General features: G+C 51.7%; 38 protein-coding genes. 20 read left to right on the top strand and 18 right to left on the bottom strand.

Annotated elements, in window-relative coordinates:
• The 3 genes from H6F80_RS20730 to H6F80_RS20720 form a co-directional block, all read left to right on the top strand.
• The coding region (locus H6F80_RS20730) for a sulfate/molybdate ABC transporter ATP-binding protein (protein WP_190793417.1) at positions 1-890 on the top strand (890 nt) is incomplete at its 5' end.
• A gap of 293 nt (positions 891-1,183) precedes the next feature.
• Positions 1,184-2,851 carry an ABC transporter substrate-binding protein gene (locus tag H6F80_RS20725; protein WP_190793423.1) on the top strand — a complete coding sequence of 556 codons (1,668 nt, stop codon included), beginning with the start codon at positions 1,184-1,186 and terminating at the stop codon, positions 2,849-2,851.
• 110 nt (positions 2,852-2,961) lie between these two features.
• Entirely contained in the window at positions 2,962-3,987 is a 1,026-nt protein-coding gene (locus H6F80_RS20720; protein WP_190793416.1) for an ABC transporter permease, read from the top strand.
• Positions 3,988-4,155: 168 nt separating this feature from the next.
• Here H6F80_RS20720 and H6F80_RS20715 read toward each other — a convergent pair whose 3' ends face one another.
• Both H6F80_RS20715 and psaM read right to left on the bottom strand, forming a co-directional pair.
• Positions 4,156-4,677, bottom strand: coding sequence for a slr1601 family putative cell division protein (locus tag H6F80_RS20715; RefSeq protein WP_190793415.1), 522 nt, complete (start codon positions 4,675-4,677; stop codon positions 4,156-4,158).
• Positions 4,678-5,605: 928 nt separating this feature from the next.
• Entirely contained in the window at positions 5,606-5,701 is a 96-nt protein-coding gene (gene psaM / locus H6F80_RS20710) for a photosystem I reaction center subunit XII (RefSeq protein WP_190793414.1), read from the bottom strand.
• A 264-nt stretch (positions 5,702-5,965) separates the two neighbouring features.
• Here psaM and phoU point away from each other — a divergent pair, with 264 nt between their 5' ends.
• From phoU to H6F80_RS20675, 7 genes are all read left to right on the top strand, one after another.
• Positions 5,966-6,664: a phosphate signaling complex protein PhoU gene (phoU, locus tag H6F80_RS20705; RefSeq protein WP_190793413.1), complete on the top strand. Its 699-nt coding sequence runs from the start codon at positions 5,966-5,968 to the stop codon at positions 6,662-6,664.
• 563 nt (positions 6,665-7,227) lie between these two features.
• Entirely contained in the window at positions 7,228-9,663 is a 2,436-nt protein-coding gene (locus tag H6F80_RS20700; RefSeq protein ID WP_190793412.1) for a ribonuclease R family protein, read from the top strand.
• A 146-nt stretch (positions 9,664-9,809) separates the two neighbouring features.
• Positions 9,810-10,469, top strand: coding sequence for a UbiX family flavin prenyltransferase (locus H6F80_RS20695; protein ID WP_190793411.1), 660 nt, complete (start codon positions 9,810-9,812; stop codon positions 10,467-10,469).
• Between the two features lie 61 nt (positions 10,470-10,530).
• Positions 10,531-11,355, top strand: a complete 825-nt coding sequence (locus tag H6F80_RS20690; protein ID WP_190793410.1) for a LapA family protein — start codon at positions 10,531-10,533, stop codon at positions 11,353-11,355.
• Positions 11,356-11,527: 172 nt separating this feature from the next.
• Positions 11,528-11,974, top strand: coding sequence for a tetratricopeptide repeat protein (locus H6F80_RS20685; protein ID WP_190793409.1), 447 nt, complete (start codon positions 11,528-11,530; stop codon positions 11,972-11,974).
• A 70-nt stretch (positions 11,975-12,044) separates the two neighbouring features.
• On the top strand, positions 12,045-13,319 hold the full coding sequence (gene ahcY, locus H6F80_RS20680) for an adenosylhomocysteinase (protein ID WP_190793408.1): 1,275 nt from the start codon (positions 12,045-12,047) through the stop codon (positions 13,317-13,319).
• A gap of 91 nt (positions 13,320-13,410) precedes the next feature.
• Positions 13,411-14,019: a DedA family protein gene (locus H6F80_RS20675; RefSeq protein ID WP_190793407.1), complete on the top strand. Its 609-nt coding sequence runs from the start codon at positions 13,411-13,413 to the stop codon at positions 14,017-14,019.
• A 3-nt stretch (positions 14,020-14,022) separates the two neighbouring features.
• Here H6F80_RS20675 and H6F80_RS20670 read toward each other — a convergent pair whose 3' ends face one another.
• From H6F80_RS20670 to glgX, 4 genes are all read right to left on the bottom strand, one after another.
• Positions 14,023-14,520, bottom strand: coding sequence for a low molecular weight protein-tyrosine-phosphatase (locus H6F80_RS20670; RefSeq protein ID WP_190793406.1), 498 nt, complete (start codon positions 14,518-14,520; stop codon positions 14,023-14,025).
• Between the two features lie 203 nt (positions 14,521-14,723).
• Positions 14,724-15,173 carry a nucleoside-diphosphate kinase gene (gene ndk / locus H6F80_RS20665; protein WP_190793405.1) on the bottom strand — a complete coding sequence of 150 codons (450 nt, stop codon included), beginning with the start codon at positions 15,171-15,173 and terminating at the stop codon, positions 14,724-14,726.
• A gap of 68 nt (positions 15,174-15,241) precedes the next feature.
• Positions 15,242-15,697, bottom strand: coding sequence for a BAR domain-containing protein (locus tag H6F80_RS20660; protein WP_199296717.1), 456 nt, complete (start codon positions 15,695-15,697; stop codon positions 15,242-15,244).
• Positions 15,698-15,802: 105 nt separating this feature from the next.
• Positions 15,803-17,911, bottom strand: coding sequence for a glycogen debranching protein GlgX (glgX, locus tag H6F80_RS20655; RefSeq protein WP_190793404.1), 2,109 nt, complete (start codon positions 17,909-17,911; stop codon positions 15,803-15,805).
• A gap of 236 nt (positions 17,912-18,147) precedes the next feature.
• Here glgX and gcvH point away from each other — a divergent pair, with 236 nt between their 5' ends.
• Both gcvH and gcvP read left to right on the top strand, forming a co-directional pair.
• Positions 18,148-18,537 carry a glycine cleavage system protein GcvH gene (gcvH, locus tag H6F80_RS20650; RefSeq protein WP_190793403.1) on the top strand — a complete coding sequence of 130 codons (390 nt, stop codon included), beginning with the start codon at positions 18,148-18,150 and terminating at the stop codon, positions 18,535-18,537.
• A gap of 161 nt (positions 18,538-18,698) precedes the next feature.
• The gene (gcvP, locus tag H6F80_RS20645; RefSeq protein ID WP_190793402.1) at positions 18,699-21,677 is read left to right on the top strand and encodes an aminomethyl-transferring glycine dehydrogenase; all 2,979 of its coding nucleotides are present in this window, start codon (positions 18,699-18,701) and stop codon (positions 21,675-21,677) included.
• A gap of 53 nt (positions 21,678-21,730) precedes the next feature.
• Here gcvP and H6F80_RS20640 read toward each other — a convergent pair whose 3' ends face one another.
• The 6 genes from H6F80_RS20640 to H6F80_RS20615 all read right to left on the bottom strand — a co-directional run bounded on the left by H6F80_RS20640 (position 21,731) and on the right by H6F80_RS20615 (position 30,830).
• Positions 21,731-22,135, bottom strand: coding sequence for a hypothetical protein (locus tag H6F80_RS20640; protein WP_190793401.1), 405 nt, complete (start codon positions 22,133-22,135; stop codon positions 21,731-21,733).
• Positions 22,136-22,528: 393 nt separating this feature from the next.
• Entirely contained in the window at positions 22,529-22,897 is a 369-nt protein-coding gene (locus H6F80_RS20635; protein ID WP_190793421.1) for a hypothetical protein, read from the bottom strand.
• A gap of 86 nt (positions 22,898-22,983) precedes the next feature.
• A complete protein-coding gene (locus H6F80_RS20630; RefSeq protein ID WP_518523623.1) occupies positions 22,984-24,753 on the bottom strand; it encodes an ABC1 kinase family protein in 1,770 nt (589 codons plus the stop codon).
• Between the two features lie 776 nt (positions 24,754-25,529).
• Complete coding sequence (locus H6F80_RS20625) at positions 25,530-27,761, bottom strand: PhoX family protein (protein WP_190793399.1); 2,232 nt, start codon at positions 27,759-27,761, stop codon at positions 25,530-25,532.
• Positions 27,762-27,881: 120 nt separating this feature from the next.
• On the bottom strand, positions 27,882-29,801 hold the full coding sequence (locus H6F80_RS20620; protein ID WP_190793398.1) for an ABC transporter ATP-binding protein: 1,920 nt from the start codon (positions 29,799-29,801) through the stop codon (positions 27,882-27,884).
• A 114-nt stretch (positions 29,802-29,915) separates the two neighbouring features.
• Positions 29,916-30,830 (bottom strand): histone deacetylase family protein, encoded by a 915-nt coding sequence (locus H6F80_RS20615; protein ID WP_190793397.1) that lies wholly within the window; start codon positions 30,828-30,830, stop codon positions 29,916-29,918.
• 444 nt (positions 30,831-31,274) lie between these two features.
• On the opposite strand from H6F80_RS20615, the gene H6F80_RS20610 reads away from it, so the two are divergent.
• From H6F80_RS20610 to H6F80_RS20590, 5 genes are all read left to right on the top strand, one after another.
• Positions 31,275-31,982 carry a response regulator transcription factor gene (locus tag H6F80_RS20610; RefSeq protein WP_190793396.1) on the top strand — a complete coding sequence of 236 codons (708 nt, stop codon included), beginning with the start codon at positions 31,275-31,277 and terminating at the stop codon, positions 31,980-31,982.
• A 14-nt stretch (positions 31,983-31,996) separates the two neighbouring features.
• Positions 31,997-32,638, top strand: a complete 642-nt coding sequence (locus tag H6F80_RS20605; RefSeq protein ID WP_190793395.1) for an ABC transporter permease — start codon at positions 31,997-31,999, stop codon at positions 32,636-32,638.
• Positions 32,639-32,749: 111 nt separating this feature from the next.
• Complete coding sequence (locus H6F80_RS20600) at positions 32,750-35,179, top strand: GAF domain-containing protein (protein WP_190793394.1); 2,430 nt, start codon at positions 32,750-32,752, stop codon at positions 35,177-35,179.
• Between the two features lie 138 nt (positions 35,180-35,317).
• Entirely contained in the window at positions 35,318-36,076 is a 759-nt protein-coding gene (hetL, locus tag H6F80_RS20595; RefSeq protein ID WP_190793393.1) for a heterocyst differentiation pentapeptide repeat protein HetL, read from the top strand.
• Positions 36,077-36,800: 724 nt separating this feature from the next.
• On the top strand, positions 36,801-37,616 hold the full coding sequence (locus tag H6F80_RS20590; RefSeq protein ID WP_242067488.1) for a circadian clock KaiB family protein: 816 nt from the start codon (positions 36,801-36,803) through the stop codon (positions 37,614-37,616).
• Positions 37,617-37,660: 44 nt separating this feature from the next.
• Here the strand turns inward: H6F80_RS20590 and H6F80_RS20585 are convergent, their stop codons facing one another.
• Positions 37,661-38,110 (bottom strand): Fur family transcriptional regulator, encoded by a 450-nt coding sequence (locus H6F80_RS20585; RefSeq protein ID WP_190793392.1) that lies wholly within the window; start codon positions 38,108-38,110, stop codon positions 37,661-37,663.
• Positions 38,111-38,462: 352 nt separating this feature from the next.
• On the opposite strand from H6F80_RS20585, the gene H6F80_RS20580 reads away from it, so the two are divergent.
• Positions 38,463-39,218, top strand: a complete 756-nt coding sequence (locus H6F80_RS20580) for a riboflavin synthase (protein WP_199296715.1) — start codon at positions 38,463-38,465, stop codon at positions 39,216-39,218.
• A gap of 253 nt (positions 39,219-39,471) precedes the next feature.
• Here the strand turns inward: H6F80_RS20580 and H6F80_RS20575 are convergent, their stop codons facing one another.
• Positions 39,472-40,635: a nucleotidyltransferase family protein gene (locus tag H6F80_RS20575; protein WP_190793391.1), complete on the bottom strand. Its 1,164-nt coding sequence runs from the start codon at positions 40,633-40,635 to the stop codon at positions 39,472-39,474.
• A gap of 221 nt (positions 40,636-40,856) precedes the next feature.
• On the opposite strand from H6F80_RS20575, the gene H6F80_RS20570 reads away from it, so the two are divergent.
• Complete coding sequence (locus tag H6F80_RS20570; RefSeq protein WP_190793390.1) at positions 40,857-41,003, top strand: hypothetical protein; 147 nt, start codon at positions 40,857-40,859, stop codon at positions 41,001-41,003.
• 15 nt (positions 41,004-41,018) lie between these two features.
• Here H6F80_RS20570 and H6F80_RS20565 read toward each other — a convergent pair whose 3' ends face one another.
• The 4 genes from H6F80_RS20565 to H6F80_RS20550 form a co-directional block, all read right to left on the bottom strand.
• Complete coding sequence (locus H6F80_RS20565; RefSeq protein WP_190793389.1) at positions 41,019-41,900, bottom strand: segregation/condensation protein A; 882 nt, start codon at positions 41,898-41,900, stop codon at positions 41,019-41,021.
• 23 nt (positions 41,901-41,923) lie between these two features.
• The gene (locus H6F80_RS20560; protein WP_190793388.1) at positions 41,924-42,076 is read right to left on the bottom strand and encodes a hypothetical protein; all 153 of its coding nucleotides are present in this window, start codon (positions 42,074-42,076) and stop codon (positions 41,924-41,926) included.
• A 69-nt stretch (positions 42,077-42,145) separates the two neighbouring features.
• Complete coding sequence (locus tag H6F80_RS20555) at positions 42,146-42,334, bottom strand: hypothetical protein (protein ID WP_190793387.1); 189 nt, start codon at positions 42,332-42,334, stop codon at positions 42,146-42,148.
• Between the two features lie 342 nt (positions 42,335-42,676).
• Positions 42,677-43,549 carry a carbohydrate ABC transporter permease gene (locus H6F80_RS20550; RefSeq protein WP_190793386.1) on the bottom strand — a complete coding sequence of 291 codons (873 nt, stop codon included), beginning with the start codon at positions 43,547-43,549 and terminating at the stop codon, positions 42,677-42,679.
• A gap of 168 nt (positions 43,550-43,717) precedes the next feature.
• Between H6F80_RS20550 and H6F80_RS20545 the strand changes: the two genes are divergently transcribed.
• Positions 43,718-43,833 (top strand): long-chain fatty aldehyde decarbonylase (locus tag H6F80_RS20545; RefSeq protein ID WP_190793418.1); only part of this gene is annotated, 116 nt, incomplete at its 3' end.

Below are 43,833 nucleotides of genomic sequence, written 5' to 3'. Positions count from 1 at the left end.
CGCTGCTCCGGTTGATCGCAGGTTTGGAAATGCCCGACTCCGGGCGAGTTTTTCTCACAGGTCGGGATGCCACTTACCAAACGGTGCAGGAGCGCAATATTGGCTTTGTGTTCCAGCACTATGCCCTGTTTAAGCATATGACCGTCCGCAAGAATATCGCCTTCGGATTGGAGATTCAAAAGTATCCTAAGGCGAAGATTAAGCATCGCGTTGAAGAATTGCTTGATCTAGTGCAGTTGAGCGGATTGGGCGATCGGTATCCCAGTCAGCTTTCCGGGGGGCAGCGGCAGCGGGTCGCTCTGGCACGGGCACTAGCGGTTGAACCAAAAGTTCTGCTGCTAGATGAGCCGTTTGGCGCACTGGATGCACGGGTGCGAAAGGATCTGCGGGTATGGCTGCGCCGTCTGCACGATGAAGTTCACGTCACAACAGTTTTTGTAACCCACGATCAGGAAGAAGCGATGGAAGTTTCTGATGAAATTGTGGTGATGAACGAGGGCAAAGTTGAGCAGGTTGGTACGCCTGCCCAAATCTACGACCATCCGGCTTCTGCATTTGTCATGAGCTTTATTGGTCCGGTCAACGTGCTGCCCAGCACCTCCCGCATTTTTGCAGCGAACGGCTTTGACTCTCCTCATCCCGAAGTCTTTTTACGTCCTCAAGATGTTTTGATCGACGTGAATCCAAACGGCACTTCTACGCCTGCACGAGTCAGCCGCATTATTCATCTGGGTTGGGAGATTCAGGCAGAGCTAACCCTTGATGATGGACAAGTTGTCACGGCTCACTTGACGCGAGAACGATTTGATGAATTAAACCTTGCTCCCAGTCAGCGCGTGTATGTGAAGCCCAAGGAAGCAAAGGCGTTTCCGCTCTACTACTCAATTTAGTCTGTTTCAGACGTCTGTTTCGGCAAGGTTAGGTGTCAGGGGTTCGGTCCCTTTCTTTGAGGGATGGGGATCGGGCGAGGACTTGCACATCCATCGTTTCTTCTCAAGCCGCCTCTAAGTGCTGCTGCAATTTTTCTCTTGAAGTTAGTTCCTCTTTCTTTAGCGATCGATAAACTTGCGATTGAGTAATTGGACTTCGCATTGTATAAAGTGTGAGTCAGAGGCTGCGATCGATCTCCCTCAGAGGAACTATTGCATCGCGCCCGACTGAACTCAAGGGAAGGGGAAGGATGATGAAACTTGGATTGTGGCGTTCCATTGGGAAAAACATTTTGCAACTGCGGAGCAATCGCCGCCGCTGGCTTCAATTCGCCGGGCTCTTCACCGTTTGCCTGGTGCTGTCGGTGAGCTGTGGACGGACTCAGCCCGTTGCTTCAACTTCGGCAGGCGACACTGGAAATGGGCGGGTGACAATGGGCACAACCTTGGAGGTGCGGACGATCGATCCTGCTGATGCCTATGAAACGTTTCCCGGCATTTTGCTTTATAACCTGGGCGATCGGCTTTATACCTACAAATCGGGAACGACTGAGCTAGTGCCTCAGCTTGCGTCTGCCCTGCCCGAAGTCAGCAGCGATGGCTTGACCTACACAATTCCCTTGCGCGAAGGGGTCACGTTCCACGACGGCGAACCGTTTAATGCCGAGGCGATGGCATTTTCAATCCAGCGATTCATCGAGAATGGCGGACGACCTGCCTTCCTGATGTCCGACAGAATTGACACCGTTACCGCAACGGGCACGAGTGAACTCACGATCAAACTCAAGCAGCCTTTTGCCGCCTTTCCCGCCATGCTGACTTTTTCGGGGATGACTCCGGTTTCTCCTAAAGCCTATGAGCTTGGCGCCGGCAAATTTAAGCCCGATACGTTTGTGGGCACGGGTCCGTATAAGCTGGCGCAGTTCGGCACAGACTCCGTGCGGTTGGACGTGAACGAAAATTACTGGGGCGATAAACCTGCCAATCAGGGCGTTGATATCCAGGTCATCAGCAGTCCGGCGAACCTGTATAACACCTTCCGCACGGGCGGACTCGATGTTGCCTATCAAACCCTTGACCCCGATCAGATCCGCAGTCTGGTGAGCGAAAAAGATAAAGGCGGCTGGCAGGTGATCGAGGCGGGCACGAATACGATCAACTACATGGTGCTCAACCAGAAAGCCAAACCTCTGGACAACGTGAAAGTGCGGCAGGCGATCGCCGCCCTGATCGATCGCAAGCTGTTAGTCGATCGTGTTTTTCAAGGACAGGCAGAACCCCTCTATAGCCTCGTTCCCAACACATTTCCAGTATCCAAGCCTGTATTTGAGACGCAGTACGGCGACGGCAACTACGAGAAAGCTAAAACGCTGCTGCAAGAAGCCGGAATTACTGAAGCAAATCCGCTCGATTTAGAAATCTGGTATTCCTCAACTTCCACCACGCGCAATCTCATTGCATCGACTCTGAAAGCGGCGATCGAGCAAAACCTGCCCGGACTGGTCAACGTCAAGCTGGACAGCGTTGAGTCCGCCACCCTGTTCGACAACCTTGACAAAGGAACCTATCCTACGGTGCTGCTCGACTGGTATCCCGATTTCTACGATGCTGATACCTTCGTCCAGCCCTTCCTTTCCTGCGACAAAGGCTCTGCGGCGGCGGGCTGTCAGGAAGGTCAAAGCCAGGCTGGAGGCTCTTTCTACTTCAGCGATCGAGCAAACAAACTGGTAGAACAGCAGCGCATCGAACAAGACCCTAAAGCCCGCGACCAGCTCTTGGGGCAGCTTCAGGATCTCTCAGCCACCGACGTGCCCTACATCCCCCTCTGGCAAAGCAAGGACTATGTGTTTGCTAAAGGCAATCTCCAGGGCGTTAGCATTCAGCCGACGCAGCAGTTTTTGCTGTGGCAGATCAAGAAGTAGGTGGGGGGATGAGTACCCAGAGCATGTAAAAAGCTGCATTGATTCCTGGCTCCATCCCTAACTTATTCCCCACTCATCACTCCTCTACCCCTTCACTCCTTTACCCCAAAATGTCCCGCTCCACCGCCCTCCGCACCTACGTCTTCTCCCGCCTGCTGCTCGCGCCGCTCATGATCTGGACGATCACCACGCTGATCTTTCTGCTGCTGCGATCGACTCCTGGTGATCCGATCGATGTGCTGCTAGGTCCGCGTGCTTCGGAAGCGGCTAAGCAAGAACTCAGGACAAACCTGGGATTAGATGCTCCTTTGTGGCTTCAGTATTTGCACTATCTGGGGGATTTGCTGCGGCTGGATCTGGGCACTTCGTTGACCAGCCAGGGTCAGTCGGTCTGGAATATTATTGGGGCACATTTTCCGGCAACGGTGGAGCTAACTTTGTTTAGCATGATTGTTTCGGTCGTGGTTGGGGTAACGATCGGGGCACTGGCAGCCTCAAAGCCGAACACGCCGATCGATGTGGGGGGAAGACTCTTTGGCATTTTTACTTATGCCGTGCCGATGTACTGGTTTGGAATGCTGTTGCAGCTTGTGTTTGCGGTGCAGCTTCAATGGTTTCCGATCGGCACTCGCTTTCCCTTATCAATCCAGCCGCCGCCTGCCCTGACGGGACTTTATACGATCGACAGTCTGCTGAGCGGCAGTTTCGCGCAGTTTTTGACTAGCCTTTATTATCTGACTCTACCAAGTCTGACTTTGGGACTGCTGCTAAGCGGCATTTTTGAGCGCATGGTGCGGGTCAACCTGAAGCAAACGTTGAAGGCAGATTATGTCGAGGCGGCACGAGCAAGGGGCATTCCAGAACGACGAATCGTTGTGGCACACGCGCTAAAAAATGCCATGATTCCGGTGATTACAGTTCTGGGGCTGACCTTTGCTTCTCTGTTGGGCGGCGCGATTTTGACTGAAGTAACTTTCTCATGGCCCGGTCTAGCAAATCGGCTATATGAGGCAATTTCCCAGCGCGATTATCCAGTGGTGCAGGGGGTGATGGTGTTCTTCTCGGTGATTGTGGTGTTTGCTAGTATTGCGATCGACATTATCAATGCCTATATTGATCCCCGCATTCGCTATTAATTGATTGCTGGGTTTAATTTTTTAATTAATTGCTTGTTTAGAATGCGATTTGAATTGCAATTATTGCAATTGAGGCAGTGCGAGTTGAATTCTAACGATTGACTGAACTGCAAGCGGGATGAACAGCGAACCCACCGTGAGAAAATTTGAAATGTCTGCAACAGACGGTTAGCGTGCCTGCAAGTTGCGGTAGGCTGCGGTGTGATATCTTGCCGAGTCGGTTTCTGCCTGTTGCGGAACAGCTTGATCGGTTGAATGAGTGGCACCCTGCTGGAGGGGTTCTTGCGAAGCTTCTGAGGAATTCTGTGCAGTTTCGGTGCTCGGAGTTAACCAAACAACCTGCCGCTGATTGGGATCAACCCGATAGCTTTGTTCCTGCATAATGCTGCTCGCCTGCTGCGGGTCAAGCTGGCGATCGAGATCTGCCTGCAAGATATCAACGCGCTGTTGAACTTCTGTGACTTCAGCTTGGAGCTGGCTCAACTCTTCTCGCTGCTGAAGGTTGTAGGGAATCAGCTTTGCTAATGCAATGATTGCAACTCCTGCCAGTAGCCCGTTGACTGCTAGCTTCACCGTAATTTCTGTCACCACCGTCTGATGCGATCGGGGGCGAGGACGCTGCCGCAAACGTGGTTTTACTCGACGCTGAGGTGGGGAGGCAGCAGGTGGCAAAGGTTGAAGTGCATTCATACAACGTCGCTATTTCGTAACAGGAGCAGTTCGATCGATTCTGTCGCTTTAACTCAGTCGCTTTAATTAAGCTAATATGCCCCGCTTGCCACGGGCTCTATCAAAGCTCATAAATCAAAGCCCCATTGAAGCGCGAAATTCTAACAGGGTCAATGCCTTTTGATAGATTTAATCTGAGCTTTATTGGCTAGACATTACTAACCAACCAATCGCCTCTTTTCTCGATCGCTCGACCAGGAGAAATAAAGACAGCAGCCTAACTTTAGCTTAGTTCTAGCACTGATTTCGCCAGGAAAAATATTTTTTTGTTCTTTTTCTTTAAACAGCATTAGCTTGAATAATCTAATACGTTTGAACTACTTGTAATTAATACATTTGCACTAAATTCAAGTGATACTCAAAACACAAAATTATCCACGTACTAAGCATACGTATTACACGGATTAAGTGAAGCACAGGCACTAATTATCAGGTGTGGTTAAGTTTCTGAAGCGATGGCGTTTCTAAATATAAGCAGCTGTTTTAACAAGTTATTCCTGAAACCTAAATTGTCTCTCTCACCTGAATTCCAGCGAGTTTCCCTGATTTGTATCTCAAAGTTTCCCGAAGTTGGGAATTTAGGGAACAATGCAGCCCTTTTGTTTGATGCTTTTCAAGCATCGTGTAGAACATTTTCAGTAAGACATTCATGCAAAACTCAGTAAGACACTTCATGCAAAACAGAGAGCTATCCCAAAGCCTCATCCCGAAATCGAAAAAATCGATCGCAGACGAATGCTCGTAGACAACTCTCTGTTGAAGTTTAGATTGAGCTTAGATTTAACCCGAAGTACCAGTGTGCGCTCCAGGCAGGTTGTTCGGCAAGGTAACGATCGTCTAATCGTCCCTGCTTCCCTGTCCCGTTTACTGTCTTATTAAACTGTTCTGTTTACTTGTACAGTTCAGTGGACAGGCGGAATGCCATCACAGCGGGAATGAGGGCAATAACCAGGGCAACATAGACTTGAGTATCCGATAGTGACATAAGCTAAAGGACTCCTGATATGAAGATTGATGGGATGATCAATGCGAAATTAGCGCGGTTTACGAGTGTAAACGCAGACCAACGCTACATTAATGTCGGCTAAATCACTGCATTTCGGAATGATTTGTCACATGATGTAACAGAAGCGATCGTGTAATCCAGCGCAGTCCAGTGCAACCCATCCCTAACAGCAAACCGTATTAGTAAAATACCCCTCTCTAAAGTGGCAAGCCACGAAAAGATGAGGCATCATCAGTTCTAAATATGTTTGACTTTAATTTCACTCTACCCTCCCGGTTAAATCCTCGCTTGGAAAGTGCTAAACCTACCCGACTTCAGTTTGAGCGTCAGCTAAGGCGTGTGCAGCGAGATGTGCTGCGGATGGGTGCTTTGGTGGAAAATTCCTGCTGGCTGGCACGCAGAGCATTGTTCGATCGTGACCTGGAAGCCGCGCAGCAAATTGCAATTCAGGACAAACAAATCGACCAGCTTTATCGCCAGATTGAGCTGGACTGCGTCAACTTAATGGCACTTCAATCTCCGGTGACGCAAGACCTGCGCCTGCTCAGCGCAATGATGCAGCTTGTTCGCGACCTGGAGCGAATTGGAGACTACGCCGAAGATTTGGGCGAGATTGCAATTAAGCTGTTTCCCTATCCGGTGCATTCCTGTATGGAGCGGGTGAAAGTGATGCTCGATCGCTGTCGGGCAATGCTGGCGATGGGGCTGGCTGCGCTATCTGACCTGGATGCTGAGTCTGGGTTAGATATTAAGATGAAAGATGATGCGGTTGATGATGATTATGCTTCGCTCTACAACCTGCTGGCACACCAGACGGATGTACCCGGCGTTATTGAGCCGATCGTGCTGCTGGTGCTGGTGATTCGTCATTTAGAGCGAATGGCAGACCATGCCACCAATATTGGTAAGCGAGTTGCTTATATCGTGACGGGGCAGCGTTAAAAATTCTGCTTTCGCTCTATGTTCCGATTGCAAATTGTGCATAGAATAAAGTTGGTGCAAAAAATGGTCAAGTTTAGCACTCGCTTCAATTCCCGTTTTGCTTTCCATACTCTACTGATACGCCTCCTGAACGATCTGGCTTTACGGCAACTATGACATCTTGCTAGAGGCATCTTGCTAGAAAGCTGGACGGAGTGTAGCAGTGCAAAGGGAAGATGGCTCGGAAAGCAGTCGGTCTGAATGTGAAACTTCGCGACCCAGGGTTTAGTCGAGAAATGAAATCGATCGAAGCTCACGCCGATGAGTTTTTGAGATTTCCTTCCGGCTGAGCAGGTCGATCGGTACAAAATCATTGCAGAATCTGTGATTCGCTCTAATGTTCAGAGTGGAGAGCAGTGGTTGAAGCGCAACAGGTAATGGCTGAGCCCTCCAGGAAATTCTGATTTCTGAGCTTGGCGCACCAGACCGAGCTACTAAAACCTGCTGCTTGCTGAACGGTCTATGCAGCTAGCCAGGTTGACCCGGTTAGGGAACCCCCCACCCCATTGAGGATCAGTCGCTACATGGAATTCACAATTGCCGAGCTACTCGCAAACTTTACAGACGATAAGCTGGTTGCGCCGAAAGCACTGGAAAAAAAGCTGAACTGCAAGGATGAAGCGAGCATTCGCAGGCTGCAAATCGTGCTAGATGCTTTAGAACGGGTCGGCATCCTGGTGAAGGATCGGGGCAAATATCGCCGCATTTTTGAAGACGATGTGGTCGAGGGCAAACTGCGCTGCTCTAGTAAAGGTTTTTGCTTCGCGATTCAGGATGTGGAAGGATCGGAAGATATCTACATTCGCGAATCTCACCTGAATAGCGCCTGGAATGGCGATCGCGTTTTGGTGAAAGTCACAAAAGAAGGAACCCGTCGTCGCAGTCCCGAAGGCGAAGTGCGGCTGATTCTCGATCGGGCAAATTCTTCGATTCTGGCGCGGGTGAAACAGGCGGAAGAAAGCTTTCGAGCTACGCCGCTCGACGATCGCCTGCTATTTGAGGTCGAGCTAAAAGCCAACGGCACGAATTTAGAGGAAGCGATCGACCAGTTGGCTCACGTGGAAATTGTGCGCTATCCGCTTGGCTCCCATCCACCGTTGGGCAAGCTTGCGCTGGTGCTGGGCAGTGACGCTCAGGCGGCTTCTGAATATGTGATTGTCTGCTGTAAGCACGATCTGCCGCGTGATTTTCCCGAAGCCGTGCTGCAAGCTGCCAAAGGGTTGCCCAACAAACTGCGAAAAGCGGACTTCAAAGGACGGGTCGATTTGCGCGATCTGCCCACGATTACGATCGACGGCAAAACGGCGGGTCATGCGATCGACGACGCGCTGACGCTGGAGAAAATTGGGGATGACGAGTGGCTGGTCGGCATTCATATCGCCGATATCTCCTACTACATCGAGCCAGACACCGAGCTGGACATCGAAGCGCGACGACGGGGCACCTCGATTTATCTGGGCGATGAAGTGATTCGGATGCTGCCAGAGCGGGTGCATCAATCCTGTTCGCTGGCTCCAGAGCAAGACCGATTGGCAGTTTCGGTGCTGATTCGTGTGAATGGTCAGGGTGAGGTGCAGGAGTTTGAGCTTCAGCCCACCGCGATCCGAGTTGATCATCGGCTCGACTATCAGCAAGTGCAGGCGATCGTGCAGCGGCACGACTCTCCCGAAGCGGCGGCTGCCCGTCCTCCTGCCTATCCGCTCCCACCTTTGGAGGAACTAGAGCCATACCAGGCGGTGTTTGAAATGCTCGATCAGCTCTTTAAGCTGAGCCAGGCGATTCGTGCCCAGCGGCACAACCGGGGTGCGTTTGACCTCAATCTGCCGGAAAAAGTCTTTCCTGATGAGGCAAACCCGGAACTGAGCCAGTTTCTTTCGACCAAGTTTCAGTACGACGACGAAGGGGCACTGGGTGCAATGGTGGTGTCTGCCTTTCTGCCTGCCCGATCGATCGTCACAGAACTGATGCTGTTGGCAAATCAGCTTGTTGCCTCCCACCTGATCGAGCTGCAAGTTCCAGCGATCTACCGGGTTCACCGCACTCCCGATCCTAGCGATGTGCAGGAGTTGCTCAAACTAGTCAGCAATATGGGCATTGATGCTCATCTGGCACAGGAGGACGCAGTACATTCGCGGGACTATCAGCGATTAGTGCAGGAATTTGCCGAATCGAAGACTGAAAAAGTGCTGACCTATCTGCTCCTGTCCACCTTCAAGCCTGCGGTCTACAGCACCATGCCGGGCCCTCACTTTGGCTTGGCACTAGAAAAGGGCTATGCCCACTTCACTTCACCCCTGCGTCGCTACCCGGATCTGCTGGTGCATCGCGTTATCCACGCCATCTTTGAACACGGACGCGATCGACGCACCACGCGATCGAAGGATCGGGTTAACCTGAGAAGCAGTTCGTGCCACGGCAAAATTTCCTGGAACGTATTGCCTACCGACCTTCAGGCAGAGCTGGAAGAAAGATTTGCCGCCGTTGTCGTGCATCTGACCGAGCAGGAAAAGCTGGCGCAGGAAGCCGAAGCCGATCTGGAAGGGCTAAAAAAAGCCGAGTTTATGCAGCAGCATACGGGCAAAGTCTTTCACGGGCTGATTACGGGGGTACAGTCCTACGGTTTCTTTGTGGAAATCGAAGAGCTGCTTGTCGAGGGTCTGGTTCACGTCAGTTCGCTGAAGGATGACTGGTACGAATATCGATCGCGACAGCAAAAGCTCGTCGGTCGCAAAAATCGCAAGCAGTATAAGTTGGGCGATCGCGTCGAAGTGCAGGTCAAGAGCGTGGACTACTATCGTCAGCAGATTGACCTGGTGGCTGTGGGTGGCGGTAGTCAGGCAACCGAAGAAGAACTGGATGAGCCTGTGTCTGCTGAAGAAGCCGAGCTACCGGAAGAAATGCTGGAACTGGAAGCAGAGCTAGAAGAAGCAGAGCTAGAAGAAGCAGAGCTAGAAGAGTAAAAGAGAAAAAAAGAGAACAATAGGGCGCGATCGGGCAGAGGATAAAGCATGGATTATATGAATGACGAGGATAAGCATCCCTGGAAGATTCCTCCTCGAACCGCCTGGAAGTGTCAAGATGAAGAAGTGTAACAACTTCAATTCCTGTGTCTAATTCTTCGTCTTCTCCATCTCTGCCGCTCATTCTGGGCGTAACGGGTGCTTCGGGCTTAATCTATGCGGTGCGTGCCCTCAAGTTTCTCTTGCAGGCAGATTATGCGATCGAGCTAGTCGCATCCAAATCGACCTACATGGTCTGGCAGGCAGAACACCAGATCCGAATGCCCGTTGAGCCAGTTCAGCAAGAGCAGTTTTGGCGACAGCAGGCAGGGATTGAAACCGGAGGCAAACTGCGCTGTCATCCCTGGGGCGATGTGGGAGCCAATATTGCCAGCGGTTCGTTTCGTACCCTGGGCATGGTGATTTTGCCGTGCAGCATGAGTACCGTGGGCAAGCTGGCAGCCGGACTGAGTGCCGATTTGCTGGAACGTGCCGCCGATGTGCAGCTTAAAGAAGGTCGCAAACTCGTGATTGTGCCGCGTGAAACGCCTTTTAGCCTGATTCACCTGCGAAATCTCACCACGCTTGCCGAAGCCGGAGCCAGAATTGTGCCTGCTATTCCTGCCTGGTATCACCATCCGCAGACGATCGAGGATCTGGTGGATTTTGTGATTGCCCGTGCCCTCGATCAGTTCAACCTAGACTGCGTTCCCCTTAAGCGATGGCAGGGACGCGGTGTGGCAGAAGCCGAACCCATCGACTCTTAATGCAGGGAATTTCCTCAAGAAAGATAGACTTGAGACAAAATCGCTCAGCAAAACCCTGCCCATGATTCGACTCCTGCTCCTGCTTGCTATTCTGGGGAGCCTTGCCCTCTTTGCAGTCCAAAACCTGGCTCCTGTGCCGCTGGTCATTTTGGGAGTCCCGACCCTGGCGATTCCGCTTGCCTTTTGGGTGATTGGGGCGATCGGGGCAGGCGCATTGACAACGATTGTAATGGCAGGCTTAATCGAGCTCTCCCGTCCGGTGAAGCGGGTTGCTGCGGCTCCTCGACCGGAGAATCGTCCGATCGGCGATCGTTTTCGCCGCTTTCGCACCGGAGGATGGTCAGCCGCTTCGACAGAAACAGGGCGATCGACTCCTCGTAAGCCCAGCAATCGCAGCGATGATTGGGACGCGCCAGCACAGGATTCTGCTGCCTGGGATGACTGGGAAGAACCCGCCCCTCGCTCTACCCCCTTCCAAGGCGCACAAACTCCCGCGCGCGATCGAGAAGACCCCGCCTGGCAAGACTGGCAGGGCTATGAAGACGCTCCTCGTCGTCAGCCGCCTCCGGATGCCGAGCCAATCCCCTATCGCAAAGGCTTTGAGCCTCGCACTGAGTTTGAAACTGATCAGCAGCCCATGAGCCGATCGCAATCGGGTTCTGTCTATTCTTACAGCTATCGTCCGCCTGAAGAACCGATCGAAGACGAACCGCCCCCATCGCGCAGCAACAGCGTCTACGATGCCGAGTTTCGAGTGATTACCCCACCGTTTCGCCCTGATCCTGAAGAAGTTTCTCCGCCTCCGCCTTCTCGTGCGGCTAATTCAGATGAGGAAGATTGGGATTTCATTGATGAGGATGAAGGAGACTGGAAGCGGAGACGGTGAGGGAATGAGGGGCTTAGTGCAGGAATGGGATTGGGAAGACTTGACGAATTAGCGTTGATCTCTCTAAGGCTCCCCCACAAACCTTTCACCCTTCCCCATCCGCTTAAAAAACAAGCGACTCACCCTAAACTTCCCGTTCCACAACCCTTGCCCCATTTCTCCACTCCCCCTTATGGAACCCCTTCCCTTCATCCTCTGGCTCCTCTTCATCACGCTCATCTTTGCCTTTGGGCTGGGGTCAATGGTGCGGGCATATCGAGGAAGGGGCAGTTTAGAAATCATTTTTGCAGAAGCGATTTGCCCCACGCCGCCCACCCTGAACGAGGAGGCTGCACTCCAGTTTGAAAAAGGCTGTACTGCCTTTGGGGCGAACCAATATCGCCAGGCGATCGACTGCTTTCGGCGGGCGATTCAGCTTGACCCTGGTTTCGCAGAGGCGTACCATAATCGCGGTCGGGCAACGGCAAATCTGCGTCAGCTTAATGAAGCGATCGGGGATTTACTGCAAGCCAGCGAGCAGTATCTAGCGCAAGACAATGTCGCCGGATTCGATCGGGTGCGGCAAGATCTCGAAACGTTGAAAGCCAGGAGCCAGACCAGCGCAAAGTCCAATGAGTAGACATTTCTCCTCTATCGATCGGTTAAGCTAGTGAAGATGATTTCCCGCGTAAACAATTGCAAAGAGGCGCATGACAACAGCCACTCAAGTCAAAAACGACGTTAAAGATTTATCCCTCGCCCCCTTAGGCAAACAGAGAATCGAGTGGGCAGGGCGCGAAATGCCCGTGCTGAAGCAGATTCAGGAGCGATTTGCCCAGGAAAAGCCTTTTGCCGGAATTCGGCTGGTTGCTTGCTGCCATGTCACCACAGAAACAGCTCACCTGGCGATCGCCCTCAAAAACGGCGGAGCGGATGCGCTGCTGATTGCTAGCAATCCGCTTTCGACGCAGGACGATGTAGCGGCGAGTCTAGTCGTGGATCACGGAATTTCTGTGTTTGCAATCAAAGGGGAAGACAACGCAACCTATCATCGCCATGTGCGGACTGCCCTTGACCATCGCCCCAATATCATCATCGATGACGGCAGTGATGTAGTTGCAACGCTGATCCAGGAACGCCAGGAGCAAATTGCTGACCTGATTGGCACAACCGAGGAAACCACGACGGGAATTGTGCGCCTGCGTGCCATGTTCCGGGACGGGGTTCTTACCTTCCCGGCGATGAACGTCAATGACGCAGACACCAAGCACTTCTTTGACAACCGCTACGGCACAGGTCAATCGACCCTTGATGGCATCGTCCGCGCCACCAATATTCTGCTGGCAGGCAAGACCATTGTAGTGGCAGGCTACGGCTGGTGCGGTAAGGGAACGGCACTGCGGGCGCGAGGGATGGGCGCAAACGTGATCGTGACGGAAATTGACCCGATTAAGGCGATCGAAGCGGTAATGGATGGTTTCCGCGTGATGCCGATGAACGAAGCGGCGGCTCAGGGCGATATCTTTATCACCGTTACGGGCAATAAGCACGTCATTCGCGGTGAGCATTTTGCCGCCATGAAAGATGGGGCGATCGTTTGCAACTCCGGTCACTTTGATATTGAAATCGATCTGAAATCGCTTCAGGAGATGGCAAACGAAGTGAAAGTCGTTCGCAACTTTACAGAAGAGTATCGCCTAAAGAGTGGCAAATCGGTCGTTGTGCTGGGCGAAGGTCGTCTGGTGAACCTGGCAGCCGCTGAAGGGCACCCCAGCGCGGTGATGGATATGAGCTTTGCAAACCAGGCACTTGCCTGCGAATATCTGGTCAAGAACAAGGGCAATCTGGAGCCGGGTCTGCACTCGATTCCGACTGAGGTAGATCAGGAAATTGCACGGCTGAAGCTTCAGGCAATGGGCATCTTGATTGATTCGCTCACGCCAGAACAGACGGAGTACATCAACTCCTGGACGTCCGGAACCTAATTTGTGAATGTGAATCGCTAAACAAGGGGTGGGCAGATTGCCTGCCCTTTTTCATACGATCGCTATCGTCGCACCAAAAAGGAACCTGCTCATGGCTGAATGGATTACGAACACTATGAATTCCCTCGGCTATGTGGGAATCGCGCTGCTCATGTTCCTGGAAAATTTGTTTCCGCCAATTCCGTCTGAGCTAATCATGCCGCTTGCCGGATTCACGGTGGCTCAGGGCAAAATGAGCTTTGTTCCCGCTGTGCTTGCCGGAGTCGTGGGCACGATGGTGGGCGCAATTCCCTGGTATTACCTGGGCAAAATCCTGGGCGAAGAGCGAATCAAAGGCTGGCTCGATCGCCACGGCAAATGGCTGGGCATTTCATCAGAGGAAGTAACCAAATCGCAGCACTGGTTTTATCGCCACGGCACAAAGGCAGTCTTCTTCGGGCGGTTGGTTCCCGGGATTCGTACGCTGATTTCCCTGCCCGCAGGCTTTAGCGAAATGCGACTTGCACCGTTCCTAATTTTTTCAACGCTAGGAACGCTGGCATGGGTATCCCTGCTGACCTTTACCGGATATGTGTTGGGCGATAACTATACGCTCGTCGAGGAGTATTTGGCCCCGGTTTCCAAGATTGCGCTGCTTGTAGTTGCGGTAGGGGCGATCGTCTGGTTTATCCGTTATCGCAAAGCTAAGAAAAGAGCCTGATTTTTAGAATTTCTGCTGGAAATCTGGCTGAGTAATCTGGGCGAGCAATCCCTCACAGGCATCGAGCAGCAAATCAATTACATCGTTAAAGCCTGACTCGCCGCCGTAGTAGGGGTCAGGCACTTCGCGATCGCGGTGATGACGGCAAAAGTCGCACATCAGCTTTACCTTGTCGTGATAGGCTCCTTCTGGATCAAGGGACAAAATATCAGCGTAATTGTCCTTATCCATCGCCAGAATTAAATCAAACTCCTCCAGATCCCGCGGCTTGAACTGGCGAGCGCGTCCTTCCAGCACAATCCCACGTCGGGCAGCAGCAGCCGTCATCCGGCGATCGGGCGAACTACCAATGTGATAGCTCGAAGTGCCAGCCGAGTCACAGATTATTTGCTCCTGAAGCCCCCGCTGCCGAATCAGGTAATTCATGATGTTTTCGGCAGAAGGCGATCGACAGATATTTCCTAGGCAAACAAACAGCAGCTTATACGGCTTTTCAGTCATAGCGAATAAAGCGATCGATCTTGTCTATCATGACGGATTTTGCCAACGCCACACTGGATAGGCAAAAGAAGATAAGCAAATTGACAACCTGCCGCATGATAAACCCCCTCGCCTGTGAATCGGAAAGGGGGTATTTAATGTTGATTCTAAGCAATCAATTTTGGAAAAACTGCCAGAATCAATAGAACTAGATTAAAGTAACCCTATTCGTACAGCCAGGGCGTGATCGTCGGCTGCCAAGAAACCAGTTCTTCGTCCTTGAACCAGAGGCTAATCTCCTGCTGTGCAGTTTCGGGTGCATCAGAGCCGTGAATGATATTCCGTCCGATGCTGACGCCGTAGTCGCCGCGAATCGTGCCAGGTTCAGCGTTTAGCGGATTGGTTGCGCCGATCAGTTTGCGGGCAGCCGCAATCACACCATCGCCTTCCCAAACCATTGCTACAACTGGACCCGAAGTGATGAACTCGACCAGTCCAGCGAAAAAAGGTCTTTCCCGGTGGACACCGTAATGCTGTTCTGCGAGTTCTCGACTGGGTTTCACAAGCTTTAACCCTACTAAGGTAAAGCCTTTGGTTTCAAAACGACGAATGATGTCGCCAACGATCGCACGCTGCACACCGTCGGGTTTTACAGCAAGAAATGTCCGTTCCAAAGGGTGACTCCTCGTTAATGAACGCTCCAGTTTTCAGATTACCTTAGAAGGTTTCCCGCAACGGAAGATTAGCGTTTTTTCAGATCGCGTGCCATATTACGAAACATATCCATGTCGCCATCTGCCCGACGACGCTCAGTATTTGTGGGAGTTTCAGCTGCTTTAGGAGCCGGAGTAGATGCGCCATTGACCGAGCTATTCGTCGCCCCATTCGCGGTTCCATTTGACCTGGGCTGCATCGGCACAGCTTGACCGTTTTGCATTGCCTTTTGCATTTCCAGTGCGGAAATCGTGCGAATCATTTCATTGTCTTCGCCGACTTTCTTTTTCGAAAACGTACGGCGAATCGATTTTACCGATCGCATATATTCCACATTGCCATAGGTTCTGGCGTCATCGGGTGAGAGATAGTACACACCGGCTTTATTTTGCGGTTGAGGGGCATCGGTTGCAGGTAATTCAACGGCTTCAACCTTCGGCTTAGAACGAAATAAGCCCTTAATAAATCCAATAAATCCTGCCACGGAAAAACTCCTGATTCACGGTTACCAATCATTACATTATCCTAAGCAATATTAAAAATAATCAAGTTTAGTAAGAGACTTTTCGACGCCTCTCCTTACTTCCTCCTACCTCCCCACCAACACCACCATCGCTCGCTCTCCCACGAAAATCTGCTTCGGATTCACGATCGGCGGTTCCGTTCCAGGTTCGTAAATGTCCTGCGGTGATTTCGCAAAGGTATTCACAAACGTATGCCACTTAAAGCCGATCGGCAGTTGGGGTAACTCAAAGGAATGGGGTTCCCAATGCGTGTTCATTGCCACATAAATGAAATCATCGGGTTCAGTGCCGCCTTTGGCATATTTACCGCAGAGCAGAAAGGCGAGCGTGCGGCAGTAATCTGCCCAGTCTGGCTTCCAGGCTTCGACACCGTGCCAGCTAACGTCGGGATAGCCATAGCCCATGTAGTCTTCCCCGGTAAAGAACTGCCGATTTCGCAGCATGGGATGGGCGTGGCGAAAGGCAATGCAGTTTTTCACAAAGCGGAAGAACGACAGATTGCTTTTCAGCAGATTCCAGTTGAGCCAGTTCAGCTCTGAGTCGTGACAGTAGGTGTTGTTGTTGCCCTGCTGCGATCGACCCATTTCATCACCCATCAGAATCATGGGAATGCCCTGGCTCATCATCAGGAGGGCGATCGCGTTTCGCATTTGTCGCTGGCGTAGATTGAGAATATCGGGGTCAGCCGTCACGCCTTCCACACCACAGTTCCAGCTTTCGTTGTCGTTTGCGCCGTCCCGGTTGTTTTCGCCGTTTGCCTCGTTGTGTTTCTCGTTATAAGACACCAAATCTACCAGCGTAAACCCATCATGTGCCGTGATGAAATTCACCGAGCTGTCTACCGTCCCGCCAGATTTCGCGTAGAGATCGGGTGAACCTTGCAGCCGCAGCGCAATCTCCCTGACTCCACCGTCTCCCTTAAGAAACTTTCGCATTGCGTCGCGATATTTGCCGTTCCACTCTTCCCAACGCTGGTGATAGCGCGGAAACGACCCCACCTGGTACAAACCGCCTGCGTCCCATGCTTCCGCGATCAGCTTGCACTTTGCCAGCACTGGATCATAAGCCAGGATTTCTAGCAGCGGCGGATTGATCAGCGGCTCCCCGTTTGGTGCACGTCCCAAAATTGAAGCCAGATCAAACCGAAAGCCGTCGATGTGATATTCCGATGCCCAGTAGCGCAAACAGTCCAGCACAAAGTTTCGCACGACCGGATGGTTGCAGTTGAGCGTGTTGCCGCAGCCGCTGAAGTTGTAATAGCTGCCATCGGGAGCCAACATATAGTAGGTTTTGTTGTCCAGCCCGCGAAACGAAATGGTTGCCCCCTGCTCGTTGCCTTCGGCGGTGTGGTTAAACACGACATCCAGAATCACTTCAATGCCGTGATGGTGCAGCGTTTTAATCAGGTTTTTGAGTTCATTGACTTGCTGACCGGGTACTGAGGCGTAGGCTGCCTTGGGTGCATAAAACCCGATCGTGCTATACCCCCAGTAGTTGAATAATCGTTCGCCTGTCAGCGGATTGAGACGGGGATTATCCAGCTCGTCAAATTCAAAAATCGGCATCAGCTCGACGCAGTTTACCCCCAGATCCTTCAGATGGGGAATCTTCTCGATCAGCCCGGCGTAGGTTCCCCGTTTGTCTGCGGTCACACCCGACGAAGCATGGCGCGTAAACCCCCGGACATGCATTTCATAAATCACCAGATCTTCGGTAGGAATTTCGAGCGGGCGATCGTCTTCCCAGTTAAAATCCTCGGTCGCAATCTGGGCGCGATAGGGATAGAGATCCTGGGTTCGCGGCGTTGCACCCCAGACTCCCCGTCCACCGATCGCCTGAGCGTAGGGGTCAAGTAAAATCTTGCTGAAGTCAAACCGATGCCCTTCTCGCGGAATGTAGGGACCATCGATGCGATAGCCGTATTCCAGATCTTCGTAGTCCAGATCCAGCACGACCATACTCACCACGTTGCCCAGCCGAAACTCTCGCAAAAAGGGAATCTCAGCAAAGGGTTCGGCGGCTCCCTTGTGATACAGCACCAGGGTTGCAGCAGTCGCATGATTTGAGTAAATCGAGAAATTCACCCCGCCGGGGACAACCGATGCTCCAAACGGAAACGCTTTGCCATGACAGAGCTGAAAGCTGCCATAGGTGTAGGTATAGCGAACGCCCATAAACTTTTTCTAAACGTGATGCACGAAAACAGCAGGCACTGATGCGAAGATCGCAGGCTCAATGCTTCGAAACAGGAATTGCCAATTCCAGCCTACCCCTCCACGGATTCAATACTTCTAGGGTAAGGTTGGATGGTGTCTGTGCTGCTTGCCAGACACAAGTTGTATTGCTAATTGTAGTGCTAGTTTTTGAACGACTCGATTTTCGTTTTACGAGGAAGCTGAAGAGGGAACCTATGGCATTCGACTATCCTGAAGACCTGAAATATCGCGACTCGCACGAGTACGCCCGCCTTGATGGGGATGTTGCCACGATCGGCATTACTGCCTTTGCAATCGATCAGCTCGGCGACATCGTATTTCTGGAATTGCCGGAAGTTGGAGATGCACTCACCAAGGGCGAAGCATTTGGTACGGTGGAATCGGTCAAAGCGGTTGAAGATCTGGTTGCTCCAGTTTCAGGAACGGTGCTGGAACGCAATGATCCCCTGCTAGATACCCCAGAGCAACTGTCCGATGATCCCTATGGCGAAGCCTGGATGCTGAAAGTGCGAATCAACGATGCCGCTGAGCTAGAAGATGCAATGACCGCCGACGCATATCGCGCCCAGGTTGAGGGCGAGTAGCTCTCTGGCAGACGGCTCCTGGCTCCCTGCGCTATATTTGTTGCAGAATGTTGCAGAAGCGATCGACCTCACTCATCGGTTTGATGAGCCTTTTGGGCAATCTTCCGCACTGCCAGTTTATTCGCCGCTTGTCTATCCCATTCCCTGCCCTATTCTTTGCTATGTCGTCAGCCTTTTATCGCGACCTCCAATCTGCGTCTGAAATCGAGTCCAACGGCAACATTGCAGCGGAGCCTGCCCCTGCGAAGAATGGGAAAGCCCGTACTGCGCTCCCGGATCTGCCTGCGGACTTCGAGACCCGTCACATTGGACCTCGCGATGCTGAAATTCAGCAAATGCTGACTCTACTTGGATTTGAGTCGCTGGCTCACCTGATTGCTCAGGCAGTTCCCGCCTCGATTCGGCTGGCGCGTCCGCTGCAAATTGGCAAGCCGCGCAGCGAAGCACAAGCACTGTCAAACCTGAAGACGATCGCTTCTAAAAACAAAATTTTTCGATCATTTATCGGCATGGGCTATGCCAACTGCATCACGCCCCCGGTGATTCAGCGCAACATTCTGGAGAATCCCGGCTGGTACACGCAGTACACTCCCTATCAGCCCGAAATTGCTCAGGGACGCTTGGAAGCTTTGCTCAACTTTCAGACGATGGTGATCGATCTGACCGGGCTGGAAATTGCCAACGCCTCGCTGCTTGATGAAGCGACTGCCGCCGCCGAAGCAATGGCGATGAGCTATGGGCTGCACAAAGGCAAAGCGAACGCTTTCTGGGTGTCAGAACTCTGCCATCCGCAGACGATCGATGTTGTAAAAACCCGCGCCCTGCCCCTGGGAATCGAAGTGATTGTGGGCGACCACCGCACCTTTGAATTTAATTCCCCTGACTCCCCCATTTTTGGCGTTCTCCTGCAATATCCGGCGACGGACGGCGCAATTTTTGATTATCAGGAATTTGTGAATCGTGCTCACGCAGCCGGGGCACTGGTAACGGTCGCTGCTGATCTTGTCAGCCTCACCCTGCTCAAGCCACCTGGTGAATTTGGTGCCGATATCGCGATCGGCAGCACTCAGCGATTTGGCGTACCGCTAGGCTATGGCGGACCTCACGCTGCTTACTTCGCCACAAAAGAAGCACACAAGCGACAAATTCCCGGTAGACTCGTCGGCGTTTCCAAAGATGCCCTCGGACAACCCGCCCTGCGCTTGGCCCTGCAAACCCGTGAGCAGCACATCCGCCGTGACAAAGCCACCAGCAACATTTGCACTGCTCAGGTTCTCCTCGCCGTTATTGCCGGAATGTATGCCGTCTACCACGGAGCCGAAGGGCTGAAGCAAATCGCCGATCGCATTCACACCCTGACCGCTCACCTCGCTACCCAACTTCAGCAGCAGGGCTACATCGTCAGTGAAACCTTCTTCGATACACTTCGCATCGAAGTTGGCAGTCAGCAAGCTGTCATTTTTCAAAACGCGATCGATCATCAAATCAACCTCCGTAAAATTGGTACAGACGCGATCGGCATTACCCTCGACGAAACCACGACCCCCCAAGACCTCACCGATCTCTTGGCTCTCTTCCCCCCCCTCTCGTCGTCCCTGCATCCCCCCGTCTGCCCGTCTGCTCATTCCCCCATCCCCTCCTCTCTCCCTCGCACTACCCCCTACCTCACCCACCCCGTCTTCAGTGCCTATCGATCGGAAACCGAGATGCTGCGGTATCTCTATCGGCTTCAGTCGAAGGATCTGTCGCTGACCACAGCCATGATTCCACTCGGCTCCTGCACGATGAAGCTCAACGCCACTTCGGAAATGATTCCGATTACCTGGGCAGAGTTTGGACAGATTCATCCGTTTGTGCCGATCGATCAGACAGAGGGCTATCAGATCATGTTTCGGCAATTAGAGCAGTGGCTTTCTGAGATCACAGGATTTGCCGGAATTTCGCTTCAGCCCAATGCCGGGTCGCAGGGGGAATATACGGGGCTGCTGGTGATTCGTCAGTATCATGAGTCGCGCGGCGAAGGACACCGCAAAATTTGTCTGATTCCTGAATCGGCGCATGGAACCAATCCGGCAAGCGCAGTCATGGCAGGCATGAAAGTTGTGCCGATCGCCTGCGACAGCGAAGGCAATATCGATATCGGCGACCTCCGCCAGAAAGCGGAGCAGCATGGGGAAAACCTGGCGGCGTTAATGGTGACGTATCCCTCGACTCACGGTGTTTTTGAGGAAGGCATCCGCGAAATTTGCGAGATTGTCCATGCCCACGGCGGACAGGTTTATATGGACGGGGCGAATATGAACGCGCAGGTTGGACTGTGTCGTCCAGCAGATTTTGGTGCGGATGTGTGTCACCTGAACCTGCATAAAACCTTTTGTATTCCCCACGGTGGCGGCGGTCCGGGCATGGGTCCGATCGGTGTCCAGACGCATCTGGTTCCCTTTTTGCCGGGGCATGCGGTGGTGGAAATGTTCAGCGACTCCCAGCGCAATCCAATCGGCGCAGTCTCGGCAGCACCCTGGGGCAGCGGTAGCATTTTGCCCATTTCCTGGATGTATATTGCCATGATGGGTGATCGGGGGCTGACCCAGGCTACCGAAGTCGCAATTCTCAACGCGAACTACATTGCAAAGCGGCTGGAGGGTCACTATCCGGTGCTTTACAAAGGCAAGAATGGCTTGGTGGCACACGAGTGCATTCTCGATCTACGCCAGTTCAAGAAATCCGCAGGCATTGAAGTGGATGACCTTGCTAAGCGGCTGATTGACTACGGGTTCCACCCACCGACCGTTTCGTGGCCCGTTGCGGGTACAGTCATGGTCGAACCCACCGAAAGCGAGTCTCTGCAAGAACTCGATCGCTTTTGCGATGCCATGATTGCAATCCGGGAAGAAATTCGCGAAATTGAAGCAGGTCAAGTCGATCGCGACAATAATTTGCTTAAAAACGCGCCTCACACTGCCGCAGCTTTGCTAGTGGATACTTGGGAACGTCCTTATTCGCGGGAACGCGCAGCGTACCCAACTGCCTGGACGAAAGCAAACAAATTCTGGGCAGCAGTGGCGCGAATTGATAATGCCTACGGCGATCGAAACCTGGTTTGTTCTTGCCTGCCTATGGAGGCGTATCAAACTCTTTGATCAGGTCCTTTTTGATCAGGTCCTTTGAAGATCAATTGCCTTAAAAAGAGAGCTTAATCAGTGGTATGAGCAAACGAGGGAAGCGTCGCCTCTTCGCTTTGCTTGGCAACCATTTCAACAATCGCCTGGGGTACAGCTTTAGCTTGAGGGGACAGAACCTGAGGAGACCAAACAATTTTTCTCCTGAGGCGAAGTGCTGCTTTGGAACTACGGAGACTGATCCAAAGGCTAGAGCTAGATTTGCTAATCGTAATCACAATCGCTTCCCGCGGCGAGAGCTGAAGAGCATACTGGTATAGCTTATTGCGATCGTCTGCATTCGCCTTGTAAATTCGGTAAAACAATTCGTTGTTGTATTGCAGCCCGTCATGCAGCTCACCATCCATCAGAAACTTAAAGCACTGCAAGCTCTCCTCGTGCAGCACAGGTGGCAAATTGTTCGGTTGATAGAATGGCACGGCAGTACCCTTGTGAATCGCTTAGCTAGTTCAAATTAATTTCAAATTAGCAATCCTCCAGCGAGGGGAACATCCGCCAAACTTATGATGTTTCACTATCACTTAGTAGATAGGCTAAGCACAATGAATAGTCTGAGTAAAAGGGGGTGTAGGCTTCCTCCTTTTAACTTATTTTTGAGCTTACTCAGAAATATCTATCGCTGCATTCTGCCCTAGCTGCGATAGGAATAGCGGCATCAGTTTTTGTTGAATAAGTCAAGTGTTCGATAGCTGAAAAAACAAAAAAGGAAGCGGGATGGCTTCCTTAAATCGAGATATGTCACTGTTGCTATCTGGGCTAGAACAAGAGAGTAGGAACAGTGTCCTTAGGTAAAAGCTTCAGGCTTATCTGCCTTAGTAAATATCTAAATCAAGAGCTTTAGAGCCGCCCTGCTCAAGCTGAATCAGGATTTTGCCGAGCTGCGACCATACTAGCGCAGCGATCAGCACCGTTAAGGGAAACGCAATCCCGTAGGACAAAGACGTAGGAAAACCAAAAACCGTCATGCCCGCCCCTAGAAACATACAAATTCCGATACAGATCCCCAGGAACGGAATGAACAGTGCCCGTCCCTGAAGATTTGCCAGATTGCGAGTCGATCGATCTTTTGCCCAAGCCTGGACAGACTGTTTAAGAACCGCTTCAAAGGCTGCACCGCAGGCGATGCCGATGAATAGCCCCGCGACCAGCAAAAGGTACGGCGGTTCGTAGGAGAAAAACATTGGCTCCATGAGTTCACTGAGGAAAGGACGAGCAAAACAAAAGGATCGCGACGTAGCAGAAACCAGAATCAGTTCGGAGTATGAACTCAAAGCGATGAGTGGTTAAGGCGCGTTGCACTAGTTGACTGAGCTTTTGACTGAGCTCTTGACTGATGGCTGGGAGGTTTAATCAAAGCTGCAACGGAGGGCAGGAGCGAAGTTGCACCCGCAGCTGACAGATCCGTTAAAGCACCGATCGCTGCATTGAAAAGCTGAGCAGGCTTAATGTCATCTTTGATCAGATTCCAGAGCCGCTGCACTTCTTCGGTATGAAGCCGATCGTTCTCTATAAGGGCGAGAATCAACTGCTGACGCAAATAGTGTCCTTCTTCCGATAACAGGTATTGTAAACCGAGTTGTGCCGTAGGCAGGATATCAAAGTGATCGTCGGAGCGGGCGATCGAAATCAGATTTTCCAGCCGCTGCCACTGAAACTTGCCGTCTTTAAGTAGCACCTCGATCAGTCTGCGCCGCAGAGCAGGGGATTCGCCTGTGAGCAGCCGTCGCGCTATGTAGGGGTATGCTACATCTACAATGCGGAAATCGGGGTTGAGGCTGAGGGCAAGTCCTTCTTGTGTTACCAGCGATCGAATGATCAGTGCAAATTGGGCAGGTAGACGGAACGGATAGTTATACATCAGGGTCGCAAACTGATCCGTAATCGTCTTGAAGTTGAAATCGCGGACATTTTGCCCCAGTGCATTGCCTAGAACTGTTTCCAAAGCTGGGACGATCGGCTGAATATCAGTGTCGGGGGTGAGGAAGCCCAGCTTGACGAAATCTTTTGCCAGTTCTACGTAGTCTTTGTTGATCAAATGCACCACGGCATCAACCAGCGTCTCCTTCATTTCCTGGCTGAGCTGATCCATCATGCCAAAGTCGATGTACGCCATCTGCCCGTCGGCTGTGGCAAACAGGTTACCTGGATGGGGGTCAGCGTGGAAAAAGCCGTACTCGAGAAGCTGCCGCAGTCCAGAAGTGACACCAATTTCAATTAGTGCGTCTTGATCGAGATTGGACTCGCGGATTTTTTGCATATCAGTGAGCTTAAAACCGTTGATCCACTCCAGCGTCAGGACGTGCTGGCTGCTGTATCGCCAGTAGATCGAGGGAACTTTTACTGTGGGATCATCCGCAAAATTGGCGGCAAACTTCTCGGCGTTGCGTCCTTCATTCAGGTAGTCAATTTCTTCAAATAACTTTGTGCCGAACTCATCCACAATCAGGGCGAGATTGTGTCCCAGGTTAAGCGGCAGCAGGGGAGCCAGCCAGCCACTTGCCCAGCGCATCAGATATAGGTCGAGCGTCAGAGTCGGCAGCAAATTGGGACGCTGCACCTTCACTGCCACTTCCTGTCCGGTTTTGAGGCGGGCACGGTAAACTTGTCCCAGACTGGCAGCAGCGATCGGCTGAGGCGTGATCTCTGCATAAATCTCATCGATGGTGCGATCGAGTTCCTGCTCCACAATGGCGAAGGCGATCGGCGTGGGAAAGGGCGGCAACTGGTCTTGCAGCTTAGTGAGTTCGTCGAGAAAATCTTTGCGAACGAGGTCAGGACGGGTGGAGAGAGCCTGACCGACTTTAATATAGGTTGGACCTAAGCGGGTCAAGATGTGCCGGAGCTGCGCTGCCCGCTTAGGCTTATAGGTCTCAGATTGCTGAGTCCAGTCGTCCCACTTTAGCCCTAGCAGGAAGCCAGTAAACTGCCAAAGAATTGAAACCGTTCGCCAGATAGCTCGCCACGGACGCAAGCGATAATAGCGTGTAATTGCTGCTGAATCGTAACGCCGCATCTGACTGAATGAAGAGTGAATCACGCCTTGCTATGCCTCTCTGTCGCAAATGGGAAGAGCTTGAGCTGCGAATGCAGCCAAATTGATTCAGATGAATCCTTGGAATCATTGAAAATCAAGCAACTGCCCTGAATGCTTACAGTGAGATTACCGCACGCAGTTCGCCTGATTCGGAATGCTCGATACTGAGGTATTGAATGTTTGGTTCTCTTATCTAATTTTAACAGTCGTATAAGAAACTACAACTAAATGGCGGAAAACTTGCACAGTGATTAACTTTTGCATCGATCGGTCACAGGTTGCGAAATAACGTTCTGTTATCATCGCATATTTCTAGGTAATTGTGCCTAGCTCTTGAGTTCGGGCTGCCTGCTGATTGGCTGTTCTGGCTTCTGCACTGTGCCTCAATATTCCCCAATAATATTTCTCAGTGTAGGTACGATCGCTGAACTTCCTAATTGATCTATCGATCGGTTCCAGCTTGGGCACACCAGCGATCGATGCTGAATGTTAGGCGACAAAGAGAACTAGCAAAGAGAATTAGCCAAGAGTAAAAAGAAAGAGCCTAACAATAGTCTAGGCTCTCCTCAAGTTGCTCATGATTAGGTTGACTGGCGTTGGGTTAACGCAGCTTAAAGGATGTTTGAAAAGCGTCCGATGTCCTGCATTTGCCCCCAGCCCCCAATTTTAGGAAACTTCTGAGCCAACTCTCCGGTTCAAAGTCTCCTAAAGTTGACCGATTTAGGGGGCAGTTTGGTAGCAACTTTTACTGCTCAAACATCTACTGCTCAAGCATCCTCTTAGCTCGCAATTATGCCGCCGTCGTTGCGTGTGATCATCACCGTAGCCGATCGAGGACGGGCATTGCCGCCATCCGGCCAGTGGCTTGTGAACTGAGTCGGGTCAGTGGGGGACTTGCTATTTTCGCCTGGATGCTGAATATTGACGAAAATCGCTCTGCCGTCGGGCGATTCAGTGATGCCCGTGATTTCGCAGTCACGCGGACCCACCAGAAAACGACGCAGCACGGTTGGGCTGGCAGACTGGCCCACATAGGTTTTGACCATCTGATCCGCATTCGCGTTGAGAGGCACTGCCTTGTTAGCCACCATTTTTTCGGTTCCGTCTCCGACTGACCCCGGCAACGCAGCCAGCATCATACAGTTGGTGGCATCGGTGTAGTAGCCATCATCCGTTTGAATCCACAGTAAACCCGGGACTGACTCGCTAAACCAGATACCGTCTGGGCTAGAGAAATCATTCTCATTGGTCAGACCGGACAGATTAATATCTGACCCGGCATCGGCTTGCGAACCAAAGAGGTAAACATCCCAGTTAAACGTGGCAGCCGCAGGATTACTGTTAGACTCACGCCAGCGAATAATGTGACCGTTGACATTGCCCTGGGCTGTTTCGTCCTCTTTGGCATCGGCATAGTAGCGAGGATTGGCAGCATCAAGCGGTGTTTTTACCCCCCGACCGCTGCTGCTCGACACACTATTGGTCAGGGTAAAGTAAACCTCCCCGTTGCCTGGGTTGACTCCACCCCACTCCGGGCGATCCATCTTGGTTGCTCCGGCTGCATCAGCGGCAAGGCGGGCATTGATCAACACATCAGCTTCATCAGCAAAGGCATAGTTTGCATCATTGGCAATGTTGGGATTGTTCAGGGTAAGGGGCAACCATTCTCCCGTCCCATCATCGTTAAACTTCGCAACATACAGTGTGCCTGCATCCAGGTACTTATCTCCTGCTGCTATACCACCTGATGCGTCTCGGGGGTCCCACTTGGCAGCAGAAACAAACTTGTAGATGTATTCGTTGCGTGCGTCATCCCCCATATAAAAAACGAGGGGTTGACCCGCAACGACTCTGGCAGACCAGGCTCCCTCGTGAGCCATACGGCCCAGAGCAGTCCGCTTTTTGGGGGTGGCGTTGGGGTTAAACGGGTCAATTTCCACCACCCAGCCGAAGGTATTTGCAACATTGCGAAAATCCTGGTCGGCACTGCTGCCCGTCTTGCTTGCATCCCAGCGACGGTAGAGATCGATGTTATCGGATGCGCCCGCCCGCGACCAGTTGTAGCGACCTGAGGTGTCATTGCTGACGCCGTAGCGTTTAAAGGATGCTAATTCTTTTGCATTCAGGACGGAATCTTCTTCTCGACGATGGAAATACCCCGCCCAGTTTTCCTCGCCGCTGAGGTACGTGCCCCAGGGTGTATAGCCATGACCGCAGTTGTTTAAGGTGCCCCGGGTCTGCTCACCGCTGGGAGAAAATGCGGTAGCCATCATGGGGTTGCGACGGGCAGGACCAGAAATCTCGAAAACACTTGCTGCTGTAATCCGGCGGTTGTATTGCGAATCACGGTTGATCTGATAAGTTGTACCCTGTCTGGCAATCTCAACCACGCTGACGCCATGAGCAGCGACTTCCTTATCAATCTCGATCGGCGGACGAGCTGCGGTACTTTCTGGACCATAATCAGTGGGTCCGTTGGGATGCACAAAGCCCAGGTCTTCGCAGACTTCATGGTTGATGCAAAGCAGAGCACGATCGCTGTTGCTCGGGTCCCAACCATTGCCGTCCTGTCTCAGGCCAAAGTAATGTAAGCCATCATGATGATCGCCTGCCCGCACATCAAAGTCGTTATCAGTTCCGTCATTTTTGTAGGGGGTCACGTTGCTTTTGAGCGGATCGCCTGTAGCAAGTAGAACTTTGGCAGTGTAACCTTCGGGAACCGTGAGGGTGTCAGCGATGTTTTTGGCAACAGGCTTGAAACTCAGGGTAAGACCTGATGCAGCTTTAGCCGCTTGCCCCTGGCGCTTGACCGAATCACCCAGAAATGCCAATCCCATACCGAGCATTGAGGCTGCTGCTAGGGACGAACTGCCCTTCAAAAAGCCCCGTCGCCCTATCCGGGCACGGTCTAAAACCTGACCAAACGAGTCATTTGCAGAAGTGTTATGAATGGCATCATCAGCAGCCAAAGCTTTTCTGATGGAAGCGCGAATATCTTGTTTTTTCGCCATAGCAGAGCCAGTTGGAAAAATCTCACATAAGGACACTTGGATATCCTATGCGCCCCAGTCAAAGGGATGATTAACAACCCTTTATCTATTCCTTAAGGGGTAATTCATTCCAACGCAAAGCTAATCGTTTCCCAGCATTTGCAGCTTATACAGGCTGGCATAGAGTCCGTTTTGCTCCAGCAGTTCCTCGTGGCTACCTGACTCGGCTAAGTGCCCCTGTTTCAGCACTAAGATGCGATCGACGCTGCGAATCGTAGACAAACGGTGGGCGATGATAATGGCAGTGCGATCGACCAGCAGTGTTTCGAGTGCCTGCTGAATTCGGGCTTCAGTGACCACGTCCAGATTTGCTGTCGCTTCATCCAGGATGAGAATGCTGGGATTGCGAATTGCGGCTCGCGCGAAAGCAAGGAGCTGTTTTTCGCCTGCGGAGAGGTTTGTGCCACGCTGTCGCAGTTCGGTATCGTAACCCTGGGGTAAACCCTCGATGAAATCCGCCACGTTTGTTTGCGCTGCTGCCTGTCGCACCTGATCGATCGAATAGGATTCCCCCAGCGTGATATTGCCTTTGACATCACCTGCAAACAGAAAGCCGTCCTGCAAGATCACCGCCATGCGACGACGCAGTTCTGCCTGGGGCAAATTGCGAATATCTTCTCCGTCTAACAGAATTCTCCCCTCGCTGACCTCATAAAGGCGACAGAGCAAGCGAATAATTGAGCTTTTCCCGGCTCCGGTGGGTCCGACTAACGCCACTTTTTCGCCCGGACGAATCGTGAAATTAAGGTCGCGCAGCACGTATTCATTCGGCTTGTAGCCAAACCAGACGTGATCAAAACAGATTTCGCTCGGCTGCGGTTTAGAACCATTGGTTGAGCCATCCAATGCCGGATAAATTGCACCGTTGGCTGCACCGTTCACCGAGCCAAAGCCGTTCTCTCGGTGGGGGACTCGCGCCGAATGAGCCGCTCCTGCGTACTGTTTTACCTGCTCTGGGTCGCGAATCTCGATCGGCTCTTCAAAAATATCGCTCACGCGTTCCAGTGCCGTCAGCCCTGCCTGAATCGCGGTGAACCGCTCGGCAAACTGGCGTAAAGGGTCGAACAATCGCTGAGCAAAAAGGATAAATGAGGTGAGAATCCCCAAATCCAGCGTTCTTTGCAGCACCAGTAGACTGCCCAGCCACAGCACCCCCGCGATCGCTGCCAGGGCAACCCATTCTAATGTTGCAGACACGGCAGAGTCATAGAAAATCGTGCGATCGACTTCGACAATGTAGCGTTGATTAATGGCGCGAAACTGCTCGGTATTAAACCGCTCTCGCCGGAAAAGCTGCACCACGTTAATACCGACAATATTCTCTTGCAGCGTGGCATTTAGGGCAGACAGTTCATCTCTAGCGCGGTAGTTTGCCTGCCGAAACTGCTGCTGAAAGTAAATCACCAGTCCCGTGACCGGAACCAAAAACACCATCAGCAACGACGCCAACTGCCACTGAAGCTGAAACGCGACCACAATCAGCACCAGAATCGAAATAAAGTCGCTGATAATCCCGATCGCCCCGGTTGAAAACACATCGCCCAGCGCGTCCACATCGCTTGTTAAGCGCGTAATCAGCCTGCCTACTGGAGTGCGATCGAAAAAGCGAGTTGCCAGCGACGTGACGTGAAAAAACAAATCGTTGCGAAGATTCGCCGTAATCCGCTGCCCTACTTTTTGAATCAAATAGCCCTGAATGCCGCTGAGGGACAACTGCACCACCAACGTCAGCACGAGCAGCCCGATCAAAATTTGTGCCCCGTCTGCCAACGATCGCCCTTGCAAAAAACCCATCACGGATTCCCGATTTGCCAACGCCACTGCCTGACCAATAATGATCGGCTGCGCCGCGTTCGCCAGTGCAAGAGGAACCATCAGCAGCAGCGCAAAGCTTAAAAGCCGCCAGTCCCGCCGTACGTAGGGAAACAAAATCTTGAATAACCCTAGATCGGTCGGTCTGGAACCGCGACGAGGATTGGCGATCGAATCAGCAGAAGTCATGCAGTCAGCAGAGAAAAACGATCTTCACTGTAGCTTAAGGCACGAATAGGCAACATGAACTAGAAGAGAGATTACTCTCCACCTCCCCATCTCCTCACTCACTCTGCCACTCCTCTACCCGTACTGCCGATACACATCCCCCGCCGCCCGATGTAGCAGCGAATGCCGATACACCAATGCATTCATGTCTTCCGCATAGCCGCCGCCGATCACACAAGCGACCGGATAGCCCAGCGATAGACAGGTGCTTAAAACCTGCATCTCGCGACAAAACACCCCTCGATCGCTCAGTGCCAGCTTCCCCAGCCGATCGCCCAGATGCACATCTACGCCCGCGTCGTAAAACACCAGATCGGGCTGCACCTGCGAGAGCAGATCGGGCAAATAGGCTGCCAGGGTTTGCAGATACTCATCGTCCTCCATGCCTTCAGGTAGGGGCACATCCAGATCACTCTGCTGCTTTGTGCCGGGGAAGTTAACACCGCAGTGCATTGAGAAAGTGAACACCCGCGGATCGTCTTGGAAGATAAAAGCCGTGCCGTCGCCCTGATGCACATCCAGATCGACAATCAGAATTTTCTGCACTAGATTTTCCCGAAGCAAGACTCGTGCGGCGATCGCCAAATCGTTAAAAATGCAAAATCCAGAGCCATAGTTGGGGAAAGCGTGATGGGTTCCGCCTGCGGTCTGGCAGGCTAATCCATGCTGCAAGGCCAGCCGCGCTGTGAGAATTGTGCCGCTGACTGCAATACAGGTGCGATTCACCAGTTCTGGACTCCAGGGCAGACCGATCCGACGCTGCGTTTTAGGGTCAAGGGTTCCCTCCCGGTAGGCCTGCACGTATTGGGGCGTGTGTACGGTTTCAATCCAGTCGATCGGCGGCAGGTTGGGCGCGTGAAATTGGGAAGGATGGGCAACGTTATCGGCTAACAGCGTCTCGTAGAGCAGCCGAAATTTTTGCATTGGGAAGCGGTGTCCGGGGGGAAGGGGGGCGACGTAGTGGGGATGGTAGACGATGGGGAGATCCATTGGGGTAAAGAAAGGGGCGGATGAGGGGCGGATGAGGGGGATAGGGGGGCTAAGTTTTGCTGGAGATCGGGGAAATGGGGGAGGAGGGATGGTTGAGAAGGTTGTTTTACATTCCAGAGCTGATAGAGCGATGATGAGCTGAACTTGCCCGAAGCGGGGGTGTCGCTGTTTATGCAGCCAGCGATTAGGATAGAAATGATTCTGGCAAGGCAAGGTCTAAAAGGCTGTTTGAGAAGTCTTAAATGCGACCCGAACCGTTTGTTTCCTTATTAAGGGGAACCTCGCTCTCTGGGGATTTTCTAAGTTCCTATGGGATGGGAAGTTTAGGGGGCGATGTCGGATTGCTGCGACTGCTCAATTGCCCTTATTAGTTAAAACGGTATTAATTAAAACGATCGCGAAACATCAGATTCACCATTTCAAACACGGGGTCGATCGGTTCCTATGGAAATCCTAATTATTGAGGATGAAGCAGAAATTGCTCAGCTGATTCAGCTCTATCTGGAAAAGGAAGGCTTTACCTGCCGGATTTGCCGGGATGGGTTGACCGCGCTTCAGGTTTTCCAGGAACAGCAGCCTGATTTGATTGTGCTGGATTTGATGCTGCCTGGGTTGGATGGGCTGGAGGTTTGCGCTCGCATTCGGCAGAAGCCTGGAAACAAAGACCCCTATATTCTGATGCTGACGGCAAAAGGGGAAGAAATCGATCGCATCATCGGACTCTCTACGGGCGCAGATGACTATCTGGTCAAGCCGTTTAGCCCCAGAGAACTGGTGGCACGAGTGCGAGCACTGCTGCGGCGTACCTTGCGGCAGGGTGGACAAACCCGCGCTTATCAAACACCTCACTTTTCTGCCGATGTGGATCAGCGGGTGGCTCACCGTCAGCTAGACGATCACAGCAGCGAAACCCTAGACCTGACAACGCTGGAGTTTGACTTGCTCACCACCTTTATGAGCCATCCCGGTCGCGTTTGGAATCGAACTCAGCTCATTGAGAAACTCTGGGGCAGTGATTTCTTTGGCGATGAGCGCGTGGTGGATACGCACGTTGCCCGTTTACGAAAGAAGATTGAGCCTGATCCGGCGAATCCCACGTTTCTGAAAACGGTAATCGGTGTGGGCTACAAGTTTGAAGATGTAACCAGCTAGCGGAATTCGGGCACATGGAGGTTTTAGGGCAGGCATGGGCCTATGCGATCGAACACGGGCAGGAATTGGTTGAGGCATTTGGGCAACATTTGCTGCTGGTGCTGGTGCCGATGGCGATCGGCTTAGGGCTGGGTTTGCCGCTGGGCTGGTGGAGTTCTCGCTCGCGTTTAGCCGCCACTGCCTTTATCAACGGTTTTAATGCCCTGCGCGTGATTCCCAGCATTGCAGTTCTGTTTCTGGCAATTCCCTATTTTGGGCTGAGTTTTCGCTCTGCAACGATCGCCCTGACGCTGCTGGCAATGCCGCCCATTTTGATTAATACAGACGTGGCGTTTCGGACGATCGATCCTCTAGTGCGGGAAGCGGCAGCAGGCATGGGCATGAGCGGTTCGCAGGTGTTGCGTCGGGTTGAAGTGCCCTTGGCGTTGCCCGGAATTGTGGCGGGAATCAAAACTGCGCTAGTTGAAGTGATTGCCAGTGCTACGCTTGCGGCATTTATTGGGGCAGGCGGACTGGGAACCTTTATTGTGCGAGGATTTTCCCTCTACGACAGTGGAATTTTGCTGGTCGGAGCCATTCCCGTTGCGCTGCTGGCTCTGCTGGCAGAAATTGGCTTTAGTGGACTTCAGCAGTGGTTACAGCCGCCCAAACCCTAGCATCATGCTCCCGTTTATTCTCTACTCTCTATCCATAGTGGGATTGCTTTTATGCGGCTTGCTGCTATAAGGAGGACCTTTAAGGTAAAGTAAGCTAAATCTGGGATCTTAATGTCTGCGGGCTGGATGACGATCGAACAATTTACTGATCTAGAAGGCTTACTGCATCAATTTGCTAAAACTCAGAGCCAGCTTCAGTCCTTCTTCGGGCTGGGTACTTTGCTGCTGTGTGTTTTACAGCCCAATCACCCCGCAAAAGATAACTCTGCAAAAGAAACGGCTTCCCCACACCCGATCGCCCTGCCTGATGGTCTGCGGCAGAGTGACTTGCTCAAGATTGTCCTGCTCTGTCCTGACTGGCAAGCGGTAATGGGATGGAGTGTGCAGGGGTTAAAGCAGCAGAACTGGTTCGATCTGGTTCATCCTGAGGATGTTTTTGCAACTCAGTCCCAGTTTCGATCGCTCCTGCATTCGCTGCCGCCTCAGCCCCACTGCCAGTTTGAAACTCGGATGCGCCATGCCGACGGAAGCGAGCGACGTTTTTCCTGGCGGTTTGTGCTGGGGAAAGATGGTTTGCTTTATGGCAGTGCAACCCAATTACAGCTCGAACCGCTACAGCCCCAGCCCTCGGCAAAATTGGTACAGCAGAGGCTCGAACGAGAGCGGCTCTTAACGACAATCAGCCAGCGAATTCGGCAGACGCTCGACTTGAGTAAAGTCCTGGAAACTACAGTGGAAGAGGTACGGGACTTTTTGCAAAGCGATCGGGTGGTGATTTTTCAGTTCGCTCCCGATTGGAACGGGCAGGTGGTTGTTGAGTCGGTGCGTCCGGGCTGCTCCTCAATTCTGTATCGCAAAATCTACGACCCCTGCTTTAAGCATTTATGGCATGAGCCGTATTTAGAAGGACGGATTCACCAGATTGAAGACATTGATCGGGCAGATTTGCACCCGTGCTATCGAGAATTGCTCGTTCAGCTTAACGTCCGGGCAAATCTAGTTGTCCCCATTCTGCAAAATAACCTACAACCTGATTTGCAAAATCATGCCCAGCTTCTTCCCCAGCAGAACCGTTTGTGGGGGCTTTTAATCGCCCACCAGTGTGATGCCTCGCGTCAGTGGCAGCAGGAGGATGTTTCCTTGCTCATCCAGCTTGCGTGTCAGGTTGCCGTCGCGATTCAGCAATCGGAGCTGTATCAGCAGGTTAGCCAGCTTAATACAACCCTGGAGTTCCAGGTGCAGCAGCGCACTGCTCAGCTTCAACAGGCATTTGAGTTTGAGGCAACGCTTAAGCGAATTACAGACAAAGTGCGCGATAGCCTTGATGAAGCGCAAATTTTGCAGACTGCTGTACGAGAACTGACCCTGGCAATGGGAATCTCAAGCTGCGATACGGGAATCTATAGCCATCAGCACCAGCTCTCGACGATCGCCTACGAATACATTCAAGGCACGGTTCCCGTCGCCCAGGGCAGAATTGTGTCGGTCGAAGGATTTCCAGAATACTATCAGCCGCTTTTACGCGGAGAATATCTCCAATTTTGCTGGCACAACGCCATTTATGTAATAGGTTCTCCGGTTCGGGCACTCGCTAATCAGTTTGTGGTACTGGCTTGCCCAATTATTGATGACCAGGGCGTTTTGGGAGATCTGTGGCTGTACAAAGAGAGCGATGGAGTTTACGAAGAACAGGAAATTCGACTGGTGCAGCAGGTCGCTAATCAGTGTGCGATCGCCATTCGTCAAGCCCGTCTCTACCAGGCTGCCCAAGCTCAGGTGATAGAGCTAGAACGCCTTAACTACCTGAAAGATGATTTTCTCAGCACTATTTCCCACGAGCTGCGAACGCCTGTTGCCAATATCAAAATGGCAGCCGAACTGCTAGAAATCCATTTGCACCAATTGCAGCTTTTGGGCGAAGGCACAGCGATCGATCGCCATTTTGAAATCTTGAAGCAAGAAACCCATCGAGAGATTAATCTAATTGACGATTTGCTCGACCTGTCGCGGCTAGATGCCAATACTGAACCCCTGCTGCTGACTACGATCGATCCGGGAAGCTGGATTCGCTATGTTGCTGAGCCCTTTATCGAGCGTGCCCAGAGACATCAGCAAACCCTGGAGCTACACATTCCCGACCACCCTGAGGGAAGTGCTTCGCATCGCCTGCCCCCGCTCACAACCGACCTGACTGATCTAGAACGCATCGTCACCGAACTGCTCGATAATGCCTGCAAATACACTCCCCCCCATGAGACGATCGCCCTCTCAGTGAGTCAACTGCTTGACGGACCGGCCCTTCAGATCAGCGTCTGCAATTCAGGCGTTGAAATTCCCCCCGACGAGCAAACGCGAATTTTTGACAAGTTCTACCGCATCCCCAACCATGATCCCTGGAAATATAGCGGCGTGGGGCTAGGACTGGCACTCGTCAAAAGACTGGTGCAGCGATTAGACGCAACAATTCAAATCAAAAGCGGCAATCGTCACACCACATTCCTGCTCACCGTCCCACTCGATCTACAAGTAACAAACGCTTGAATCCCCCCTTAAATTCCCCAGAAGTGCCTACCCCAACAACGCAGTGATCGATAATCTACCCTTCGCCCCTTGAGCAATGAAAATAATCACTGAAAACTAATAAAGACAAACCTTCTCTCAATAGCCCCCCATCCACGAATGACCCCCGAAGCTATCCTTCAGCAATACACCACCGGCACAAGGGACTTCCGGCGATTCACTTTGCGCGAAATAGATCTGCTGAATCTAGACCTGGCAAAGATCGACTTCAGTGAGGCGGATTTGCGACAAGCGCGTCTAGGAAAAACCAATCTGCACAATGCCAGTCTGCGGCGGGCAAACCTCAGCGAAGCCCTGCTTTGGGGAACAATTCTGACAGAAGCAAACCTGGATGAGGCGATTTTGCGAGAAGCAGATTTGAGCGGTGCAAAGCTAGAGCGGGCAAGCCTTCGATCGGCAATTTTGTGTAAAGCCAGCTTTGGGGGAGCAAGTCTGATTGCAGCAGATCTCAGGGATGCGAATTTATTTGAGGCTGATTTTCGCCCTCCTGCCGACCAAATTACCGATCTCAGTCAGGCAAGGTTAACCGAGGCAGACTTAAGCTATGCCCAGCTCAGCGGGACGATTCTGACCGGGGCAAACCTCGATCGCGCCAAACTCTGCCGTGCCCAGCTCCAGAGCCGATTAGCGCAAAGCACAATGCCGCAAGAACCGCAGCAGAGCGTTGCGGCAACGGATTTGAGTGGAGCCAGCCTGCGCTATGCCGACCTTAGCTATGCTGATTTAACCGGAGCAATTTTGCGCGATGCCGATCTAAAAGGAGCAGATTTAACCGGCGCAATCCTCACCCATGTGGATTGGACAGGCGCAATCCTACCGGATGGAACAAGACAATCCATTTCAGACTCACCCGATTAGGTAGCCCAGGGGAATGAAGCACTCTTTACCCAAGCGGTTTATGCTAAAAAACAAATCGCAAACCGCTCAACAAGTCTTTCTTAATTTGCGCTAATTGAGGTTCAGGGATCAAAATTTGAACCTGTTTTCTTCTCAAGATGAATTAGACAAATCACCGTAACGCATTGATTCTGGAAAGCTCACAAGTGATACGTTACGATTTGCTAAAAAAATCTACAGAAGGCTAAAGATTTAGTCCCAAATCTAAATCCAGAATCGTTGGCGAATCCAAAAGATCTTTTCACTGAAAAGCAGGAGTCAAATGATTTGCCGGGTTTAACCAGCCCTGATCAAGAAGATGAATGTAGAAGAGACAAAGAAAAATCATTTGATTAATAATTAATCAAGTTTTGAATAAATCCTTCCCAGGAAGTGAGGAACGATTTGACCCGGTGTAACTACCGGGTTTTTGCTATTTGCTTAGATTCACCTTTCTGTCGATCGAGAAAGGGTAGCCAATTCAATATCCGGCGTATGAGGAACTGCCTCGTTATGCTGACAGCGGTTGCCCCTCTGGGCTCTGCTCAACCCTTCTCAAGACGACGATCGCCCAGAAGTCCATTAGTATTTCTTTTTAAATTAATAAAAGAAATCGTTGCAGCCTGGGATTGAGGTTCTTTCCTCTGTTATGTTGACTTCATATACGCTTTCCAGTCTCCACTGAGAAAGTCAATGTAGTTTTTCTATGGCTTTCGCCATTATGAGTGATCAAAATCGCACTCATCCGCTCCAGTCCAATTCTCTGGAAACTGCTTTATTTAAGGGCATCGCGCTTTTTACGCCAGGCGGTGATCTGGTGTATTGCATTGATACCAAAAAGCAGAGTTACTGGCATTTGCAGCTTTGTGCCGTGCTGCAAGAAATGCTAGGTCTACCGGAACCGCCTCATTTTCTCGTACCTGCCTATACCGCCACGATCGATCGCTGGTTTGATTCTCAAAGCCAAACCGTTCGCACCTTTGCAGAAGCGTCTCCGTTTGTGTTGCGGCATCGATCGCTCTTAAACGCCCTGTTTGGCGTAAACGATGTGGTTTGGGACGCTGCCCCCTGCCCTGAAGAACTGTGTGACCCGATCGTGCTGCAAACCTACCGCAAACCGTTTCCACAGCTTTGGGAAGATCACGACCTGCTGGTGCGATTTGAGAAAGCCAAGCTGCTCACGCCCCCTCAAACTGACGGACCGACCCTGTCCTGGTCACCTGCTGAGCCGATCGCCCCAACTCAAGGTTATGTCTTTCGTTTGTTTGTCTCAGGCGCCACGCTGGGAACCGAACGCATTCTCAAGGAACTGCATCAACTTTTAGACCAAATGCTTCAGCGATCGTACACGCTCAAAATTGTCGATATTCACCGTCATCCTGAACTGGCAGAAGCAGACCAAATTGCAGCAACGCCGACATTAGTGAGAGTCTGGCCCCGCCCAGTACGGCGGATTGTGGGAGATTTGGCGAGCGCAGATAAACTGCTGCAAACGCTGATCGTCACAAACTGGTCAGAATAAGTTGTGCCTAACTTGCCTAAACAGGTAACTTGCCTAAACAAGCATCAAACAGGCAGGAGCGATCGCTGGCATTCGGGACAGATGGCATGAATCGTAAGCTGACAGTCAAGCAGGTGATAGCCTTCTTTCTGAGCCGTCTTTGCCCCTGTTTTTAGAATCGAATCATTTTTAAATTCGATCGTCTTATTGCAGCGAACGCAGATGAGATGGTGGTGATGATAGGGCGAGGGCTGATTGATCTCATAGTGTTTGTGCCCTTCTGCCAGCTCAAGTTCCCGCAAAATGCCCATCCGCGACATCAGCTTCAGATTGCGGTAAATCGTAGACAGACTAATCGCTTCACCGTCGTCAAGCAGTAGGTTATGCAAATCCTCCGCGCTCAGATGTTGTCCCTTTGGGAGATTTTGAAAAATTTGCAGGATTGTTTCTCGCTGCGGGGTGAGTCGCCAGCCTCGCTCGTTTAATTCGGACTTTAGAGAGGACACGGTATACATAGCCCACTTTCCTTTCTCAACAGTGCAGCCTTAATGGGAAGGATAGCAATTGCACCTTTCAATTTGCAAGAGAAAAGGATTATTGCGAATGATCCCTAGTGAGATGAGCGGCGAATGTCCCTGGTAAAGCAGCTTCAAAATCAGGGCTAAAGGCAGTTCGGAGATCCATTTGTTCTGCAATTCTAGCAACTGGCTCTAGAGGATGTGGGGCTTCTAATAAGACTCGCTTGCAAGAAGCAGAAAAAGTTGATTTGCTGCTGGAGGAAATAAATGGGTCATAAAACGCTAGAAGTAAAGCGCAGCATACATTAACAGCGGAAAGCGATCGAATTAAAAGTTGCAGTTTGTTACGATGAAAAAGTCAGAAATCTGGGAAAAACTGGTGTTTACTGGACTTGTTCGATCGATTGGCAAACTCCGCCCCCTTGGAACCGACCTGATGCAAATCACCTGCAATTTTCCTCACGGGGGGAGTGCTTCGCAACAGGCAGGCGCAGAAGCAATTTTGCACGATTTAGAACTGGGCGATAGTGTTGCTGTTGATGGTGTTTGTCTCACCGTGATGCACCTCTTGCCCCAGGGCTTTACTGCTGCTGTTTCCCCAGAAACCCTCGATCGCACCACGCTGGGCAAAACTTCTGGTGAGATGATCGTTAATCTGGAGCCATCACTGCGGGTTGGCAGTAAGCTCGGCGGGCATTTCGTCACCGGACATATCGATGGCACAGGCTATTTAGACACGGCAGTCCGCACCGAAAACGCCTGGGAAATGAGCTTTCGCGCTGATGAACGAGTCAGCCGCTACATTGTCTCTAAAGGCAGCATCGCGGTCAATGGCGTTAGCCTCACTATTGCAGACTGCAATGCGATCGGCTCCTGGTTTAAGGTTGCGGTCATTCCGGTCACGTATGCCGAAACCAATCTGCGGTTACTGCAACCTGGCGACCCGGTCAATCTAGAAGGGGACGTACTGGGAAAGTATGTGGAAAAGTTTTTGCGGACAGACCAAAATCATCCTGCCGCAAGGTCTTCCGCCGCACCTACCGCCGCAATGTCTCCCCCTGACAGCCTCAGCCCCAGTTTTTTAGCGGAGCATGGCTATTTGTAGCTTGAGCGGCTTTGCGACTTGCAGGAAGCACAGTTTTCCAGTAGTTCCCCCGCATGAACAGCTTTGTACTTACAAGCGATGAAATGAGCCAGCGTGCTTGATGAACCGCCCCAATTCTGGAAAACCCGAAAACTGTTCAAAGTTCTCCAGAATTAAGGAATTTAGAGGGCGGCAAAGCCTGAAACGAAGCTCAGTTCAACAGGTGGATACAGGGTAGCCAGAATTGGAGGGTTAGGTGAGAGTTGAAAGAGGGTTAGCTGCCGTTGCTTAACAATTCCACGATCGCCCGATGCTCAACGGGAGGGGCAGCAGGCAACGTTTGACGAGTATCAGTAATTAGCCAGTCCAGCGCAGCCGCCTGAAGGTCGATCGACGCACCATCCTTATCCACGCAATAGCGACCGAAGACGAGCTTATTCACCAGTCGCACGTTTTCACCCAGACGCGAGTATTCAAAGATCACGCTGTTATCGACCGTTGCATTGCGGCAGATATGACAGCTTGGACCGATCATCGAAGGACCAATAATAGTTGCTCCGTCTTCGATGCGCGTCATGCCGCCAATATAAACCGGACCCTGAATATTGACCTTGTCCCAGTTGACTGCCACATTGAGTCCTGTGTAGATGCCGGGTGCGACCTCATGACCCGGAATGTCCACATTCTTCACCTTACCGGACAGCACATCGCGAATTGCCTGCCAGTAGTCGGGCACTTTGCCGATATCGACCCATTCAAAATCCATCGAGATGCCATAAAAAGGCGCGCCAACCTCGACCAGCTTGGGAAAGAGCTGACCGCCAATATCGTACTCCACGCCCGAAGGAATATAGTTGAAAATTTCTGGCTCAAAGATGTAAATGCCTGTGTTGATGTCGGTGCTCAGTGCCTCTTCAACCGATGGTTTTTCCTGGAATGCTTTGATTCGTCCGGTTTCATCAGTGACCACGACTCCGTAACTGGAGACATCTTCATGTGGAACTGACTTCATAATCACCGTGGCGATCGAGCCTTTTTCCCGATGCCACTTGACTGCCGCCGTCAGATCGAGATCGATCAGGGCATCTCCGCACAGCACAATAAAGGTGTCATCAAAAAACGGAGAAAAGTCCTGAATGCGGCGCATTCCCCCGGCAGAGCCAAGGGCTTTTCCCTTCAGCTCACCGTCAACAATACTGCCCTCAAACGAATAGGCAATCTGAACACCAAACCGCTGTCCATCGCGAAAATAGCTTTCAATCTCGTTTGCCAAATGACTGACATTTACCATGATTTCGTCAAAGCCATGCTGTCTCAGAAGTTCCAGCAGGAATTCCATCACGGGCTTTTGCAGAATCGGAATCATCGGTTTGGGAATGGTGTAAGTGATGGGGCGAACCCTTGTACCCTTTCCCGCCGCCAAAATCATGGCTTTCATATAACGTCTATCCCTCTATACCTGGGCTATAAACTGCTGGACAGAAGTGAGCAAGCATCTCTCCAGTCTTTCACAACTTATTCCCGATCAGCGGCGATCGGTTTAAGATTTGCAGAAAATCTATAGACTGATGAAATTAACGTTGACAGAATCTCGCAAGTCCCTTGAGGAAGACAGTTTTGCAAAACAATAAAGGCTCCTGAGTCGCTCAGGGGATATGTTTGCTAAAGACTGTTCAAGCCTATCGGATTGCCTTTCCCATCATCCTACTTTTTCAGGTCAGGCGAAAGGGTGGCGGAGGACGGGTCATGCAGCAGAAGGTGGATTTCACAAGGCTATGCCAGTGGTTGACCAGTCCGGCAGAATAGGATTCCAGCAGAACATCAGTCCGGCAAAACAAAGGCAGGCAGCGTTCCTTCGCTCAGCAGGGCAGGGGTAAGGCTGCGAACGTTTAGATCCTCGTAAAAGACCTGCTGCGATAGCTCCACCTTGGACTGGGCAGACAGCAGCAGCAGTGCCCAAAATACGCCAACGCGATCGCTTGTTTCAGAGTGAGCCATATGGGAAGCATTTGGAGCTGATTCTTCTGCCGATCGATCGGGCTGAACCTCGCGCCACCAGTAGAGCAACTGCTCAAAATTAAGCCATTCATCACCCTGACTGAGTTCCTGCCAGCGTTCGGTCAAAAACTGCTCCAGAATTGCCGCCACCTCAGAAAGGTTTTCCTGGTGGGCAAGCTGGGCGATCGTGCGAATTGCCTGCTTTTGGGAATGGGGCCGGGCACGGCGGGCAACCACACGACGAGTTTTTGGCTCTGCTATCGCTGCCGCGATCAAATTAAGCTGGGTGATCAGTTCAGGCAGCGTCACTCGCCGAGAAGGAATGGGTGGGGCAGTGGCTCGGCGGCGAATGCGTCGTTCCAAGTGCGGCGGCAAGCCCGGATTCACACACGGTTCAAAATCATCTGCCAGCTCTTCTTCGGGCGGTGGCTCGGCACTGGCTTCGCGGGCAAGACTGTCTGCCTTGAGCAGCAGCAGCATCGAAGCATAGAGAAACGCCTGTCCCGACTGAGACAAATCCGCTTCGTAGGGGGCGCGTCCGTTAGCTGCGATCGTTCCTGGGGAAGCCGTGCCTCCGTCAGGCTTGAGTTTGCTGAGAAAGCGATCGATCACCTCGATCACCTGCACATCCCAAGGATTGATCTCTCCCCGTTCCGCCAGCTCAATCAGGAAGGAAATTGCGTTCTGCGCCAGGGAAAGGGACATGACAAGTTAGGGAAAAAGAAAGTTTATCTAAGGCTAGCGCGAACAAAATAAATTGCAGCAACCACGATACAAATTAACAGGAGCAGCGGAACCCACAGACTCCACTTGTTAAGCGGGTCGATTAAAGCAGAAGCTTCTGTCATGTCTGTTGTTCTGGCAGGGAGCAGCAGTTCCATCGGGAGGATGACCAGAGCCACTTTAATTAGATCCTTAACGAATTAGCTCCTTAACGTGAAAATGAGCGGCTATAGCCTTTTTCTTGCCATTGCCTGCAACCGCTCCAAAGGAAACTCAGCGGTAAAATGATCCAAGGGCTTAAGCTGCCCTGCAACTGTGTAAACGTAGAGGATGCCGCCAACCATACGGCTTGATGAAATTAAATCAAGGGCTTTTGCCAGGTGAAGGCACTGAGTAACCTCATGAGGTGTGATCATTACTGCGGTTTAGTTTCCGGTGAATTAAAACAAAAAAGTAGAGTGTGGCTGCGAAATCTGGTAGCGATAACAGCCATTTCCTGCTGTAGCATGATCTGCCACACCAGGGTGAAACTTGAAGGAAGTATGCCGTAAGACAGATGCACCTATTAACAGAAGACAACTCATCCAAAGAAGTACCACAGTGGTTATGCGTTGCCCTGTGCAAGCAAGTTAACCGCTAGTTTAGTTGACAATTCTGTTGAATGTAAACGTTTTCATTCCGTTAAGTTTTAAAGTTGTAAATGAACTCTCTCTTAAGAAATAGAGACGAGAAAGAGAGGCAAGGACTACAGATTTGACTTATGCCTTTATTCCGGTTGCGGCAATCCCGCGAATAAACTGTCTCTGACAGACGAGAAACAGCAGTCCTACGGGCAGAGTGACCAGCACCACGGCTGCCATCAGCAGCGACCAGCGATCGGTAAACTGTTCTTGAAATGCGGCAAGGGCAAGCTGGACGGTTTGCAGTTCGGGACGGGTGGTAAAAACAAGCGGCTTAAACAGGTCATTCCACTCACCGATAAACGAAAACAGAAAGAGGGTGACGATCGCCGGACGTGCCAGAGGCAAGATAACGTGCCAGAGGATTTGCAGCCGCGTTGCCCCATCCAGTGCCGCTGCTTCTTCTAGCTCGATCGGAATTGTCTCAAAATATTGTTTCAGCAGCACAATGCCAAAGCCATTTACCGCAGTAGGCAAAATGAGCGCGCCGTAGGTGTTGATCAAATGCCCCCATTTCAAAATTAGAAAGACCGGAATCACCAGAATTTGAAACGGGATCACCAGCGTTGCCAGGATCAGCACCAGCATGAGCGATCGTCCTCGAAACTGAAACCGCGCCAGTCCATAGCCTGCTAGAGCCGAAGTGATACTCTGGGCAAGCGTGACACTCAACGCGACCAGCGTCGAATTGGCAAACGCTCGCAAAAAGTCGCCCTGCTGCCAAACGGCGCGATAGTTTTCCCATGTCCAGCCAATCTTCCCAGTGGGTAAAGTAGGCAGGCTTTCAGGAGGCGCAAAGGTAGCTAGCAGCACGATCGCCAGCGGCAGCAGCACCAGCGCAGCTCCAATTAGAAGCAGGAAACGATTCAGCCAGGGCAAGAGGCGAGCGGTGATTCGGGTAGCCAAAGGCAAAAACGGAAGGGCAGATTGATCTGAAACAATCGATGGCATCGGCAAAGCTTTGGGTATTCAATGCATCCATAAGCTATGCTACAAACTTAGCTGCCTTTCAGAAGAATCTTCCTATTGGCTCAACGGTCTGCTTGTAAATTGCAGCGGCAAACCAGTAGGGTGGAGGTTAGGATTGGATATCTGTTTCACCGAGGAGACGACGAACCCATGCAGCAGCTTGACTACTCCCCTGAGCTTGACTTTGAGAGTGAGTCTTATAAAGACGCGTATAGCCGCATCAATGCGATCGTCATTGAGGGTGAGCAAGAGGCATTTGACAATTA

It is taken from the genome of Leptolyngbya sp. FACHB-711 (genome assembly GCF_014695615.1).
Taxonomy (GTDB): Bacteria; Cyanobacteriota; Cyanobacteriia; order Elainellales; family Elainellaceae; genus Leptolyngbya_A.
Note: the sequence above shows the minus strand (reverse complement) of the source record. Positions and strands in the feature narration are given on the sequence as shown.

What these genes read in the sequence shown, in the direction of transcription:
- H6F80_RS20725 (WP_190793423.1), top strand. Translation starts at nt 1,184, where the DNA reads ATGAAACTTGGATTGTGGCGTTCCATTGGGAAAAACATTTTGCAACTG.
- H6F80_RS20610 (WP_190793396.1), top strand. Translation starts at nt 31,275, where the DNA reads ATGGAAATCCTAATTATTGAGGATGAAGCAGAAATTGCTCAGCTGATT.
- H6F80_RS20600 (WP_190793394.1), top strand. Translation starts at nt 32,750, where the DNA reads ATGTCTGCGGGCTGGATGACGATCGAACAATTTACTGATCTAGAAGGC.
- gcvP (WP_190793402.1), top strand. Translation starts at nt 18,699, where the DNA reads ATGTCGTCAGCCTTTTATCGCGACCTCCAATCTGCGTCTGAAATCGAG.
- H6F80_RS20700 (WP_190793412.1), top strand. Translation starts at nt 7,228, where the DNA reads ATGGAATTCACAATTGCCGAGCTACTCGCAAACTTTACAGACGATAAG.
- H6F80_RS20685 (WP_190793409.1), top strand. Translation starts at nt 11,528, where the DNA reads ATGGAACCCCTTCCCTTCATCCTCTGGCTCCTCTTCATCACGCTCATC.
- H6F80_RS20715 (WP_190793415.1), bottom strand. Translation starts at nt 4,677, where the DNA reads ATGAATGCACTTCAACCTTTGCCACCTGCTGCCTCCCCACCTCAGCGT.
- gcvH (WP_190793403.1), top strand. Translation starts at nt 18,148, where the DNA reads ATGGCATTCGACTATCCTGAAGACCTGAAATATCGCGACTCGCACGAG.
- phoU (WP_190793413.1), top strand. Translation starts at nt 5,966, where the DNA reads ATGTTTGACTTTAATTTCACTCTACCCTCCCGGTTAAATCCTCGCTTG.
- hetL (WP_190793393.1), top strand. Translation starts at nt 35,318, where the DNA reads ATGACCCCCGAAGCTATCCTTCAGCAATACACCACCGGCACAAGGGAC.
- H6F80_RS20675 (WP_190793407.1), top strand. Translation starts at nt 13,411, where the DNA reads ATGGCTGAATGGATTACGAACACTATGAATTCCCTCGGCTATGTGGGA.
- H6F80_RS20720 (WP_190793416.1), top strand. Translation starts at nt 2,962, where the DNA reads ATGTCCCGCTCCACCGCCCTCCGCACCTACGTCTTCTCCCGCCTGCTG.
- H6F80_RS20635 (WP_190793421.1), bottom strand. Translation starts at nt 22,897, where the DNA reads ATGTTTTTCTCCTACGAACCGCCGTACCTTTTGCTGGTCGCGGGGCTA.
- H6F80_RS20580 (WP_199296715.1), top strand. Translation starts at nt 38,463, where the DNA reads ATGAAAAAGTCAGAAATCTGGGAAAAACTGGTGTTTACTGGACTTGTT.
- H6F80_RS20575 (WP_190793391.1), bottom strand. Translation starts at nt 40,635, where the DNA reads ATGAAAGCCATGATTTTGGCGGCGGGAAAGGGTACAAGGGTTCGCCCC.
- H6F80_RS20560 (WP_190793388.1), bottom strand. Translation starts at nt 42,076, where the DNA reads ATGGAACTGCTGCTCCCTGCCAGAACAACAGACATGACAGAAGCTTCT.
- H6F80_RS20565 (WP_190793389.1), bottom strand. Translation starts at nt 41,900, where the DNA reads ATGTCCCTTTCCCTGGCGCAGAACGCAATTTCCTTCCTGATTGAGCTG.
- glgX (WP_190793404.1), bottom strand. Translation starts at nt 17,911, where the DNA reads ATGGGCGTTCGCTATACCTACACCTATGGCAGCTTTCAGCTCTGTCAT.
- H6F80_RS20590 (WP_242067488.1), top strand. Translation starts at nt 36,801, where the DNA reads ATGGCTTTCGCCATTATGAGTGATCAAAATCGCACTCATCCGCTCCAG.
- H6F80_RS20620 (WP_190793398.1), bottom strand. Translation starts at nt 29,801, where the DNA reads ATGACTTCTGCTGATTCGATCGCCAATCCTCGTCGCGGTTCCAGACCG.
- ahcY (WP_190793408.1), top strand. Translation starts at nt 12,045, where the DNA reads ATGACAACAGCCACTCAAGTCAAAAACGACGTTAAAGATTTATCCCTC.
- H6F80_RS20585 (WP_190793392.1), bottom strand. Translation starts at nt 38,110, where the DNA reads ATGTATACCGTGTCCTCTCTAAAGTCCGAATTAAACGAGCGAGGCTGG.
- H6F80_RS20670 (WP_190793406.1), bottom strand. Translation starts at nt 14,520, where the DNA reads ATGACTGAAAAGCCGTATAAGCTGCTGTTTGTTTGCCTAGGAAATATC.
- H6F80_RS20690 (WP_190793410.1), top strand. Translation starts at nt 10,531, where the DNA reads ATGATTCGACTCCTGCTCCTGCTTGCTATTCTGGGGAGCCTTGCCCTC.
- H6F80_RS20550 (WP_190793386.1), bottom strand. Translation starts at nt 43,549, where the DNA reads ATGCCATCGATTGTTTCAGATCAATCTGCCCTTCCGTTTTTGCCTTTG.
- H6F80_RS20605 (WP_190793395.1), top strand. Translation starts at nt 31,997, where the DNA reads ATGGAGGTTTTAGGGCAGGCATGGGCCTATGCGATCGAACACGGGCAG.
- H6F80_RS20615 (WP_190793397.1), bottom strand. Translation starts at nt 30,830, where the DNA reads ATGGATCTCCCCATCGTCTACCATCCCCACTACGTCGCCCCCCTTCCC.
- H6F80_RS20625 (WP_190793399.1), bottom strand. Translation starts at nt 27,761, where the DNA reads ATGGCGAAAAAACAAGATATTCGCGCTTCCATCAGAAAAGCTTTGGCT.
- H6F80_RS20555 (WP_190793387.1), bottom strand. Translation starts at nt 42,334, where the DNA reads ATGATCACACCTCATGAGGTTACTCAGTGCCTTCACCTGGCAAAAGCC.
- psaM (WP_190793414.1), bottom strand. Translation starts at nt 5,701, where the DNA reads ATGTCACTATCGGATACTCAAGTCTATGTTGCCCTGGTTATTGCCCTC.